Annotated in this window: 68 protein-coding genes and 2 tRNA genes; 33 read left to right on the top strand and 37 right to left on the bottom strand. The window is 55.4% G+C overall.

Going from position 1 to position 49,856, the window contains the following annotated elements; genetic code table 11:
* Positions 1 to 261 (bottom strand): NAD(P)/FAD-dependent oxidoreductase (locus AC1DRN_RS23405; RefSeq protein WP_477786810.1); only part of this gene is annotated, 261 nt, incomplete at its 3' end.
* 184 nt (positions 262 to 445) lie between these two features.
* Between AC1DRN_RS23405 and AC1DRN_RS23400 the strand changes: the two genes are divergently transcribed.
* Positions 446 to 522, top strand: a tRNA-Val gene (locus tag AC1DRN_RS23400).
* A 231-nt stretch (positions 523 to 753) separates the two neighbouring features.
* On the opposite strand, the gene AC1DRN_RS23395 is transcribed toward AC1DRN_RS23400, so the two are convergent.
* From AC1DRN_RS23395 to AC1DRN_RS23385, 3 genes are all read right to left on the bottom strand, one after another.
* Complete coding sequence (locus AC1DRN_RS23395; protein ID WP_457266243.1) at positions 754 to 1,470, bottom strand: hypothetical protein; 717 nt, start codon at positions 1,468 to 1,470, stop codon at positions 754 to 756.
* 342 nt (positions 1,471 to 1,812) lie between these two features.
* Positions 1,813 to 2,067 carry a DUF1652 domain-containing protein gene (locus AC1DRN_RS23390; protein WP_457266242.1) on the bottom strand — a complete coding sequence of 85 codons (255 nt, stop codon included), beginning with the start codon at positions 2,065 to 2,067 and terminating at the stop codon, positions 1,813 to 1,815.
* A 37-nt stretch (positions 2,068 to 2,104) separates the two neighbouring features.
* The gene (locus AC1DRN_RS23385) at positions 2,105 to 2,248 is read right to left on the bottom strand and encodes a hypothetical protein (protein ID WP_457266241.1); all 144 of its coding nucleotides are present in this window, start codon (positions 2,246 to 2,248) and stop codon (positions 2,105 to 2,107) included.
* Between the two features lie 58 nt (positions 2,249 to 2,306).
* On the opposite strand from AC1DRN_RS23385, the gene AC1DRN_RS23380 reads away from it, so the two are divergent.
* Positions 2,307 to 2,681 (top strand): Rap1a/Tai family immunity protein, encoded by a 375-nt coding sequence (locus AC1DRN_RS23380; protein WP_457266240.1) that lies wholly within the window; start codon positions 2,307 to 2,309, stop codon positions 2,679 to 2,681.
* A gap of 296 nt (positions 2,682 to 2,977) precedes the next feature.
* Here AC1DRN_RS23380 and AC1DRN_RS23375 read toward each other — a convergent pair whose 3' ends face one another.
* The 4 genes from AC1DRN_RS23375 to AC1DRN_RS23360 all read right to left on the bottom strand — a co-directional run bounded on the left by AC1DRN_RS23375 (position 2,978) and on the right by AC1DRN_RS23360 (position 5,235).
* On the bottom strand, positions 2,978 to 3,682 hold the full coding sequence (locus tag AC1DRN_RS23375) for a recombinase family protein (protein ID WP_458238345.1): 705 nt from the start codon (positions 3,680 to 3,682) through the stop codon (positions 2,978 to 2,980).
* Between the two features lie 66 nt (positions 3,683 to 3,748).
* A complete protein-coding gene (locus AC1DRN_RS23370; RefSeq protein WP_457265814.1) occupies positions 3,749 to 3,964 on the bottom strand; it encodes a hypothetical protein in 216 nt (71 codons plus the stop codon).
* Between the two features lie 91 nt (positions 3,965 to 4,055).
* Positions 4,056 to 4,877: a DUF4393 domain-containing protein gene (locus AC1DRN_RS23365; RefSeq protein ID WP_457265813.1), complete on the bottom strand. Its 822-nt coding sequence runs from the start codon at positions 4,875 to 4,877 to the stop codon at positions 4,056 to 4,058.
* 91 nt (positions 4,878 to 4,968) lie between these two features.
* A complete protein-coding gene (locus tag AC1DRN_RS23360) occupies positions 4,969 to 5,235 on the bottom strand; it encodes a helix-turn-helix domain-containing protein (RefSeq protein ID WP_457265812.1) in 267 nt (88 codons plus the stop codon).
* Between the two features lie 118 nt (positions 5,236 to 5,353).
* On the opposite strand from AC1DRN_RS23360, the gene AC1DRN_RS23355 reads away from it, so the two are divergent.
* A complete protein-coding gene (locus tag AC1DRN_RS23355) occupies positions 5,354 to 5,662 on the top strand; it encodes a hypothetical protein (protein WP_457265811.1) in 309 nt (102 codons plus the stop codon).
* 641 nt (positions 5,663 to 6,303) lie between these two features.
* Here the strand turns inward: AC1DRN_RS23355 and AC1DRN_RS23350 are convergent.
* From AC1DRN_RS23350 to AC1DRN_RS23340, 3 genes are all read right to left on the bottom strand, one after another.
* Entirely contained in the window at positions 6,304 to 7,116 is an 813-nt protein-coding gene (locus AC1DRN_RS23350) for a hypothetical protein (RefSeq protein ID WP_457265810.1), read from the bottom strand.
* A gap of 117 nt (positions 7,117 to 7,233) precedes the next feature.
* Positions 7,234 to 7,935 carry a hypothetical protein gene (locus AC1DRN_RS23345; RefSeq protein ID WP_457265809.1) on the bottom strand — a complete coding sequence of 234 codons (702 nt, stop codon included), beginning with the start codon at positions 7,933 to 7,935 and terminating at the stop codon, positions 7,234 to 7,236.
* Between the two features lie 1,043 nt (positions 7,936 to 8,978).
* The gene (locus tag AC1DRN_RS23340) at positions 8,979 to 9,935 is read right to left on the bottom strand and encodes a tyrosine-type recombinase/integrase (RefSeq protein WP_457265808.1); all 957 of its coding nucleotides are present in this window, start codon (positions 9,933 to 9,935) and stop codon (positions 8,979 to 8,981) included.
* A 429-nt stretch (positions 9,936 to 10,364) separates the two neighbouring features.
* Here AC1DRN_RS23340 and AC1DRN_RS23335 point away from each other — a divergent pair, with 429 nt between their 5' ends.
* Both AC1DRN_RS23335 and AC1DRN_RS23330 read left to right on the top strand, forming a co-directional pair.
* A complete protein-coding gene (locus AC1DRN_RS23335) occupies positions 10,365 to 10,820 on the top strand; it encodes a phage terminase large subunit family protein (protein ID WP_263289523.1) in 456 nt (151 codons plus the stop codon).
* Positions 10,817 to 11,209, top strand: a complete 393-nt coding sequence (locus tag AC1DRN_RS23330) for a lysis system i-spanin subunit Rz (RefSeq protein WP_223457125.1) — start codon at positions 10,817 to 10,819, stop codon at positions 11,207 to 11,209. The genes AC1DRN_RS23335 and AC1DRN_RS23330 overlap by 4 nt, the downstream gene beginning before the upstream one ends.
* An 89-nt stretch (positions 11,210 to 11,298) precedes the next feature.
* Here AC1DRN_RS23330 and AC1DRN_RS23325 read toward each other — a convergent pair whose 3' ends face one another.
* Positions 11,299 to 11,703, bottom strand: coding sequence for a hypothetical protein (locus AC1DRN_RS23325; RefSeq protein ID WP_223457127.1), 405 nt, complete (start codon positions 11,701 to 11,703; stop codon positions 11,299 to 11,301).
* Positions 11,704 to 12,748: 1,045 nt separating this feature from the next.
* Between AC1DRN_RS23325 and AC1DRN_RS23320 the strand changes: the two genes are divergently transcribed.
* Complete coding sequence (locus tag AC1DRN_RS23320; protein WP_223457345.1) at positions 12,749 to 13,348, top strand: serine protease; 600 nt, start codon at positions 12,749 to 12,751, stop codon at positions 13,346 to 13,348.
* Between the two features lie 95 nt (positions 13,349 to 13,443).
* On the opposite strand, the gene AC1DRN_RS23315 is transcribed toward AC1DRN_RS23320, so the two are convergent.
* Positions 13,444 to 13,650 (bottom strand): hypothetical protein, encoded by a 207-nt coding sequence (locus AC1DRN_RS23315; RefSeq protein ID WP_223457129.1) that lies wholly within the window; start codon positions 13,648 to 13,650, stop codon positions 13,444 to 13,446.
* Positions 13,651 to 13,902: 252 nt separating this feature from the next.
* Between AC1DRN_RS23315 and AC1DRN_RS23310 the strand changes: the two genes are divergently transcribed.
* Positions 13,903 to 14,097 (top strand): hypothetical protein, encoded by a 195-nt coding sequence (locus AC1DRN_RS23310; protein WP_150727129.1) that lies wholly within the window; start codon positions 13,903 to 13,905, stop codon positions 14,095 to 14,097.
* A gap of 75 nt (positions 14,098 to 14,172) precedes the next feature.
* On the opposite strand, the gene AC1DRN_RS23305 is transcribed toward AC1DRN_RS23310, so the two are convergent.
* The gene (locus tag AC1DRN_RS23305) at positions 14,173 to 14,925 is read right to left on the bottom strand and encodes a carbonic anhydrase (protein ID WP_223457131.1); all 753 of its coding nucleotides are present in this window, start codon (positions 14,923 to 14,925) and stop codon (positions 14,173 to 14,175) included.
* A 201-nt stretch (positions 14,926 to 15,126) separates the two neighbouring features.
* Here AC1DRN_RS23305 and AC1DRN_RS23300 point away from each other — a divergent pair, with 201 nt between their 5' ends.
* Positions 15,127 to 15,582 carry a DUF2214 family protein gene (locus AC1DRN_RS23300; RefSeq protein ID WP_223457133.1) on the top strand — a complete coding sequence of 152 codons (456 nt, stop codon included), beginning with the start codon at positions 15,127 to 15,129 and terminating at the stop codon, positions 15,580 to 15,582.
* A gap of 183 nt (positions 15,583 to 15,765) precedes the next feature.
* Here the strand turns inward: AC1DRN_RS23300 and csrA are convergent, their stop codons facing one another.
* Positions 15,766 to 15,957: a carbon storage regulator CsrA gene (gene csrA, locus AC1DRN_RS23295; protein ID WP_053161267.1), complete on the bottom strand. Its 192-nt coding sequence runs from the start codon at positions 15,955 to 15,957 to the stop codon at positions 15,766 to 15,768.
* A 250-nt stretch (positions 15,958 to 16,207) separates the two neighbouring features.
* Here csrA and AC1DRN_RS23290 point away from each other — a divergent pair, with 250 nt between their 5' ends.
* Positions 16,208 to 16,573: an SPOR domain-containing protein gene (locus tag AC1DRN_RS23290; protein WP_223457135.1), complete on the top strand. Its 366-nt coding sequence runs from the start codon at positions 16,208 to 16,210 to the stop codon at positions 16,571 to 16,573.
* An 85-nt stretch (positions 16,574 to 16,658) separates the two neighbouring features.
* Here AC1DRN_RS23290 and AC1DRN_RS23285 read toward each other — a convergent pair whose 3' ends face one another.
* From AC1DRN_RS23285 to AC1DRN_RS23275, 3 genes are all read right to left on the bottom strand, one after another.
* On the bottom strand, positions 16,659 to 17,348 hold the full coding sequence (locus AC1DRN_RS23285) for an endonuclease (protein ID WP_223457137.1): 690 nt from the start codon (positions 17,346 to 17,348) through the stop codon (positions 16,659 to 16,661).
* 4 nt (positions 17,349 to 17,352) lie between these two features.
* Positions 17,353 to 17,643, bottom strand: a complete 291-nt coding sequence (locus AC1DRN_RS23280) for a DUF1654 domain-containing protein (RefSeq protein WP_223457138.1) — start codon at positions 17,641 to 17,643, stop codon at positions 17,353 to 17,355.
* A 161-nt stretch (positions 17,644 to 17,804) separates the two neighbouring features.
* Positions 17,805 to 18,893: an asparaginase gene (locus AC1DRN_RS23275; protein ID WP_223457140.1), complete on the bottom strand. Its 1,089-nt coding sequence runs from the start codon at positions 18,891 to 18,893 to the stop codon at positions 17,805 to 17,807.
* A 352-nt stretch (positions 18,894 to 19,245) separates the two neighbouring features.
* Between AC1DRN_RS23275 and AC1DRN_RS23270 the strand changes: the two genes are divergently transcribed.
* The 8 genes from AC1DRN_RS23270 (at position 19,246) to AC1DRN_RS23235 (ending at position 26,929) form a co-directional block, all read left to right on the top strand.
* Positions 19,246 to 19,707: a hypothetical protein gene (locus tag AC1DRN_RS23270; protein WP_223457142.1), complete on the top strand. Its 462-nt coding sequence runs from the start codon at positions 19,246 to 19,248 to the stop codon at positions 19,705 to 19,707.
* 193 nt (positions 19,708 to 19,900) lie between these two features.
* Positions 19,901 to 20,857 (top strand): sugar ABC transporter substrate-binding protein, encoded by a 957-nt coding sequence (locus AC1DRN_RS23265; protein WP_223457145.1) that lies wholly within the window; start codon positions 19,901 to 19,903, stop codon positions 20,855 to 20,857.
* A 55-nt stretch (positions 20,858 to 20,912) separates the two neighbouring features.
* Positions 20,913 to 22,466, top strand: coding sequence for a sugar ABC transporter ATP-binding protein (locus AC1DRN_RS23260; RefSeq protein WP_457265805.1), 1,554 nt, complete (start codon positions 20,913 to 20,915; stop codon positions 22,464 to 22,466).
* The gene (locus AC1DRN_RS23255; RefSeq protein ID WP_223457149.1) at positions 22,463 to 23,440 is read left to right on the top strand and encodes an ABC transporter permease; all 978 of its coding nucleotides are present in this window, start codon (positions 22,463 to 22,465) and stop codon (positions 23,438 to 23,440) included. Before AC1DRN_RS23260 ends, AC1DRN_RS23255 begins: the two co-directional genes overlap by 4 nt.
* Before the next feature lie 3 nt (positions 23,441 to 23,443).
* Positions 23,444 to 24,463 (top strand): LacI family DNA-binding transcriptional regulator, encoded by a 1,020-nt coding sequence (locus tag AC1DRN_RS23250; protein WP_223457151.1) that lies wholly within the window; start codon positions 23,444 to 23,446, stop codon positions 24,461 to 24,463.
* A 75-nt stretch (positions 24,464 to 24,538) separates the two neighbouring features.
* Entirely contained in the window at positions 24,539 to 25,456 is a 918-nt protein-coding gene (gene rbsK, locus AC1DRN_RS23245) for a ribokinase (protein ID WP_223457153.1), read from the top strand.
* A complete protein-coding gene (rbsD, locus tag AC1DRN_RS23240) occupies positions 25,453 to 25,857 on the top strand; it encodes a D-ribose pyranase (protein ID WP_223457155.1) in 405 nt (134 codons plus the stop codon). Before rbsK ends, rbsD begins: the two co-directional genes overlap by 4 nt.
* A 103-nt stretch (positions 25,858 to 25,960) precedes the next feature.
* The gene (locus AC1DRN_RS23235) at positions 25,961 to 26,929 is read left to right on the top strand and encodes a nucleoside hydrolase (protein WP_223457347.1); all 969 of its coding nucleotides are present in this window, start codon (positions 25,961 to 25,963) and stop codon (positions 26,927 to 26,929) included.
* 54 nt (positions 26,930 to 26,983) lie between these two features.
* On the opposite strand, the gene AC1DRN_RS23230 is transcribed toward AC1DRN_RS23235, so the two are convergent.
* A complete protein-coding gene (locus AC1DRN_RS23230) occupies positions 26,984 to 27,175 on the bottom strand; it encodes a hypothetical protein (RefSeq protein ID WP_223457157.1) in 192 nt (63 codons plus the stop codon).
* A gap of 132 nt (positions 27,176 to 27,307) precedes the next feature.
* Here AC1DRN_RS23230 and AC1DRN_RS23225 point away from each other — a divergent pair, with 132 nt between their 5' ends.
* Positions 27,308 to 27,613, top strand: coding sequence for a hypothetical protein (locus AC1DRN_RS23225; protein WP_007975706.1), 306 nt, complete (start codon positions 27,308 to 27,310; stop codon positions 27,611 to 27,613).
* 154 nt (positions 27,614 to 27,767) lie between these two features.
* On the top strand, positions 27,768 to 28,088 hold the full coding sequence (locus tag AC1DRN_RS23220; RefSeq protein WP_223457160.1) for an I78 family peptidase inhibitor: 321 nt from the start codon (positions 27,768 to 27,770) through the stop codon (positions 28,086 to 28,088).
* Positions 28,089 to 28,158: 70 nt separating this feature from the next.
* Here AC1DRN_RS23220 and AC1DRN_RS23215 read toward each other — a convergent pair whose 3' ends face one another.
* Positions 28,159 to 28,371, bottom strand: coding sequence for a cold-shock protein (locus AC1DRN_RS23215; RefSeq protein ID WP_003179963.1), 213 nt, complete (start codon positions 28,369 to 28,371; stop codon positions 28,159 to 28,161).
* A gap of 292 nt (positions 28,372 to 28,663) precedes the next feature.
* Positions 28,664 to 28,966, bottom strand: coding sequence for a hypothetical protein (locus AC1DRN_RS23210; RefSeq protein ID WP_223457161.1), 303 nt, complete (start codon positions 28,964 to 28,966; stop codon positions 28,664 to 28,666).
* Positions 28,967 to 29,340: 374 nt separating this feature from the next.
* On the opposite strand from AC1DRN_RS23210, the gene thrS reads away from it, so the two are divergent.
* The 9 genes from thrS (at position 29,341) to AC1DRN_RS23165 (ending at position 36,794) form a co-directional block, all read left to right on the top strand.
* A complete protein-coding gene (gene thrS, locus AC1DRN_RS23205; RefSeq protein WP_223457162.1) occupies positions 29,341 to 31,263 on the top strand; it encodes a threonine--tRNA ligase in 1,923 nt (640 codons plus the stop codon).
* Entirely contained in the window at positions 31,263 to 31,814 is a 552-nt protein-coding gene (gene infC / locus AC1DRN_RS23200) for a translation initiation factor IF-3 (protein ID WP_172435341.1), read from the top strand. Before thrS ends, infC begins: the two co-directional genes overlap by 1 nt.
* A 60-nt stretch (positions 31,815 to 31,874) precedes the next feature.
* Positions 31,875 to 32,069 (top strand): 50S ribosomal protein L35, encoded by a 195-nt coding sequence (rpmI, locus tag AC1DRN_RS23195; RefSeq protein WP_002553160.1) that lies wholly within the window; start codon positions 31,875 to 31,877, stop codon positions 32,067 to 32,069.
* 28 nt (positions 32,070 to 32,097) lie between these two features.
* Positions 32,098 to 32,454, top strand: coding sequence for a 50S ribosomal protein L20 (rplT, locus tag AC1DRN_RS23190; RefSeq protein WP_007905879.1), 357 nt, complete (start codon positions 32,098 to 32,100; stop codon positions 32,452 to 32,454).
* Between the two features lie 109 nt (positions 32,455 to 32,563).
* Positions 32,564 to 33,580 (top strand): phenylalanine--tRNA ligase subunit alpha, encoded by a 1,017-nt coding sequence (gene pheS / locus AC1DRN_RS23185; RefSeq protein ID WP_007975711.1) that lies wholly within the window; start codon positions 32,564 to 32,566, stop codon positions 33,578 to 33,580.
* Positions 33,581 to 33,606: 26 nt separating this feature from the next.
* On the top strand, positions 33,607 to 35,985 hold the full coding sequence (gene pheT / locus AC1DRN_RS23180; RefSeq protein WP_477786809.1) for a phenylalanine--tRNA ligase subunit beta: 2,379 nt from the start codon (positions 33,607 to 33,609) through the stop codon (positions 35,983 to 35,985).
* Positions 35,986 to 35,988: 3 nt separating this feature from the next.
* Entirely contained in the window at positions 35,989 to 36,291 is a 303-nt protein-coding gene (ihfA, locus tag AC1DRN_RS23175; RefSeq protein ID WP_002553164.1) for an integration host factor subunit alpha, read from the top strand.
* On the top strand, positions 36,272 to 36,628 hold the full coding sequence (locus AC1DRN_RS23170; protein WP_003179985.1) for a MerR family transcriptional regulator: 357 nt from the start codon (positions 36,272 to 36,274) through the stop codon (positions 36,626 to 36,628). Before ihfA ends, AC1DRN_RS23170 begins: the two co-directional genes overlap by 20 nt.
* Positions 36,629 to 36,717: 89 nt before the next feature.
* Positions 36,718 to 36,794, top strand: a tRNA-Pro gene (locus AC1DRN_RS23165).
* 69 nt (positions 36,795 to 36,863) lie between these two features.
* Here AC1DRN_RS23165 and AC1DRN_RS23160 read toward each other — a convergent pair.
* The 3 genes from AC1DRN_RS23160 to AC1DRN_RS23150 all read right to left on the bottom strand — a co-directional run bounded on the left by AC1DRN_RS23160 (position 36,864) and on the right by AC1DRN_RS23150 (position 39,205).
* Complete coding sequence (locus tag AC1DRN_RS23160; RefSeq protein ID WP_457265818.1) at positions 36,864 to 37,991, bottom strand: tyrosine-type recombinase/integrase; 1,128 nt, start codon at positions 37,989 to 37,991, stop codon at positions 36,864 to 36,866.
* Entirely contained in the window at positions 37,913 to 38,326 is a 414-nt protein-coding gene (locus tag AC1DRN_RS23155; RefSeq protein ID WP_457265801.1) for a hypothetical protein, read from the bottom strand. The genes AC1DRN_RS23160 and AC1DRN_RS23155 overlap by 79 nt, the downstream gene beginning before the upstream one ends.
* A gap of 231 nt (positions 38,327 to 38,557) precedes the next feature.
* On the bottom strand, positions 38,558 to 39,205 hold the full coding sequence (locus tag AC1DRN_RS23150; RefSeq protein WP_458238280.1) for a hypothetical protein: 648 nt from the start codon (positions 39,203 to 39,205) through the stop codon (positions 38,558 to 38,560).
* Between the two features lie 55 nt (positions 39,206 to 39,260).
* Here AC1DRN_RS23150 and AC1DRN_RS23145 point away from each other — a divergent pair, with 55 nt between their 5' ends.
* Genes AC1DRN_RS23145 through AC1DRN_RS23135 form a run of 3 tightly spaced genes read left to right on the top strand, consistent with a single transcriptional unit; the run spans position 39,261 to position 41,178 of the window.
* Complete coding sequence (locus tag AC1DRN_RS23145; RefSeq protein WP_457265799.1) at positions 39,261 to 39,605, top strand: nucleotide pyrophosphohydrolase; 345 nt, start codon at positions 39,261 to 39,263, stop codon at positions 39,603 to 39,605.
* Positions 39,606 to 39,614: 9 nt separating this feature from the next.
* Positions 39,615 to 40,592 (top strand): hypothetical protein, encoded by a 978-nt coding sequence (locus tag AC1DRN_RS23140; protein ID WP_457265798.1) that lies wholly within the window; start codon positions 39,615 to 39,617, stop codon positions 40,590 to 40,592.
* A gap of 49 nt (positions 40,593 to 40,641) precedes the next feature.
* Entirely contained in the window at positions 40,642 to 41,178 is a 537-nt protein-coding gene (locus tag AC1DRN_RS23135; protein ID WP_457265797.1) for a hypothetical protein, read from the top strand.
* On the opposite strand, the gene AC1DRN_RS23130 is transcribed toward AC1DRN_RS23135, so the two are convergent.
* On the bottom strand, positions 41,175 to 42,125 hold the full coding sequence (locus AC1DRN_RS23130) for a DNA cytosine methyltransferase (protein ID WP_457265796.1): 951 nt from the start codon (positions 42,123 to 42,125) through the stop codon (positions 41,175 to 41,177). The genes AC1DRN_RS23135 and AC1DRN_RS23130 overlap by 4 nt on opposite strands.
* Before the next feature lie 49 nt (positions 42,126 to 42,174).
* On the opposite strand from AC1DRN_RS23130, the gene AC1DRN_RS23125 reads away from it, so the two are divergent.
* A complete protein-coding gene (locus tag AC1DRN_RS23125) occupies positions 42,175 to 42,495 on the top strand; it encodes a hypothetical protein (RefSeq protein ID WP_457265795.1) in 321 nt (106 codons plus the stop codon).
* Between the two features lie 38 nt (positions 42,496 to 42,533).
* On the opposite strand, the gene AC1DRN_RS23120 is transcribed toward AC1DRN_RS23125, so the two are convergent.
* A complete protein-coding gene (locus tag AC1DRN_RS23120; protein WP_457265794.1) occupies positions 42,534 to 42,896 on the bottom strand; it encodes a hypothetical protein in 363 nt (120 codons plus the stop codon).
* A gap of 4 nt (positions 42,897 to 42,900) precedes the next feature.
* Positions 42,901 to 43,209, bottom strand: a complete 309-nt coding sequence (locus AC1DRN_RS23115) for a hypothetical protein (RefSeq protein ID WP_457265793.1) — start codon at positions 43,207 to 43,209, stop codon at positions 42,901 to 42,903.
* Between the two features lie 174 nt (positions 43,210 to 43,383).
* Between AC1DRN_RS23115 and AC1DRN_RS23110 the strand changes: the two genes are divergently transcribed.
* Positions 43,384 to 44,190, top strand: a complete 807-nt coding sequence (locus AC1DRN_RS23110) for a hypothetical protein (protein WP_477786808.1) — start codon at positions 43,384 to 43,386, stop codon at positions 44,188 to 44,190.
* A 52-nt stretch (positions 44,191 to 44,242) separates the two neighbouring features.
* Here AC1DRN_RS23110 and AC1DRN_RS23105 read toward each other — a convergent pair whose 3' ends face one another.
* The 10 genes from AC1DRN_RS23105 to AC1DRN_RS23060 form a co-directional block, all read right to left on the bottom strand.
* Entirely contained in the window at positions 44,243 to 44,608 is a 366-nt protein-coding gene (locus AC1DRN_RS23105; RefSeq protein ID WP_457265791.1) for a hypothetical protein, read from the bottom strand.
* Positions 44,609 to 44,689: 81 nt separating this feature from the next.
* On the bottom strand, positions 44,690 to 45,151 hold the full coding sequence (locus AC1DRN_RS23100) for a hypothetical protein (protein ID WP_457265790.1): 462 nt from the start codon (positions 45,149 to 45,151) through the stop codon (positions 44,690 to 44,692).
* Entirely contained in the window at positions 45,148 to 45,390 is a 243-nt protein-coding gene (locus tag AC1DRN_RS23095; RefSeq protein ID WP_457265789.1) for a hypothetical protein, read from the bottom strand. The genes AC1DRN_RS23100 and AC1DRN_RS23095 overlap by 4 nt, the downstream gene beginning before the upstream one ends.
* Positions 45,391 to 45,392: 2 nt before the next feature.
* Entirely contained in the window at positions 45,393 to 46,055 is a 663-nt protein-coding gene (locus tag AC1DRN_RS23090; RefSeq protein ID WP_457265788.1) for a lambda exonuclease family protein, read from the bottom strand.
* The gene (locus AC1DRN_RS23085; protein ID WP_457265787.1) at positions 46,055 to 47,044 is read right to left on the bottom strand and encodes a RecT family recombinase; all 990 of its coding nucleotides are present in this window, start codon (positions 47,042 to 47,044) and stop codon (positions 46,055 to 46,057) included. Before AC1DRN_RS23085 ends, AC1DRN_RS23090 begins: the two co-directional genes overlap by 1 nt.
* A gap of 54 nt (positions 47,045 to 47,098) precedes the next feature.
* Entirely contained in the window at positions 47,099 to 48,226 is a 1,128-nt protein-coding gene (locus AC1DRN_RS23080) for a coiled-coil domain-containing protein (RefSeq protein ID WP_457265786.1), read from the bottom strand.
* A gap of 158 nt (positions 48,227 to 48,384) precedes the next feature.
* A complete protein-coding gene (locus AC1DRN_RS23075) occupies positions 48,385 to 48,519 on the bottom strand; it encodes a hypothetical protein (RefSeq protein WP_263286762.1) in 135 nt (44 codons plus the stop codon).
* The gene (locus AC1DRN_RS23070; RefSeq protein WP_457265785.1) at positions 48,516 to 48,749 is read right to left on the bottom strand and encodes a hypothetical protein; all 234 of its coding nucleotides are present in this window, start codon (positions 48,747 to 48,749) and stop codon (positions 48,516 to 48,518) included. Before AC1DRN_RS23070 ends, AC1DRN_RS23075 begins: the two co-directional genes overlap by 4 nt.
* Positions 48,739 to 48,993, bottom strand: a complete 255-nt coding sequence (locus tag AC1DRN_RS23065) for a hypothetical protein (protein WP_457265784.1) — start codon at positions 48,991 to 48,993, stop codon at positions 48,739 to 48,741. The genes AC1DRN_RS23070 and AC1DRN_RS23065 overlap by 11 nt, the downstream gene beginning before the upstream one ends.
* Positions 48,994 to 49,388: 395 nt before the next feature.
* Positions 49,389 to 49,856, bottom strand: a 468-nt coding sequence (locus AC1DRN_RS23060) for a polysaccharide lyase family 7 protein (RefSeq protein ID WP_477786807.1), incomplete at its 5' end; no start/stop codon positions are given.

Raw genomic sequence — 49,856 nt, 5'->3', positions numbered from 1 at the left:
CTCGATGACATCGATATCGCGGCTATAGCTGTTAACGATCTGCCCACCATTACGCCCGGACGCCCCGAACCCCACCCTGGCGGCTTCGAGCACCGTGACCTTGAAGCCGCTCTCCAGCAGAAACAGGGCAGAGGACAGCCCCGTATAACCGGCGCCAATCACACAGACATCGGTCTCGACGTCATCCTGCAACGCCGGGCGCGGCGGAGCCGCATTGGCCGATGCTGCGTAATAGGACTCGGGGTAGGGAGTGTTAGCCATCCGGCAGCCTCTGTTTAATATATTTTACGAATGCATTGATCCTACCCGAGTTGAAAATCGCCCGCCAGCCACCCGGAAAATCTTCTTCGTACCGACAAAATTAAATATTTTGCATATTCATAGGGTTAGCGCGAAAAAAGGTGTTGACACCCCTCCGGAATTCCGTAGAATGCCGCCTCACAGCAGGCACGTAGCTCAGTTGGTTAGAGCACCACCTTGACATGGTGGGGGTCGTTGGTTCGAGTCCAATCGCGCCTACCAAACAAAATCCGCTCTGCTGGGCGGTCTGGAAGGGCTCACCGAAAGGTGGGCCCTTTTTTGTGCTTCTGGATTTCTTCAGAACGTTCACAAAATATAGGCTTCGTTCACACTGGGCAATGTGAACGCTAATTTCCGTGAGATTAGAGGTGCCACAGGCAAGGTGTTGGTGCCTGCGGCGACTGCTGAGAAGGGTTGTGTCTGATGCGTGCAGCTTATTTGACCTGTGCGGGATCACTCGATTGCAGGTGGCTTTGGGTCATTGCCAAGCATTGGATGATCGCTGCCGCTTGGTAGCTCTTCTGCCCGAGCTTGAGCATTCCATGCAATTCCAGCCAGCTCTCTCATTCGGTCAACAAACGGTTTCGCATCCTTTCCAAGCTTTCCGAGCATCACGCCAGCTTCCCCTACGAACGCATAAAATCTGCCGAGGTCGGAAAGCTTTTTGTGCATTTCTTTCTGCATTTCTTCAAGTCGCTTCAGAAGGCGCTGTTTGTGATCTGCATCCAGCTCCGTGTTAGCTGAAACCATTTCTCGTAACTCATTCAATAGATGCTGAATGCGCTTAAGGTCGCCGTCTGTGAATTCGTAGCCGAAGGCATCATTGATCGTGAGTGAGAAATGCTTCTTGAATTGGTCGACCTTGCGTTTATTCGTAAGGTTTCGAAGCGTTGATTCAAGCTGGGTCTTGACCTCGCCCATAAAGCGAGAGAGCTGTGCACAGCTCTGTGGAAATGCAGAATTGATGTCAGGCTCGGCAGCGAGAAATTCGATTCGTTTTGCTTCCTTAAGGGTGCTTATCAGGCTGTAAATTTCGAAAAGCGGTTCCTCATCATCTGGCTCCCAGGCTGATTTGGGGTTGAACGATGCCTCGATGAACTCACAAGCTGCAATGGTTCCGGCTAATGGATCGTCTCTCACCTGATCCAAAATTTCCTGTGGTATCTGCATGCTCCGCCCTTACTCTTCCGATGTGCGTTGTGGTGGGGAGTCATCTAGCCACAGATGCCGGAAATATTGCCAGTGCTGCCTGCGGTTCCAAGGCTGAGGCCGGGTTCAGGTGCGGCTGTAGGAAACCGTGTGGCCTTCAATGCCTTCCTCTGCATCAGTCAGCAGGAAATGCACGATGGCGTCCCTCCCGGCTGAATCGCACTCACGTAGGTTTTTGAAGACGCGATCTAGTCGGGTATTCGCTTTGAGCGTATCAGCACAGCCAAATCCCACGATTGACTACCGCTAGTCCGATTCCGGCCTATTCTCTACATGCGATCATCCGAGGCGATACAACCTTTGCTATATCGCTAACACCACCGTGCCCGTCGCTTGGTGCACTACCATTTCAGAGCGAAGCTCTCCAATCAAGTTTTCAATGGCTCGGCTAGACGTCAGTTGGCTGGTCGTGCCCGCAGTGGCCAGGAGATCGACTCGGCCAGAGGTAGGATCGAACACCTTGATCATCAGTGATCCGTCCGGATTGACTGAGCAGGTGCACGAGAGCGGCTGGAATCCACATTCAATAATGTGGCGAAGCTCAAGCGTAGAGATCATGACTCACGTCCATAGGGACAGGAGAATGGGATCTAACCTAGTAATAATAGCTAATGATATTCAAAGTGGCGCGTGCGTCATTGTTCACGAGTGGCTTCATACCCGCGTTCTGAATCAGGCCGTCAGCGTTCGCTATCGTGCAGGCCAGGAGCAGGACAATCCCTGCAATCAGGTTTTTCATAAAATTACTCCTTGTGTGTAACATCGTGCCACTACACACACACACCAAGGAATTCAGCATGAAGGCATGGATTGGGGTAGCGGCTGCACTGGTTGGGGCGATAGGTTCTGGTGTTGCGATGGCAGACGGGAATCAACTACTGAGCGGCTGTCAGTCGGTCGTCAAGTTTTACGAAACCAACGGGAAGGAAGGCGACGCATTCGGTGCTGGAACCTGCATCGGGGTCATACAGGGGGTGACTTCTCTGCGTGGAATAACGAACCCAGCTCTCTCCAAACAGGCCCAAACCTGTATGCCAACTCCTTCCCCACCGAACATTCAAGCGGCAAGAATCGCTGTGAAATATCTACAGGAAAATCCGGAGAAGCTAAACATGGACGAAGGGATATTGATGCTGTTTGCTTTACAGCGAGCCTTCCCCTGCAAGGGATGACCAAGGACGCTTTCTGTGTGATTTCCCAGCCCCGCCGCCGGAAGCAAGTGAGCTTCTTCGAAGGTTTCTAGCGCAGGGCTGGGAAAAGTAAGTTGTGTGCCCTAGGCGCTTAACACGGTGCGACCGTCTCAACCAGAAAGCTGACAAATCTCAAAATAACGATTGGTGCCTCTGTGCCCGCTGGAAGCTCCTACAGGCTCAGAACGAGACGTTGAAAGCGAGCATCAGGCGACGTACTGCCGTTGGTGTGAACTCGCTGTCACGAGCGGTATGCAAGCTCCTGAGCGGGCTTGGAGTCACACAAGAGACAAGTTCAATCGTTCCATCAGGCGCTTCACCGTCATTGGTTGGAATGCACTCCCGCGTTCAGTGGTTATACCTTTGGCGTTCAGGCATTTGGCGATGGCGGCGAACGTAGGCTGACCATCGTACAGGCAGGCTTTCAGTTCAGCTTCCAATGACTTTGCACGGTTGTTGGCGTTGATTGCTTTGGCTTGTACAGCAGCACCATTACCGATGGCCCAAGCGGCCTTACGGCCAGCATCACGACGGGCAATCTTGGCTTGTGCTACAGCGTCACCGTTGGCAGCGTCCTTCTTCAGTTCTGCCAATCCGTCTTTGGTTCGTTGGCGAATCTTGATCAACTCTTCTTCAGCCAGCAGGGATTTGATATTTCGCACCAGACCACTGCCATGTACGTCTTCGGCTTCGATGAACTTGAATTTCTTCTGCAAGGTGACGAAGTGTGCGTGGTCACGACCTAGACGGTCGAGGCGATGAACGACGATTGGGCAACCCAAGCCTTTCGCCATTGCCAGAGCCAGTCTGCACTGTGGACGCTCTAGGGGGTCAACACTGCCTGAAACGCCATGGTCTGTGAACTCAGCAACAATCTCCCATCCATTGGCTTCAGCGGCGATCTTGATAGCGGCGAACTGACCAGCAACGGAAAGTGACTGATCGTCTGTACTTACTCGTGCATAAGCCACTACCTGTTTCATCGTTCGCCCTGCCATCGTTGGTGATGGGGTCATCATAACATATTGCTGACGTTCGTCTACAAAGCGTTAAGGCGATTCTTGACGTAGTAGCCGGATGGCAGAAGTGATGCCCTCGGCGTTGAGGTCGAGCGCTTGCAAAGCTGTGACTGCGTTATCAGCAATGTCCGTTGAGCCCCGTTCGGCAATCCATTTGGCGAGTTCTTCGATTGCAGCAACGATACCATCCTGATTGATCAGCAGCAGCTCTAGGGCATTGGCGATAGCTTCGTTCTTGTCTGTCATGGATTTCGTCTTTGATCGGTTTGCGACGGAATCTTCGCACGCTAGTTCGCCGGTTAATAGGTTGCTAGGTACGAGACTTCCCTGAGGAATGCTATGCCTTTTTCTCTTTTACACAGACACTCCCAAACTGCTTGCCAAGGTTTGTAACGATTACAGCACCACGCACCAAATTGCACTTATGTTCTGGCATTGACGCCACCTGCTGTTGATATGCCTTAATCTCTTCAGATTTCTCAAGCGCGTCATAATAAGTTGTATCGACGTAGGAGTACTCCGGTTGAATATCAATCAACCCTAGACGGCAAAGGTTATCGAGATATGCCGGGACTAGTTTCGGCAGGGCAAGACTAGCCAAGCTTCCGAAGAGCGAAACATTGACAGCGACATCATACCCGCCCCGCCCCGGATCCTTGTCAGCCCTGACTGTTAAGAGTGGAAGTGGTACAGGCTTAAGAAAGTAGCCGATTAACTTCGCCTCGTCGGGGGTCAATTGTTTAACTATCTCCACGAACGCAGGGTGTGCCCCATCGGCGGTATTCTTGTCCATCGCTGCGGCGAGAAGGTTCGCGTACATGTCACTCAACGATTCTTCATGCCCTGTGTACCGTAGCGCCTCAATAGCAGGGCCAGCCACGTTTGGCTTTGGTGTGATGATGTCTTCAGGCGGGACATCTTTCAGACGTTCTGCAACCTTTGTAGATATGAACTCTTGGCACCTGTCATACCCCCAAACCAAGATTCCAACAGGGGCGAGAGCAACATTGATCGCTTTACCGATCGTCTCCAGCGATTTCCCTACCTGTTTCGCCACTGGTTGAAGCAAGTCCTCATACACAGGCACGGCTTTTACCAAGCCGGTTACCGCGTCTATCGTTTCCTTGACCTTGTTATCACCAGCAGACTCTTCGCCCATCGCTTGCCCCTCGTCCTTGTAATGACTTTATGGGTCAGAATGCCACGATCTCAGTTGCTCAGACAAAGGAATTGCCGCTACATCAACAAAATCAGGAGGGTCTCGTGGCGTCATCTGCTGACAATGACTTCTCAAACTCTGCGATCAAGTCTTGCAAGCCAATTCCCAGGACTTTGCACAGGTCGCGAAGCTGCACGATATCCAAGCGACGCGTCCCACTTTCAACGTCACTCATAAAGGACTGTGGACGCTCCAGAGCCTTTGAACACTGGACTTGAGTCAGGCCAGCCGCTTTCCTGTGCTTCTTCAGCAGCGACAAAAGCACAGCGTTTTCGGGTCGATATATCGTCTTGGACATGGCTGACTGGCTACGAGTGGAAAGCCTTCCAACCTATATCTGGTTTTCAGATATCTGAATTTCAGATAAATTAACCTCTGGCGAGGTACGCCATCCACTCACCGATTGCGGACGAACCATGAACGAAAAGCTATTTGTACTGACCAGCCAGAAGAAGAACACGAACCACGTCTTGCACCTGATCATGACCATTCTGACTGGGGGTCTATGGTTGATCGTTTGGCTGATCGTCACGTCAAACAAAAACAGCCACAACAAGAAACTCGACAAGCAAATCAACCATGTATTGAAGTACAAGGAGCAGGGTTTGAGCGACGCCGACACCTACAAACAGATCAAGGTGGACAAGGCGAACTCTGACGTAATCCAAGGTCGGGTGATTTTTGTCGTGCTGGTAGTGGTGTTCCTTTACTTCTACCTGCGGTAGATAATTCGGTGCGATGCACGATGATTGGGAGGGGACCTTTCCTAAGAAGCCTTTTAGGATTGCTCCCCCCACGCACTGACTAGTACTCAAGCAGCGGGACTGAAGGTCAACGAAGCATCATCAGGAAAGCGGAAGCTTTCAGTAGGATTACAACTGAAGCTTGATCACAATTGAAATTTATTACGGGTACTAATGAACGTCAGTGAATCCCGTATTTAAGAAGGTTGCTCTCAGGCTATCGCCTGTCCGTGCTAACCGTTGACCGAAGGTCAGATGGTATAACACTATCAAGCTTGCTTGATGAATGATTCCATTTTGAAGCTGATCAACAATTTATTAATTTATTGGATGAACTACCTCAAGAGGGGAACTCTTCAGGAGGGATAAGCTCAAGGCTGTCGCCTTACCCGTGCTAAGCCTTGAACGTAAGTTCAAGAGGTATACCATTATTTCTTTGGGGCTTCACTTCGTGAGTTAGTGCCCCAGACCTATTTCAGTGTGCAACAAATTCAAGTGTTCTTCAGCTTAGACGTTGCCGTCTCCGTGCGTTCGCTTCTCTCTTATCCGAGCGTATTTAATTCTGCCCCTCAAACCGTCAAGCCAATCGTTCGCTTCGCTTCACTTCTATATCCGAGCGTAATTCAGATTGCAGTCAGCCCCCGGCGGAATGTCCTCAATGCTTCGCCATACGCCAGATACTCGCCAGCGTTGTACAGTTCGGTAATCTGCTGTGGAATCTTCCGTGCCTCGCGTACTGGCGCAGTTAGTACGACAGGTGCGGGCGGCTCATCACCACCAACCGCCTTCAGAATGTCCGCGTTGTTTTCATGGTAGGAGTTGGCGAAATCCACTTCGAACTGTAGTTCCTGACGTACTGTCGGATTCCGTTCAAGGTAGATTTCCATTCCGCCAATGGCGAACCGGGCACACTGACAGATTCTTCGTGCTTGCTGGTCGCTCATCGTGCGTAGACCTTCTAGGCGAATAACGCGCTTCACGATCTCGGTGCTGATTTCGTTGAGCAGGCAAGCTCGTAGTACATGGGAAGGGCTGACGTTCAGCGTGCCTTTATGGACGCCTGCCACAGTAATGCAGGCGCCAAAGACGTAATCGTCAACCCAGCCAAGGCGTTCATCCTGGGCCACCTTGAAATGGCTTGCGTTCTGATTGATCAGGGCTTTGGGTTTGGGGCCGCGTTTGCTGCGTTGTGCGTCAAGGTCTACAGCGCCATCCGGCAAGGCTTCAACCACAATCTCAACAGCTTCGCGGCGTGGATTTGGGTCAAGGTCGTAGCGCAGGTGAGCCGGTTGGTTCTTGGTAGTCGGGATCGACGTGTAATCGTAAGTCGTCTGGGGTAGGGCGTGGATCGTGTAGCTCCCCAGTATCTCGCCTGTGTGCTTTTCTACGATAAAATGTTCGATGTTGTGTGTGCTTTTACGTGCAATGTGTAGCATGGATAATCTCCTGTTCAAGTTCATTTCATAGGCAGTTCCTCTCGGGTAGTGCCGGGGTTTGGTTTGTCAAATAGTGACCGCCGCAGACAAGTGCTTACGGCGGTAACATTGGAGTTTTTAGTCACGAATGTGGCGTGTAGACGTGCGGAGTCGCTCAATGACACGAGTATCAATCTGCCCTTCATATTTCTCTACAAGCTCATTGCAGTAATTCCGTCGAGCTGCGTTGTACGCTTCGAAAGCCTCGATAATGTTGTGACACTTCCCAAGATACACCGACTTCCCATACATCGAGAGACGAGAAACAAACCCTTCGCCTCTCGCCGCCACAGTTACGCCAATGGGAAGCATCCCTCGCTGACTTCGAGTATCTCGAAACATCTGATTGATCACCCTCGGGACCAGCGAACAGAATTCCGGTGAGTACACGGTATTGAGTGGATCAAGAATATCCTTGTCCAGTTCCATGTCCGCTTCGGATGCGTAAGGCTGACCCACAAACCAATCTGCAAACTCTTGGAAGTCATGCCATTTTGGGCAAACCGTACAGCCGGTATATGCAGTAGCTCCCGACCTGTAGCACCGATTAAGCATGTCTTTCCATCGCTGAAATGAACGACATGTAGTCTCGTGATAAGGCATACCCAAAGCTTTGCGTCTCTCTGCCGAATCGTAGCCAACTCCGCAGAGCAGCTTGGCGTCTCGTGGTGGAGCAAAGAGCGGAGCCTCTTCACCCAGTGAGTAGTCGAGATGGAGACCGAAGAATTCCGGGTGTACGTAAACGGTTTTGATGCTGAACTGTTCATTGCTGTGATTCATTAGTTCCTCCTAAATGGTAAAAAAAAGACGATAAAAAACCGACTCAAGGTCGGCATCGTCGTCATCGTTCTATCTTCATTGAAGGAATGAACTTTGTTAGCGTCGGTACTCGGCCTCTTTATTGAGTTGGATCATTTGAAGATGATTCATGGTTAATCTCGCGGTGTTGCTTCGACCGTCAGTGGTGGTCAGCCAATATATAGACAACACAATACCGATCATCTGGCACTGTATGGGTGCGGGACGTGTTCGGCGTGTTTGTCTGAAGTGATCATTCTACACAGCTTGACACTTTCTGTCAAGGACTAGTTGACGCTGGGTGGCAACTATGCAACGCACTGTGGCATCTAAGCACTCCAATCCCCACACACCTCCAATAGCTTCAATAAGCACAAAACCGGTTTCCAGCGAGGGAGAACGCCTCCTGCTTAGTTCAGACAGACATGGAGGCCAGTAAATACTGAACAGAGCGGAAGTGGGTACTTGGAGTCTGACGAAATTGGTGCGGGTTTTGACGGGGTTTATCGAGGGTTATCGATGGTTTCTGTGATTGCGTAAAGCAGCCTCGAAACCCCTGCCGTTGGTGCCTTGCCTCAAGCAAGAGTGGGAAGTTTGGAGATTGCCGCCAGCTTCTGTACCGCACTCGCACCTTTCGAATATACGTCGTGCGTCACAGAGCCCGTTTCATGCCCAACCAGCTCAGCGATCAATTGGATCCATATATTTCAAGGTGTGACATCGCCTTGATATTGATTGGATCCAATCTACGCTAGGGTAGCTTTCAGGCTGCATGTTGCGGCCCGAGCAATACCTGCCACGGGGAAATAAAATGAGCAAGGCACCAATCGGAACTACTGGTAAAACAGGCGAGAAGTCGCCAGAGAGCGGCGTATGGAAATCGCAAGACGCTCCTTCGACCACTGCACCAATCGCTAAGGGGAACGTGTTCCCTCCACACAACAGCAAAGCCGTTACATGGAAGCTGCTCTCTTACGCCTAAGCTTCAACCGCTGTAGTGAAAGCCCCGATATTGCGGGGCTTGATCAATCTATTAGGTGCAGCACGTCTCTGACATTCAGGTGTGAGTAACGTGCTACGGATCGAGTGTCCCTGTGGCCCGATACGATCATGATCTGTGCGTTGTTGAATCCCTTCTTGGCGACGTTTGTGATTCTGGTGTGCCTGAGCTGGTGCAGCCTGACGCTGCTATCAAGTCCAGCCTTTACACGTGCAAGGCGTACAGCCTGAGTAACAGCGTGGGGAGTGACAGTGAAGACTTGGCCATTCGGGTGGCGTTCCACGGTGGCCCACAGTTGGGCGAGTTCAAGAATCTCAACGGCTCGGTGGGTGAGGGGAACTGATCGTGTGCCGTTCTTCCCATCGATCACATCTGCAATGCGTTCTTTGAGGTGTAGGCAGTCTTTCGTCAGCTTCAGGATTTCGGAACGCCTCATGGCAGTTTCGTATGCCAGTTCAACGATGAGCTTCATGGTTGGAGATAGCTTCGCCAGTAATCGCTCAAGCTCGCTTGCACGGATCACCTTGTCAGAAGATCGATCAGGCTTTGGCAGTGCGATATCACTGACAGGGTTGTGGATGTCAATCAGTAAGCCGCGTTTGGCGAATCGATAGAAGCGGGACATAAATGCAAGCTGCGTCCTGCACGTTGACGGCTTTACCTTCTTCAATCGCATGATCTTGAAGTCGTTGATCATCTGCGGGGTGATTTCGTGAATGGGCTGCGTGAAGTGCCTACCCAGATGCTCCACGATCTTCAGTGCATGGTCGTAGCTGCTTTTGCCCTTGAGCATGGTTTCGCAGTACGTCATGCCCAACGTATAAATAGTGTGATGCTTGTGATCCATCGTCACGGCTTCGATCTGGTTCGCCCATGACTCTGCTTCAACTTTGGTGCTGAAAGTTTTCGACTGGGGAGATTTGCCCTTTATCCGTACCTGAGCATTCCAGTTGCCGGACGGAAGTAAGCGGAAATTGGCCATTTTTGACGCCTCATAATGTGAATGGGCGTTCTGTGAAACCCTTGAGCACCAAGGCTTGCAGCTTGCTCAAGCAGACTTTGACATGGTGGGGGTCGTTGGTTCGAGTCCAATCGCGCCTACCAAACAAAATCCGCTCTGCTGGGCGGTCTGGAAGGGCTCACCGAAAGGTGGGCCCTTTTTTGTTGTCTGCGATTTGTAACCCCCCCACTCGCGCCCGATGCCCTCCACCTGCCAGTACCCGATTCCTGGTGTGGGGTTGCTCAAGGGCGGCCATGCACTGCGTATTGGGACGGCGAAGGGCTCCAACCACTGCTATGCACGTACCTGGATGGCAAGCCTGGCGGCGAGCCAGATCACAAGAGTTGGCAGTACACGTCGCTGCAGGGAGGAAACGTACCCGCTGAAGAACTGGAGGCGGCCCGTCGCAAGGTGGGCCCGAGGACGTTTCGGCAGGAGTACGAGGCTGGCTTCGAGAACTGCTCGGGCGTCGTCTACTACACCTTCAACCGCGTCGAATGTCGAACCAGTGAGCGCATCAAGCCTGACGAAGCCCTGCACATCGGCATGGACTTCAATGTGATGAAGATGGCGGCCGTGGTTTACGTCGTGCGCGACGGCCTGCCGCTGGCTCTGGATGAGTTTCACACTGTCCGCGACACCCCGGAGATGATTGAGAAAATTCAAGCGCGGCTCCCCGGGCACAGTGTTGCGGTATATCCCGACGCCAGTGGCCAGAACACCAGCAGCAAGAATGCTAGTGAATCGGATCTCACGTTACTCAAGAAGGCTGGCGTCACAGTGGTAGTCGACTCGACAAACCCGGGCGTGAAAGACCGCGTGGCGCCAGGCAGTGGCAGGTCAACAGCTACGGGAAAATCATCGTGACCAACGCGGCCAGCCGGCAGGCAGACCTCGTGAAGATCGCAAACGCAGGTGCAGCGCAGGCCCGCCAAGCAATCGAGCAACAGCAAGCTGCCGAACAGGCGCTTGCCAATCTCGACCAGAAAGCCCAAAAGGAGAAAATCGACGGCCTCGCCGAAAATGAAAAGCTGCGCAGCGCTGCTGCTGACTCTGCTAGCAGGCTGCGCATCGCGGGAAGTTGTCGTGCCGTTGGTGGGGACGTGCCCAGTTCCACCAGCCCCGCCGGCCTGGGCGATGCAGGAGCCGTCGAACTCTCTGCAGCTTCTGAATCAACTGTTTTCGATATCCGGGCCGGGATCATTGCCGAACAAGCAGCCTTGAAGGCGCTTCAAAGTGTGTGTGGCATGCGCTAGTAATCAGCCTGATTCTTTTGCCATTGCTGTCTCCAGCAGGGCTATCAGTGCCGCGGGGGAGGTGGCGGAGTTACTCTGCACTTGCATAATCAAACGTTCGAGGCTGAGCGACTATTGATAGCTGTCACGAGAGGCGTCGACATGTCCGGCGAGAGACGCATTGGTTCGCTTTGACATTCCAGTGATTTTTCAATCCTGAGCCGCTCCCGCTGGCGAAAGGCTCTGATTACCGGAACTGCCAGGACAAGGGAAAAAGGCCAGAGCACCAAGGCATTCAGGATGACCATGACGCAGGTGAATCGGTCAAAACTGCTCGCACCAACGAACACCTGCACTTTTTCAAGAACTATGTTCGGTTCGACCGACGAAGGGGTGTCGTTGATCCAATCATGACACCACTGCTTGACTTGGACACATAGTCCAACGAATAACGCAAAAATCCAGACTGCCCCCAAAGAAAAGCCAATCAGCAGCGTGGTTATGATGATTTCCATCCTAAGACCATCCCATTGAGAACTGATCAGCGTGCAAAGCTACTCTGGAGTTATGACAGCCGCAAGTGGCATTTCGACGGCCAGATAAATGGGAAATCGGCGACCAACGCTTCCACTCTGAGCGACTGCCCACCAAACAAAATCCGCTCTGCTGGGCGGTCTGGAAGGGCTCACCGAAAGGTGGGCCCTTTTTTGTTGTTTGAAATTTCATGAGATTTTTCCTGGTCTGCTTAAAGCAAGAGGCTTAAGCCTCTTGCCTCGCGTTACTGCGCCGTCGTTTGTACGGTGATATTCATGATCCCCCCCCCTATATCCGGTGTTACCACCCGATATTCAATAGTGATGTTCGTAGTGTCCACTACATAACAGCGAATGAAGCCAGGCTCCAATGTTTTTACCGTTAACCCTGTCAGTGACGACTTAATATCCTGTCGACTGGACGTATAAATAAAACAGTGAAGGATAACCATGCCTTTAACTCCGGCAGTGTCTGGTTTGCCGACTATGGACGACGGCTCTTTAGAAAGGTTTGTTGACTTCGTACTACCACTAAAACCCGTTCCGTCGATATTGAAGCGGTCCGGGTTTGCTATTGGCGAATTGCCTGTTGTATAGGCGCCCGATTTAAATGTTCTTGCGCTTGCGACCGCTTGTACTTGTCGCTCTTGTGGGTGGCGGGCATAGTGATTGATTCAGGTAGGCGCCACTTTTCATGATCGTTGGTGCCATCAACGAAGGAGTCGATAGCAACCCCTGGTTTCTTTTCTCGTCTTTAACAATTTTCAGGCGCCAAATATTTGAACTTTTGAAGTTGATCGAAAAGCAATTGGCATTAGCACGATTTATTCATACGCGTCATTGCAAACTCAGCCATAAGTAAGAAAACGTCCAACTAGATCAAGCGGCGAGGAGTACTGCAATCCGATAAAAGCCAAAATACTGACAACAAAAAACAGTCACATTCTCCCAATTAAGTCGGTGATATATCATGATCAAGATCATGGCCTACTTTTTAAYTGGAGCTGTAACTGCAGGATGCAACGGCATGGTAAAACCCGACTTTTCGGGTCCTGCCAATGATTCATACTTTTTAGTCCACTCGGGGTTTCCCGCACCGTATCTATACATGGCCTCGGCCGTGCAATGGAACGATGACTATGCGGTAACCACCCGCCATACTCCGTTCATCCCCAACGTGAAGTACAGCTGCAGCACAGGCTGTGATCTCGTCTTCATCCAGCACAAGGCCAGCGGCCACTACCCATCATGGCGCGCACCGCGTGTGGGCGAGAGCATCACTGCCGTTGGGACGAGTCCTTACCTCATGACCACTACCGGGAAAGGCAAGGTGTATCAAACGCCTTTCGTCAATGCCGACGAACACAGCGGTGATCTCTATGCCATCCATGATGCCCCGCTGGTCAAGGGCATGTCGGGTGGGCCGGTCCTCACCAGTGACGGCTGTATTGTCGGCATCAATATCGGTTTCTACTCAACCACTCTGAACGATGTGAGCAATAACTCCGGCGTAAAGGGGGCTGAGAGGATCAGCATTTTTATTCCTTATTCGATCATTCAGCGCGAGTGGGGGATATTGCAGGCAAAACTCAACGATCCACATGGCGCGAGGTATGTCGCGAAGTAGCTTTTAGCTGTCAATCAATAAGCGGCGCGACGGTCGGGTTCTGCTGTCACTCTTGCCGGGTACATCGATCCGGGTGTCGCCTGCTTCATAAAAGGTCAGAGTGCGAAACCCGTCGCATGGGCAAGATGTCCCTCCTGCACTCCGGCGATCAGGTGCAGTGAGATGTTCTGCGGTACTTCAATGGACGGTACCTCGATGCTTCCTACAATCTGGAGCTGCCGCTCGCTCGGTTCGATCGATTCTGCTGCCTTTTCCCTGGCCATTCTTGCGTGGTTCATTGCGATTTCGTTGAGCGTTGACACGTTACATCTCCTGGTGACTGGCCAAGCGTATCGCTGGAGTCCTTAAGCATTGGTTGAATGGCTACTGCGTCAGAATCATGTCGTTCCGGCCGCTGCTACGCACGATCTTAGCAATCCTCAAGCCGCGGAAGTGGGTGAATTCCTCGTTGTGTTTTCGTAGGCGACGAATGGCGAGCCACTGTGGACGATAGTCCGGATTCTTTGCCATTCAGGCGTAAACTAGTGGGGCTGCCTCATCGAAAGGAGCCGCCTATGAACGTCGATCAAATCATCAAACCGGCATCAGTGGACAAGGCTGTCTGGGATCAATACTTCTGCGCTGCATTGATTGCGGAAAGCAATCTGACTGCCCCGGTTGTGGGCGGTGCTACGCACGAAGACAGGCAGAACCTGTTGATCGAGAGGGCCAAAACCCTCGCCGACAAAATGATGGAAAATCGAAAATAAACAGAGCCCAGCCATCGTGCTGGGCTCTTTGCTTGCGGGGTTGTGCTCCGATGCGGGCGATGTGCGTGTTGCGGTTCAAACGATCAACTCTACCTTGCCGCTCGCCAGGCGATAAATGCCTCCCACTATCTTCAACTTGCCCTTGCTCTGCGCATCTGTCAGCAATGGCGAGGCCTGTTTCAGGCTGTTGACAGAGTTTTTGACGTTTTGCGCGGTGGCGTTTTCCATCAAGCTCCCGGGTTGCTTCAGTACTGTCTCGATTGCCGACTTGAGTGCGTCAGTCAGTTTCGGGATATGGCCGGGGAAAATTGTCTGATCCTTGACGGCCTTGATGCCTGCCTCGATGGCGCCACAGCTCTCATGACCGAGTACGAGAATCAGCGGTGCGCCCAGTACGGCAACCCCGTATTCAAGACTGGCCAGGCCTTCCGGGGTCACGAAGTTGCCCGCGACGCGGATGGAGAAAAGATCGCCTCGCGCGGTATCAAACGCATATTCCGGGGCGATCCGCGAGTCAGAGCAGCTCAGTACTGCCACGAACGGATTTTGACCGGACACCAGGGCCTCTCGCTCAGCCTTGAAATCGTGTGTCGTGGAAGTACCGCTTACATATCGTTCATTGCCCTCCATCAGTCTTTTCAACGCCATATCGGGGCTGATTACGTTTTGAGGTTTGGGTGGGGCTGACGCTTTTTCGGCTGCCTGGATGAGCTTGCCGGGCAGTGTGCCGGTCAGCAGCAGGGCGCCTGCGCTCAACCCGGCAAATTGAAGAAAACGACGACGGCCTGTTGTGTTTGAAGCAGAGCTTGAATCACATGATTCACACATGACTTTGTTTACCCGGTTCAATGCGGTGAGAGTGAGTGGTCGTTGGGGTTGGTACTGTCACGGACGCTCAATACCAGCGCAATGGAGTCTAGTAGGTCTGTCATTTGTGTTCCGGGTAATGTCCGCAGATGTGTGCAAGCAGACATTTCATGGGCTACTACTGACAGGCTCATACAACTTCGACCTGGCAGGATTTTCTCGATGCTGACTCACTGGTTTCTAGCGGCGGTTCATCTTCTGGCATTTGCCTTGGGATTTTGGGCGGTGTTGGTTCGAGGCACAGCTTTTCGACGTTTGGCCGATGGGGCCGCGCAAGTGCGCAGTGTTCTGATGGCGGACAATATCTGGGGTATTGCAGCTGTCGTTTTGCTGATCAGCGGGGGGATGCGAGCCTTTGGCGGGTACGAGAAAGGCACGGACTATTACCTGCATCAGCCGCTGTTTCATCTGAAGATGACGCTGTTCGTCCTGATCTTGCTGCTGGAGATTGCGCCAATGGTGACGCTGATCAAATGGCGGATAGCGCTTGCCCGTAAAGTGGCGATCGATACAGGTCGTGCGAAGCTATTTGCGCGGATCAGTCATGTCGAGGCGCTGCTGGTGCTGCTGATGGTGGTAGCGGCGACTGGTATGGCGCGTGGCGTGATGTTTGGTTGATCACGTAGCGAACGCGTACTTCCATGGAGTGAACAGAAAGGTCTGACAGCCAGAGCGTTGAGCTTGTCGTTAGAGTCGGCCCCTGGAGGCTTGTGTGGAAAGCAGGCGGAAGCGATGCAATGCCGAATCTTTAGCCAGCCGTGATTGCGGGCTGAACGGGCTGGCTACTGACTGCAACAGGATTCAGGGTTGCGGCTTTTCCGGGGCGGTCAGGCCAGCCTGAATGCGCTGATAAATTTCTTCACGATGCACTGCAACGTCCTTCGGGGCGTTGATGCCGATCCTGACTTGCTGGCCGCTTACGCCCAGGATGGTGATCGTAATGTCATCACCAATGTTTATGCTTTCACCGACTTTGCGGGTGAGTATCAGCATGGTCTTCTCCTTGATTGCTTTGTGGGGCACCTGATTCGGACAGTGCAGAGGTCGGTGGTATGTATAGATTAGTGCGAAGTCTCGTGGTTTGGGTGCCTCTTTCTGACGTGCAGATGTGGCATTAATTCCCAAGGCGTAACTATACAGAGGCCGCAACCATCATTCTCGTTGTTTTGAGCCCATTTTACGGCACTCGTGAAGTATTCATGGATGTTAAAATCCCAGCTTTATGGATTTAGAGGGAAACGCCGTGCGCAAAATGGTTTTGGTAATCGCGATATTGGCGCTGGCGGGATGTGGCGAGGGCAGCAGTGTGGATGCGCCGAAGCCTCAACCGGCCATGGCTGCCGTACCCGCGGCGGTGTCCGGCCCGCAATGGGATCTTGAAGTGCGAGGTGAAACCCCTCAGGCAGTCAGCGATTTGAGTGGCTGGCTGATCGAGCACAGCTTCATGTCCAGCGTCGTCAAGGAAAATGGCAATACGCGAATCCTGATGGGGCCGTTCAATTCGAAGGCCGAGGCCGAAGCCAGGCAGGATGAAGTCCGTGCGGCGCTCACTCGCGCGAAGAAACAGAACATCGAATTGCTGGTGCTTGAGCGCCCGGCCGCTCAGTAACGTCTGTATTGCGGATGCTCAAGAAACAAAAAAGGTCTCGGGTGCTCAGCTCCGAGGCCTTTTCAATTTCGGCTATTGCCTGGATTCAGCCGCAGGCCTTCATGTCTACCGGGCCGACGAACTCGTTGCCGCGCCCCATGACGCACGCCACGCTCTGGTTGCGTTGCCGTTCCCAGGCCTGAACCGGATAGGTTTTGTCCCACGCTTCGTACAGTTGCCGATCACGTTTCGACAGGCGTAAACCATACTGCTTGCTCATGTAGAAGTACGTTCGGGCGATCATGCCGCGGATGGAAGGGCGGGGCATGACTTTCCTGGCCTTGAAGTCGATCCGGGTCAGGCACGAACCATATTGTCCCGACTGCTCGGGCAACCAGCCGAAGCTGAAGTTGCTGCGATCGCCGTTGACCTCGCCAATGCTGGGCACCAGGTTGTGCAGATCGGACTCGGCCTTTTGGTAAACCGGGTCGTAGCGGGTGCAGTTCTTGCGGCCGCCTTCTTGCCAGCACTGGCGTTGATGGCCGATCTGCCAGGCCGGCACGATATGCTCCCATTCGATGCGGGATGCGCGTTTGGCATTTTTACGTGGCACGTAACCGCAAGCGGCAAGGTTCACCCGGTTGCCGGTGTACTTGCAGCCACAGTAAAACTCGGTGGATTGGGGCGCGTAGAGCTTCCACGCCACCTTTTTCGCTTCGGTGAAGGTGCGCGGGGCGTCGGCTTGCGCGCCCACGACAAAAAACAGGAACAGCAAAGCAAACCAGCGGGCACTCATCGACTCAATCTTCCTTCGGCACAACCCAGAAAATCTGCACGCCGCCATCGTCGCGATAGGCGAGGGTGACGTTGTCGTTCTCGTCGATTTCTTCCAGCAAGCGTTCCCATTCATCCACCGGCTCGTCAGGAAGGCGGAAGATCAGTGCTGCCCTTGCCTTTTGTGCGGTGGGAGAGTTGATGATTTTCTGAACGCGCAGGCCCATGCGTACATAGGTGTCAGGAGAGGCAGAGGTGGTGTCCACGGGATTATCCTTATTAAGCTGTACGTACATACAGTATTTAACTGTAAGCATTTTCGCAACTACTTAAAATTCAAGAAAATCCTCTGACAGCGGTTTGTTCCGTTTGGCGTAAGACGAAGGGAGTTTTTTTGTCAGATACAGCGGCAGCCACTCGCCAAGGCTGGCGAATGGCGCACGGGGGTGCCCGACCGGATCGGTCGGGCGAGGGCGAATCAGTATTCCCAGAACATCCGTTGCAGCTCTTTGCTGTCATTGGTTTTGGTCAACGCGACCATTGCCAGGATTCGGGCCTTTTGCGGGTTCAGGTCGTGAGCCACGACCCAGTCGTATTTGTCGTCTGGCTGCTCGGCGTTGCGCAATACAAAGCCGCCGGCATTGACATGGGAGGAGCGAATGATCTGCACGCCGTCCTTGCGCAAGGCTTGCAGGGATGGAACTACCCGCGACGATACCGAGCCATTGCCGGTGCCGGCGTGGATGATGGCTTTGGCGCCGGATTGAGCCAGGGCCTTGTAAGCAGTGTCGCTGACGTTGCCGTAGGAATAGGCAATTTCGACGTCAGGCAGGCTCTTGATGTTCTTGATGTCGAATTCGGAATCCATGGTGTGACGCTTGGCCGGCAGGCGGAACCAGTAGGATTTGCCTTCTACCACCATGCCCAGTGGACCCCAGGCGCTTTTAAACGCTTCGGTCTTGATGTTGATCATCTTGCTGACGTCGCGACCCGACTGGATTTCATCGTTCATGGTCACCAGCACGCCTTTGCCCCGCGCGTCTTTGCTGCTGGCCACGGCCACCGCGTTGTACAGGTTCAGCATGCCATCGGCGGACATCGCGGTGCCCGGGCGCATCGAGCCCACGACAATGATCGGCTTCTCGGTTTTTTCCACCAGGTTCAGGAAGTACGCCGTTTCTTCCAGGGTGTCGGTGCCGTGGGTGATCACGATGCCATCGACGTCTTTGTTGTCGGCCAGTTCGGCTACGCGGCGACCCAGTTGCAGCAGGTTTTCGTTGGTGATGCTTTCGGAGGCGATTTGCATGACCTGTTCGCCGCGAACGTTAGCCAGTTGGCTCAGCTCAGGAACGCCAGCGATCAACTGTTCAATGCCGACTTTCGCCGCTTGATAGGTTGCGCTGTTGGCGGTGCTGGCCCCTGCGCCGGCAATGGTACCGCCGGTGGCCAGGATTACCACGTTGGCCAGTTTCTGTTGGGTTTCGGCTTCTTTGGCCTGAAGGGCGGTGGGCAGAAGCAGCAGCAGGGCCAAGGCGCCCGGAACAAAGGTCTTGAGTGCAGATGTCATTATTTTTCTCTTCTAGTTGTGAGGCGATGCAAATGCAGGTTCATCTAGATATGCCCCGGGCGAATCTGAACGCCGGGGGTGCGAGGGGAAGAGCAGGATCTGTACCAGTAATACCCTGAATCGAAAAATATGCTTAAGTTAATGATTTGTAACGGTATTGCTGTATGTGTCCAGACCGGTTTCGGGGGCGGGGCGTCCGGAATGCCGAACATGTTTAACTTTCGCGTTCGGCTCTCCGAAACGGATCGCGGTCTTGTTTAAGATTTCAACGGGTCAAATCATCACTGACGACTAAAGAAACGCTCGCGCCGGTCGATGCTCCTTCAAGGGATCTTTTTCTTCAGGAGTTCACATGTCCTTATCTGTTGGTATTCCCAATGCCGCCGGCATCACCATCGGTGGCAAATCGGCCACTACCCTTCGTGCCCTGAGCGACGCAACAGCCGATGCGGCTGCTCAAGCGCCGGGTGCTAAGAAAAGCGACGGTAACCAGGTCAAGACGAGCCCGGTAGGTCTGGGGGAGAGTGCCGGCGCACAGGCCGAATCGGACACCAGCGATAACACCAGCATTGCGGTGAAGGTCCTGCTCAAGCGCCTGAAGGAGTTGCAGCAGCAATTGCGCGAGCAACAGCAGCAACTGGCGCAAGCCCAGGCGGCGTCCTATCCGACTCCGCAAGCCAAGACCACCGCGGTAGCGGCCATTCAGGGGCAGGTGGCCGACACCAACGGCGCCATCCTGCAAGTGAGTGCGAGCCTGATCAAGGAGCTGGCCAAGGGTTCCGGCACGGGATCGGTGGTCAACACCACGGCATGAGTTGAATGCCGTTTTTTCGCTGAACATCTCTGAAAGCACTTTTCAGGTCGTTGACAAATACCGGCAGGGTTCGCATAGTTTGCTTCACGCAAACGTTTGCGCGGCTCCAGTGATGGCTTTCCATCACGGTGGGTCGTGAAGCTTACGCCAGCGCAAGCGTTGCTCACAATAATCATAAGATCGGAGTGAACCCATGAAGCTGCCATTCGCTGGACGTCTTCTCGCTGTCGCTATGCTGGCTGCCGCATCCGCTGCACTGCCTGTCTCTTCGGCCTTTGCTGAAACCACGGAAAAACCGAAAGTCGCGCTGGTCATGAAATCCCTGGCCAACGAGTTCTTCCTGACCATGGAAGACGGCGCCAAGGCCTACCAGAAAGATCACTCCGGCGAATTCGAGCTCATCTCCAACGGCATCAAGGATGAAACCGACACCGCAGGCCAGACGCGCATCGTCGAGCAAATGATCCTGGCCAAGGTCAATGCACTGGTGATTGCGCCGGCAGACTCCAAGGCCATGGTTCCGGTGATCAAGAAAGCCATCGATGCCGGTATCACCGTGATTAACATCGACAACCAGCTGGACCCCGCCGTCGTCAAAAGCAAAAACATCAATGTTCCGTTCGTAGGCCCGGACAACCGCAAGGGCGCACGGCTGGTGGGGGATTACCTGGCCAAACAGCTGAAGGCCGGTGACGAAGTCGGCATCATCGAAGGTGTGTCCACCACCACCAATGCCCAGCAGCGCACAGCGGGTTTCAAGGATGCGATGGAAGCGGCGCAGATCAAGGTCGTGTCCCTGCAATCCGGTGACTGGGAGATCGACAAGGGCAACAAGGTGGCCGCGTCGATTCTCAGTGAATACCCGCAAACCAAGGCCCTGTTGGCCGGCAACGACAGCATGGCGGTCGGTGCGGTGTCTGCGGTGCGCGCCGCGGGCAAGGCCGGCAAGGTGCAAGTGGTCGGCTACGACAACATCAATGCCATCCAGCCAATGCTCAAGGACGGTCGCGTGCTGGCCACCGCGGACCAGTTCGCGGCCAAACAGGCGGTGTTCGGCATAGAGACTGCGTTGAAAATTCTCAAGGGTGAAACGGTCGACAGCGGCGCCAATGGCGTGATCGAAACGCCGGTAGAACTGGTCACCAAGTAGCCTTCTGGCGACGCAACGGCGCTCGTCCAGCCGGACGAGCGCATGGAGAGTTTTTATGTCAGTTTGCGCTCCGAACGCTGTCCTCTCGGTCAGCGGTATCGGCAAGACCTACGCCCAACTGGTCCTGGCCGGCATCGACCTGACGCTCATGCGCGGGGAAGTGCTGGCGTTGACCGGCGAGAACGGTGCAGGCAAAAGCACGCTTTCGAAGATTATTGGCGGGCTGGTGGCGCCGACCACCGGCCAGATGCAGTTTCAGGGGCAGGACTATCGTCCGGGTAGCCGGGCTCAGGCTGAAAACCTCGGTATCCGTATGGTGATGCAGGAACTCAATCTGCTGCCGACCTTGTCGGTGGCGGAAAACCTGTTTCTCGACAACCTGCCCAGCAACGGCGGCTGGATCAATCGCAAGCAGTTGCGCAAGGCTGCAATCGAAGCCATGGCCCAGGTTGGGCTCGACGCCATTGACCCGGACACCCTGGTCGGCGAACTGGGTATCGGCCATCAGCAAATGGTCGAGATCGCCCGCAACCTGATTGGCGATTGCCATGTGCTGATTCTCGACGAGCCGACGGCGATGCTCACTGCGCGCGAAGTCGAAATGCTGTTCGAACAGATCACCCGCCTGCAGGCTCGCGGCGTATCGATCATCTACATCTCCCACCGCCTCGAAGAGCTGGCGCGCGTCGCGCAACGCATTGCCGTGCTGCGCGATGGCAATCTGGTTTGCGTCGAGCCAATGGCCAACTACAACAGTGAGCAGCTGGTCAACCTGATGGTTGGGCGCGAACTCGGCGAACACATCGATATGGGGGTGCGCAAGATCGGCGCCCCTATGTTGACGGTCAAGGGCCTGAGCCGTGCCGACAAGGTTCGCGACGTGTCGTTCGAAGTCCGTGCCGGAGAGATTTTCGGCATTTCCGGTTTGATTGGCGCGGGGCGCACCGAGTTGCTGCGTCTGATCTTCGGTGCCGATATCGCCGACAGCGGCACGATTGCCCTGGGGTCGCCGGCGCAGGTCATCAATGTACGCTCGCCAGTGGATGCGGTCGGTCATGGCATTGCCTTGATCACCGAAGATCGCAAGGGCGAAGGCCTTTTGCTGACCCAATCGATCGGCGCCAATATCGCCTTGGGCAACATGCCCGGTATCTCCGGCGCTGGCTTGGTCGACAGCGATGAGGAGAACGCCTTGGCCCAGCGTCAGATCGACGCCATGCGCATCCGCAGCTCCGGTCCGGCACAGTTGGTGTCCGAGTTGTCCGGCGGCAATCAGCAGAAAGTCGTCATCGGCCGTTGGCTGGAGCGCGATTGCTCGGTGCTGCTGTTCGACGAACCGACCCGCGGCATCGACGTCGGCGCCAAGTTCGATATCTACAACCTGCTCGGTGAGTTGACCCGCAAGGGCAAGGCACTGGTGGTGGTCTCCAGCGACCTGCGCGAGCTGATGCTGATCTGCGACCGGATCGGCGTGCTGTCGGCGGGCCGCCTGATCGATACATTCGATCGCGACAGCTGGACCCAGGATGAGTTGCTCGCCGCTGCTTTTGCCGGCTACCAAAAACGTGATGCGCAGCTCTTTGAAGCTGCGCCTGGGGATCTTCCATGAAAACCGCTTCTTTCGCCGGCAAACGCAATGGCAACTTCTACGGCCTGGGCACCTATCTGGGCCTGGCGGGTGCCTTGTTGGCGATGATCGTGCTGTTCTCGGTGCTGAGCAGTCACTTCCTGTCCTACGATACTTTCAGCACCCTGGCCAACCAGATTCCGGATCTGATGGTGCTGGCGGTCGGCATGACCTTTGTGTTGATCATCGGTGGCATCGACCTGTCGGTAGGTTCGGTGCTGGCATTGGCGGCTTCGACCGTGAGCGTGGCGATTCTTGGCTGGGGCTGGGGCGTGCTGCCGGCGGCGCTGCTGGGCATGACCGTTGCGGCGCTCGCCGGTACCATCACCGGCTCGATCACTGTGGCATGGCGGATACCATCGTTCATCGTGTCCCTGGGCGTGCTGGAAATGGCTCGCGGGGTGGCGTACCAGATGACCGGCTCGCGTACGGCCTACATCGGCGATGCGTTCGCCTGGTTGTCCAACCCGATCGCCTTCGGCATTTCACCGTCGTTCATCATCGCGTTGCTGATCATTTTCGTCGCCCAGGCCGTGTTGACCCGCACGGTGTTCGGTCGCTACCTGATCGGTATCGGCACCAACGAAGAGGCGGTGCGGTTGGCGGGGATCAATCCCAAGCCTTACAAAATCCTGGTCTTCAGCCTGATGGGGTTGCTGGCCGGTATTGCCGCGTTGTTCCAGATTTCCCGCCTGGAAGCCGCCGACCCGAATGCTGGCTCCGGTCTTGAGTTGCAAGTGATCGCGGCTGTCGTGATCGGCGGAACCAGCCTGATGGGCGGGCGCGGTTCGGTGATCAGCACGTTCTTTGGCGTGCTGATTATTTCCGTGCTGGCTGCGGGGCTGGCGCAGATCGGGGCAACCGAGCCGACCAAACGCATCATTACCGGCGCGGTGATCGTGGTGGCGGTAGTGCTGGACACCTATCGTAGTCAACGCGCAAGCCGGCGGACCTGAGTCATGGCGACTATCAAAGATGTGGCAGCCCTTGCCGGCATTTCCTACACCACGGTTTCCCATGTGGTGAACAAGACCCGCCCGGTCAGTGAAGAAGTGCGGATCAAGGTCGAGGCGGCAATCCAGACCCTCGACTACGTCCCCAGCGCCGTGGCCCGCTCGCTCAAGGCCAAGACCACGGCGACCATCGGCCTGTTGGTGCCCAACAGCCTCAACCCGTATTTCGCCGAACTGGCCCGGGGTATCGAGGATTACTGCGAGCGAAACGGTTACTGCGTCATCCTGTGCAACTCCGACGACAATCCGGACAAGCAGCGCAGTTACCTGCGTGTACTGCTGGAAAAACGCATCGACGGCCTGATTGTCGCCTCGGCCGGTGGCGACAGTCGCCTGGTACAAGGCCTGAAAGGCGTTCGCACACCCATGGTGATCGTCGACCGCGGACTGGACGGTGTCGATGCGGACCTGGTGCGCATCGACCATGAATACGGTGCGTATCTGGCGACCCGGCATCTGCTGGAACTGGGGCATCGGGATATCGCCACGATCAGCGGGCCGGAGAACACCAGCGTGGCGCAGATGCGTCTGGCGGGTTATCGCCGGGCCTTGAAGGAGGCGGGCGTCGAAGTTTCTCCCGGGCGCATGCTGGAAAGCGATTTCACCAGCACTGGCGGTTACGGCGCCGCCGCGGTTTTGCTGGAAAACAACCCGCCTACCGCCATTTTTGCGGCCAACGACATGATCGGCATCGGCGTGCTACGGGCCGCCGCCGAGCGCAACATTCGCGTACCGAGCGAGTTGTCGGTGATCGGCTTCGACGATATCCAGATGAGTCGCTATGTCTATCCGTCGTTGACCACGGTGGGGCAATCGATCCTGCAACTCGGCGAAATGGCCGCCGAAGTGCTTTTACGGCGAATCGCCACGCCGGGCCTGGCGACCGATCAGCGGATCGTGACGCCGAGTATCGTCATGCGTGAATCGACGGCACCGCTGGCCGGCGTGTTTGCCCAGTGCCGTTGAAAACAGAGAGCCGTTGAAAACAGAAAGCCGCTGAACCCACAGCGCCGCCGAAACAGAATCGATGAGTAGCAATATATGCCAGCAAAAGTAGTGGTAATAGGCAGTTTGAACATGGACCTGGTGACCCGGGCACCACGCTTGCCCAAGGGCGGTGAAACGCTGATTGGTCAGTCGTTTACCACCGTCTGCGGTGGCAAGGGCGCCAATCAGGCCGTGGCTGCGGCGCGGTTGGGGGCCCAGGTGTCGATGATCGGGTGCGTGGGCAATGACGCTTATGGTGAGGCGCTGCGCGGGGCGCTGTTGGCCGAGCAGATCGATTGCCAGGCGGTGAGCACCGTTGACGGTTCCAGCGGCGTGGCGTTGATCGTGGTCGACGACAGCAGTCAGAACAGCATCGTGATCGTCCCTGGGGCCAACGGTGCATTGACCGCAGAAGCCATTGACCGTTCTGATTCGGTGATACACGCGGCGGACGTGCTCATCTGTCAGCTGGAAGTGCCCGATGCTTCCGTTGGCCATGCGCTCAAGCGCGGTCGCGAGCTGGGCAAGACCGTCATCCTCAATCCGGCACCGGCCAGCCGCCCGCTGCCATCGGACTGGTACGCGTCCATCGATTACCTGATTCCCAACGAAAGCGAGGCATCAGCCCTGAGCGGTCTCTCGGTGGACTCCCTGGACACCGCCCAAGCCGCGGCGACTCGCCTGATTGCCATGGGCGCCGGCAAGGTGATCATCACCCTCGGTGCGCAAGGTTCGCTGTTTGCCGATGGCCAACGCTTCGAACATTTCCCTGCGCCCGTGGTAAAGGCTGTCGATACCACGGCGGCCGGCGATACGTTTGTCGGCGGTTTCGCTGCGGCGCTGGCCGCGGGTCAAGATGAGGTGCAGGCGATCCGTTTCGGGCAGGTGGCTGCGGCGCTGTCGGTCACCCGTGCCGGCGCACAACCTTCAATTCCCGCCTTGAGCGATGTACAGGCGTTTAAAACTCCATGAAAAAGACACCCCTGCTCAACATTGCGCTGTCACGGCTGATAGCCTCATTGGGGCATGGCGACAGGGTCGTCATCGGGGATGCGGGGTTGCCGGTTCCACCGGGCGTTGAATTGATCGACCTGGCCTTGACCCATGGCATTCCGGATTTTGTCAGCACCTTGAAGGTCGTGCTCAGTGAGATGCAGGTCGAAAGCCATGTGCTGGCTCAGGAAATCTTCGATAAAAAGCCGCCGGCCCTGGTCGCACTGGATGAACTGGACGGCGAAGGCGCATTGGGTCGGCGTGAAGTGCTCTCCCATGAACAATTCAAGGTCCTGAGCCGGCAGGCAAGGGCGATTGTTCGGACAGGCGAGTGTCAGCCGTACTGCAACATTGTGCTGGTCGCCGGCGTTACGTTTTGACGGGCTGTCCGCGTTTTGATGTCCCTGGCACAAGGAGTGCGCCCCGTATCGCTATGCTCAGAAACTGCACCCATTGCTCCGGAGTCTGCTGCTTTTGTCCCTGATGACCGCAACGAACGCCCAGGCGGCACAAAAGATCGACTTGATCATCGACACCGATCCGGGGGCCGACGATGTCGTTGCCCTGTTGTTCGCCCTGGCATCGCCGGACGAGCTGAATGTTCGGGCATTGACCACCGTTGCCGGCAACGTTCGCCTGGACAAGACCTCGCGCAACGCACGATTGGCCCGGGAGTGGGCGGGGCGTGAGGAGGTGCCGGTTTATGCCGGTGCACCCAGGCCGCTGATGCGCACGCCGATCTATGCCGAGGATATTCATGGTAAGGAAGGTCTGTCGGGCGTCGCCGTGCATGAGCCGAAGAAGGGCCTGGAAAAGGGCAGTGCGGTGACTTACCTGATTGATGTGCTGAAATCGGCCAAGCCCCACAGCATTACTATCGCCATGCTCGGCCCGCAGACCAATCTGGCCCTGGCGTTGATCCAGGAGCCGGGTATCGTGCAGGGCATCAAGGAAGTGGTGGTCATGGGCGGTGCGCACTTCAATGGCGGCAACATCACGCCGGTGGCCGAGTTCAACCTGTTCGCCGATCCGCAGGCCGCCGAAGTGGTACTCAAGAGTGGCGTAAAGCTGACCTACCTGCCGCTGGATGTGACCCACAAGATCCTGACCAGCGAAGCGCGCCTGAAACAGATTGCCGCGCTGAACAACAACGCCAGCCGGCTGGTGAGCGACATTCTCAATGAATACATCAAGGGCGACATGGAGCACTACGGCATTCCGGGCGGCCCGGTGCATGACGCCACGGTCGTCGCTTACCTGCTCAAGCCGCAGTTGTTCAGCGGTCGAGCGGTCAACGTGGTTGTTGACAGCCGCGAAGGACCGACCTTTGGACAAACCATCGTTGACTGGTATGACGGCCTGAAGGCGCCGAAGAATGCCTTCTGGGTTGAAGGCGGCGATGCCCAGGGCTTCTTCGATCTGCTGACCGAGCGCCTGGCTCGCCTGAAGTAAGCATCATCTCCCGCAGGTGCTTGCCTGCGGGATTCACTCCCTCGCGCTAACCGCTTAGGTCTTTTGGTCCGACAGATGTTTCTCGAAGATCTGCTCGATGAACGATTGGGCGGCTTCGGTTCCAAGGTCCCTGACCAGCAGGTCGATACCGATAATGGCGAGCTCTTCCGTGGTGCCTGGGCTGTAGGAGCTGTGGCCGTCTTGCCACTTGGCCTTGATGTCAGCGTCGATGCTTACGGTGGTCATGATGGCGCTCGTGAGGTCGGGGAAGTCTGAGTGCCGAGTTAACCATTTTGCGGGGCTTTTGACACGCCGACTTAGGCATCAAAGGAGGGCTGTGCGACACTTGGTCTCTGACGAATACTCAAGGAACACGCTGTGCAGATCGATTTGAACTCCCCGGATGGCCTGACCCTTGAGGCGGTGCGTCAGTTGCTGGCCGGCGCCAGTGACGATGAGCACACCCAGTTACGAGTCACCAAAGGAGGCATTGCCTACATTTCCTCGGGTGTCGTGGGCGGCACCGATATCGACGGGTTGTTGTTTCGGCTCGAAACCTGGGCCAAGGGCTCCGGTTATGTCGGGCGGGTCGCGGCCAGCGATGAGGTCTGGGTCATGCAAATCTTCAATGCCTTGAAAGAGAACTGGCCCAATCCTCCTTACGACTACATCGACGTCTATTGAGCGTCGTTCATATTCAGTCACGATTCAGTGATTAAGGGCAGGGCGACGCTCAGGCAGAATCGCGGCTCGTCCGGATCATGGGCACTGCCTGTGAAACCAAACGCCAGTCTGGTTGTCGCACGATCTCAGCTTAATCATTGAATAAGGAGGCTTCATGCCTTGGAAGCTCGCGTCATTGGGTACTTTGTTGGCCGTTGCCACGCTGGCCGGTTGCAGCACTACCTCTACCGAGTCGGCAGCAACCGATGTTGCGACGACTGACACGGGTCACAGTCGCTGTGAAGCAAAGGCTGCCGAGTTCACCATCGGCAAACAGGCCTCGCCGCAATTGCTCGAGCAGGCGCGTACCCGGGCAGGGGCGCAAAGTGCACGGTTCCTGCTGCCAACCGATATGGTGACGCTGGAGTACCGCTCCGATCGCCTGAACCTGAACACCGATGCCAGCCGGGTAGTGACCCGCGTCAACTGCGGCTGATCGCCCGGCTTTTGTTCCGGCCATAAAAAACCCCGTCACATGGACGGGGTTTTTTTAGTGCGCCTGGAGATTACTCTGGGCGAACTTGAGCAGCTTGCATACCCTTTTGGCCTTTCTCAGCCACGAAGGAAACAGTCTGGCCTTCTTTCAGGCTTTTGAAACCGTCGCTTTCGATAGCTTTGAAGTGTACGAACAGGTCGTCACCGCCACCTTGAGGAGTGATGAAGCCGAAGCCTTTTTCATCGTTGAACCATTTAACGGTGCCGGTTTGGCGATTAGACATGGTGTATCTCCAAGAAACATATATTTTCAGTAGTACTGTGCTGCTCAGGCCAACTGGGCACACCCGGGTATCATAGTCGAAATGTTCGGTTTGGGAGCCCCCCGGACGAGCTGTTTGCCGATCAGTCGCGGTTTCTTTATGTCTTGAAATGGCTGAAAGCCCCGTTTTATAAGGCTCTTAGCCGAAAGTAAAGACGATAAAAAAAGCTGTAAAACCTGCATGAATTGTACGAAATGACCCGTTTCGAGTGCTTTTTGCCAGTAAAACAGGGCTTGAGAACATGGATCTGTGCTTATTTTTTGGCTTTGTTATCAGCTTTGCAGGCTGCAATTTGGCCAAAGGCTTTCTGTTTCAGGGCGTCGCTGGCTTTGTTGTCCATCAATGCCTGAATGTCGCTGGCCGGGAACGACTTGATCGCATCGGCACCACAAGCGCAGTGGGCCTTGGCCGCCGCCTCACCGATTTGTTGCGCGGCCGCGGGAACGCACTGAGACATGTACTTCTCGCGTTCACCTTTTGGCCATTCGGCGTGGGCGGCCAGCGGCAGCAGCAGAACGATTGGTGCAACTACAGCGAATAAACGATTCAGATGCATGCCAGGATGCTCCTATGGGGTCAATGTCTTGTTATCTGAGCGCTAATGCGCGGCTCAAGTTCATCACTCTGGCATAAAAACGCCTGATTTACCGCGTTGGAAAACCTCTGCGCAGCTACTACCGTTCATCTGTGCTAGCATGCCTCGCTCGGGCGTTTGCAGGCTCCGACGGACCTTCAGTCCCGGCAGCGGCAGATGCGCGATTAACCCTGATTTGAATCCCAGTCACTCTGGTTCGGTTTTCCGGTTGGCCGCAAGGCTCCTGCCGCTGTAAGGCAGGCGTTCGTCATTGAATGGCCTGGACCGGATCTTGTACTGGCTCATCCCAACCCACGTGACCTTTGGTAGGGGTCACCACTAGGAGAGGAGGCGCCATGCCAACTATTACTCTTCCCGACGGCAGTCAACGTTCATTCGATCACCCGGTTTCCGTAGCCGAGGTCGCCGCATCCATCGGTGCAGGCCTGGCCAAGGCCACCGTGGCCGGCAAGGTCAATGGCAAGCTGGTCGACGCCAGCGACATCATCGACAGCGATGCGTCGCTGCAAATCATCACGCCAAAGGATGAAGAGGGGCTGGAGATCATTCGCCACTCTTGCGCCCACCTGGTTGGCCACGCGGTCAAGCAGTTGTACCCGACCGCCAGGATGGTCATCGGTCCGGTCATCGACGAAGGTTTCTATTACGACATCGCCTTCGAGCGTCCTTTCACCCCGGACGACCTGGCGGCCATCGAACAGCGCATGCAGCAGCTGATCGAGAAAGATTACGACGTGATCAAGAAAGTCACTCCGCGCGCCGAAGTGATCGAAGTGTTCAAGGCCCGTGGCGAAGACTACAAGTTGCGCCTGGTCGAAGACATGCCGAACGAGCAGGCCATGGGCCTGTACTATCACGAAGAATACGTCGACATGTGCCGCGGTCCGCACGTGCCGAACACCCGCTTCCTGAAATCCTTCAAGCTGACCAAGCTGTCCGGCGCCTACTGGCGTGGCGATGCCAAGAACGAGCAATTGCAGCGCGTCTACGGCACCGCATGGGCCGACAAGAAGCAACTGGCCGCCTACATCCAGCGCATCGAAGAAGCCGAGAAGCGCGACCACCGCAAGATCGGCAAGCGCCTGGGCCTGTTCCACACCCAGGAAGAAGCGCCGGGCATGGTGTTCTGGCACCCCAATGGCTGGACTTTGTACCAGGTGCTCGAGCAGTACATGCGCAAGGTGCAGCGCGACAACGGTTACCTGGAAATCAAGACCCCCCAGGTCGTTGACCGCAGCCTGTGGGAAAAGTCCGGGCACTGGGCCAACTACGCCGACAACATGTTCACCACCCAGTCGGAAAGCCGCGACTACGCGATCAAGCCGATGAACTGCCCGTGCCACGTGCAGGTGTTCAACCAGGGCCTGAAGAGCTATCGCGAGTTGCCGATGCGCCTGGCCGAATTCGGTGCCTGCCACCGTAACGAGCCATCGGGTGCCTTGCACGGCATCATGCGCGTGCGTGGATTCACCCAGGACGACGCGCACATTTTCTGCACCGAAGAACAGATGCAGGCTGAATCCGCTGCCTTCATCAAGCTGACCATGGATGTCTACGCCGACTTCGGCTTCACCGATGTCGAGATGAAGCTGTCCACTCGTCCGGAAAAACGCGTCGGTTCCGACGAGCTTTGGGATCGCGCCGAAGCTGCACTGGCCGCAGCCCTTGATAGCGCGGGCCTGCCGTACGATCTGCAGCCGGGCGAGGGTGCGTTCTACGGTCCGAAGATCGAGTTCTCGCTGAAAGATTGCCTCGGTCGCGTCTGGCAATGTGGTACCCTGCAGCTCGATTTTAACCTGCCTGTCCGTCTGGGAGCCGAATACGTCTCCGAAGACAACAGCCGCAAGCACCCGGTCATGTTGCACCGGGCGATCCTGGGGTCCTTCGAACGTTTCGTCGGAATTCTGATCGAGCACTACGAGGGCGCATTCCCCGCGTGGCTGGCTCCGACCCAGGCAGTGGTGATGAATATCACTGATAAACAGGCTGATTTTGCCGCTGAAGTTGAAAAAACCCTCAACGAAAGCGGATTTCGTGCCAAGTCTGACTTGAGAAATGAAAAGATCGGCTTTAAAATCCGCGAGCATACTTTGCTCAAGGTTCCTTTTCTCTTGGTTATCGGAGATCGGGAAGTCGAGATGCAGACTGTCGCTGTGCGTACTCGTGAAGGTGCTGACCTGGGCTCGATGCCCGTCGCCCAGTTCGCTGAGTTTCTCGCGCAAGCGGTTTCCCGGCGTGGTCGCCCAGATTCGGAGTAATTATTATTAAGCGTGAAATGAGACAAGATAAACGAGCTGCACCGAAAGCCCCGATCAACGAGAATATCTCGGCACGCGAGGTTCGGTTAATTGGAGCTGAAGGTGAACAGCTTGGGATTGTGTCAATTGAAGACGCGCTTCTTAAGGCTGAAGAGGCCAAGCTGGATCTGGTGGAGATTTCCGCCGATGCAGTACCACCTGTTTGCAAACTGATGGACTACGGCAAATCGATCTTCGAAAAGAAGAAGCAGATTGCTGCGGCCAAGAAAAACCAGAAGCAGATTCAGGTTAAAGAAATCAAGTTTCGTCCAGGGACGGAGGAAGGGGATTACCAGGTAAAACTGCGCAACCTGGTACGTTTCCTGAGTGATGGGGACAGGGCCAAGGTATCCTTGCGATTCCGCGGCCGTGAGATGGCCCACCAGGAGCTGGGGATGGAACTCCTCAAGCGAGTTGAAGGTGACTTGCTCGAGTACGGTTCGGTCGAACAGCATCCTAAGATGGAAGGACGCCAGCTGATCATGGTCATCGCCCCGAAAAAGAAGAAGTAATCAACAGGGCACGGCAGGCCTTCTGATTATGTTTATCAACTGAATGCGGAGTATCCGAACATGCCAAAAATGAAGACCAAAAGTGGTGCTGCTAAGCGGTTTCTGAAAACTGCTAACGGTATCAAGCACAAGCACGCTTTCAAGAGCCACATCCTGACCAAAATGTCGACCAAGCGTAAGCGTCAACTGCGCGGTAGCAGCTTGCTGCATCCGTCTGACGTGGCAAAAGTCGAGCGCATGCTGCGCCTTCGTTAATTTTAGTCAAGAATAGAGGAAGTAACTCATGGCTCGTGTAAAGCGTGGCGTCATTGCCCGTAAGCGTCACAAAAAAATTCTGAAACTTGCTAAAGGCTACTACGGCGCACGCTCGCGCGTATTCCGTGTTGCCAAGCAAGCGGTAATCAAGGCAGGCCAATACGCCTACCGTGACCGTCGTCAGAAAAAACGTCAGTTCCGCGCTCTGTGGATCGCTCGTATCAACGCTGGTGCTCGTATCAACGGTCTGTCCTACAGCCGTTTCATCGCCGGCCTGAAAAAAGCGTCCATCGAGATCGACCGTAAGGTTCTGGCTGATCTGGCAGTGAACGAAAAAGCGGCGTTTGCTGCGATTGTCGAGAAAGCTAAAGCCACCTTGGCTTAAGTACCCCCGACAGTCACCCGGCCTCGCATCTGTGGGGTCAGGTGTTAAACGTCATAAATAGGGGAAGAGCCTTCAAGCTCTTCCCCTATTTTGTATCTGGAGTCTGTACATGGAAAACCTGGACGCGCTCGTCTCTCAAGCTCTAGAGGCTGTGCAAAGCGCTGAAGATATCAATGCCCTGGAGCAAATCCGGGTTCACTACCTTGGCAAGAAGGGTGAATTGACTCAGGTGATGAAGACCCTGGGGAATTTGCCGGCAGAAGAGCGTCCGCAGGTCGGTGCGCTGATCAACGTTGCCAAGGAGCGTGTCACAGAGGTCCTTAATGCGCGCAAGGCATTGTTTGAAGAAGCCGACCTGGCTGCCAAACTCTCTGCCGAGTCCATTGACGTGACCCTGCCTGGCCGTGGTCAGACCTCCGGTGGTCTGCATCCGGTTACCCGTACTCTGGAACGCGTCGAACAGTTCTTCACCCGTATTGGCTACGGCATTGCCGAAGGCCCTGAGGTCGAAGACGACTATCACAACTTCGAAGCGCTCAACATCCCAGGCCACCACCCGGCCCGGTCGATGCATGACACCTTCTATTTCAATGCGAACATGCTGTTGCGCACCCATACCTCGCCGGTACAGGTCCGCACCATGGAGTCGAAACAGCCGCCGATCCGCATCGTCTGCCCAGGCCGTGTATATCGCAGCGACTCCGATATCACCCACTCGCCGATGTTCCACCAGGTCGAAGGCCTGCTGATCGATCGCGACATCAATTTCGCCGACCTCAAAGGCACCATCGAAGAGTTCCTGCGGGTGTTCTTCGAAAAGGAACTGGCGGTGCGTTTCCGTCCTTCCTACTTCCCGTTCACCGAGCCATCCGCCGAAGTCGACATGGAGTGCGTGATGTGCAGCGGTAAAGGCTGCCGCGTCTGCAAGCAGACCGGCTGGCTGGAAGTGATGGGCTGCGGCATGGTGCACCCGAACGTGCTGCGCATGTCCGGGATCGACCCGGAAGAGTTCTCGGGCTTTGCCTTCGGCATGGGTGTCGAGCGTCTGGCCATGCTGCGTTACGGCGTGAACGACTTGCGTCTGTTCTTCGACAACGACTTGCGGTTCCTCGCGCAATTTCGCTAGTCGTAACGAATTCTTAGGAGAGCAGGATGAAATTCAGTGAACAATGGCTGCGTGGCTGGGTTAGCCCGCAGGTAAGTCGCGACGAGCTGGTTGCTCGTCTGTCGATGGCCGGTCTTGAGGTCGATAGCGTTACGCCGGCCGCCGGTGTTTTCAGTGGCGTGGTGGTTGGCGAGGTGCTGAGCACCGAGCAGCACCCGGACGCCGACAAACTGCGCGTGTGCCAGGTCAGCAATGGTTCGGAAACCTTCCAGGTTGTTTGCGGTGCGCCAAACGTGCGCCCGGGCCTGAAGATTCCTTTCGCCATGATCGGCGYCGAACTGCCAGGCGACTTCAAGATCAAGAAGGCCAAGCTGCGTGGCGTTGAGTCCAACGGCATGCTGTGCTCGCAATCCGAGCTGCAGGTCGGTGAAGGTAATGACGGTCTGATGGAGCTGCCGGCCGATGCGCCGGTAGGTAAGGATTTCCGCGTTTATCTGGACCTGGAAGACGCCAGCATCGAGGTCGATCTGACCCCGAACCGTGGTGACTGCCTGTCCCTGGCCGGTCTGGCCCGTGAAGTCGGCGCACTGTACGCCGCTCCGGTGGTTCGTCCGGTGGTGGCTTCGGTGCCTGCCGCCCACGACGAAGTGCGTTCGGTAGAAGTGCTGGCGCCGGCCGCGTGCCCACGTTATCTAGGGCGTGTGATTCGTAACGTCGACCTGTCCAGGCCTACGCCGCTGTGGATGGTTGAGCGCCTGCGTCGTGCCGATGTGCGCAGCATCGATGCTGCCGTCGACATCACCAACTACGTGATGCTGGAGCTGGGTCAGCCGCTGCACGCCTTCGATCTCGCCGAAATCAACGGTGGCATCCGTGTGCGCATGGCCGAAGACGGCGAGAAGCTGGTACTGCTCGACGGTCAGGAAGTCACCCTGCGTAGCGATACGCTGGTGATTGCCGACCATTCCCGAGCACTGGCGATTGCCGGTGTCATGGGTGGCGAGCACAGTGGTGTTTCCGCGACCACACGTGATGTGTTCCTGGAAAGCGCCTTCTTCGACCAGATCGCCGTAGCAGGCAAGGCCCGTTCCTATGGCCTGCACACCGATGCATCGCATCGCTATGAGCGTGGTGTGGACTGGCAACTGGCCCGCGAAGCCATGGAGCGCGCGACCGGCTTGCTGCTGGACATCACCGGTGGTGAAGCGGGTCCGATCATCGAAACCGTCAGCGAACAGCACCTGCCGAAAATTGCTCCGGTCACCCTGCGTGCCCAGCGCATTACCCAGATGCTGGGTATGGAAATGGATTCGGCTGAAGTGGAGCGTCTGCTCAATGCCTTGGGCCTGACCATTACTGCCGACGGGGCAGGGCAGTGGCGTGTAGAAGTGCCAAGCCATCGCTTCGATATCAGCCTGGAAGTCGACCTGATCGAAGAGTTGGCGCGCCTGTACGGCTACAACCGTTTGCCGGTTCGTTATCCGCAAGCGCGTCTGGCGCCGCAAGCCAAGGCAGAAGCCCGTAGCGACCTGCCTGAACTGCGTCGCCTGCTGGTTGCCCGTGGATATCAGGAAGCCATTACCTACAGCTTCATCGATCCGAAACAGTTCGAACTGTTTAATCCGGGTGTTGAGCCGTTGCTGCTCGCCAATCCGATCTCCAATGACATGGCCGCCATGCGTTCGTCGCTGTGGCCAGGTCTGGTCAAGGCGCTTCAGCACAACCTGAACCGTCAGCAGGATCGCGTGCGTCTGTTCGAAAGCGGCTTGCGTTTCGTTGGTCAGCTCGAAGGTCTGAAGCAAGAGCCGATGTTGGCCGGTGTTATTTGCGGCAGTCGCCTGCCGGAAGGCTGGGCGCAGGGTCGCGATACCGTCGACTTCTTCGACGTCAAGGCAGACGTGGAAGCGGTGCTGGGCTTCGCCGGTGCCCTGGATGCGTTCACTTTCGTGCCGGGCAAGCACCCAGCGCTGCACCCGGGTCAAACCGCGCGCATCGAGCGTGACGGTCGTCTGGTCGGCTTCATTGGCGCGATCCACCCTGAATTGTCGAAAACCCTCGGTCTCGACCGTCCGGTGTTCGTCTTCGAGCTGGTTCTGGCGGAAGTGGCGTCGGGCAAAATGCCTGAATTCCACGAGTTATCGCGCTTTCCTGAAGTGCGTCGTGACCTTGCACTGATTGCACACAAAGACGTTGCAGCCACGGCCGTACTGGATGTAATCCGTGAAAATGCAGGCGAATGGCTGACAGACCTCAGGCTATTTGACGTGTATCAGGGTAAAGGCATTGATCCTGATAGAAAAAGCCTCGCAGTCGGCTTGACCTGGCAGCATCCATCGCGCACTCTTAATGACGATGAGGTGAATACCGCAACGCAAAACATCCTCACCTCGCTCGAACAAAGGTTGAACGCCACGTTAAGGAAGTGACGTATGGGGGCTCTGACGAAAGCTGAGATGGCGGAACGTCTGTATGAAGAGCTGGGCCTGAACAAACGGGAGGCCAAGGAATTGGTCGAACTGTTTTTTGAAGAAATCAGGCACGCTCTTGAAGACAACGAACAAGTCAAATTGTCCGGTTTCGGCAATTTCGACCTTCGGGACAAACGCCAGCGGCCTGGCCGCAATCCGAAAACGGGGGAAGAAATCCCGATCACGGCTCGCCGTGTGGTCACCTTTCGTCCAGGGCAGAAGTTGAAGGCCCGAGTTGAGGCTTATGCTGGAACCAAGTCATAACGACGAGCTCCCCGTCATCCCGGGCAAACGCTACTTCACCATTGGTGAAGTCAGCGAGCTGTGTGCGGTAAAACCACACGTGCTGCGCTACTGGGAGCAGGAGTTTCCTCAACTCAACCCTGTCAAACGCCGCGGAAACCGCCGGTATTATCAGCGCCAGGACGTGCTGATGATCCGGCAGATCCGCGCGCTTCTTTACGATCAGGGGTTCACCATCGGCGGAGCGCGCCTGCGTTTGTCCGGTGATGAAGCCAAAGACGATACTACCCAATACAAACAAATGATCCGCCAGATGATCGCCGAGCTCGAAGATGTTCTGGTGGTACTCAAGAAATAAATTCTCGCTTTTAAATACTTCCAGTTTTCAAAAGCTTGCGATATATTCTTGACCGTTCCTCGAGATGAGGGATGAGTTTCACGCCTAGTCGGGGCGTAGCGCAGTCCGGTAGCGCACTAGCATGGGGTGCTAGGGGTCGAGTGTTCGAATCACTCCGTCCCGACCATATTTTTCAATGACTTAGCCCAACTCTAGCCAGTTGGGCTTTTTCATTGGTGGGGAGTTTTTCGGGACTTCATCCAGTTTTCCTCTTCAAGATCGTCAGCACCGGCCCCCGCGAGTCAGTTGCTGATACCCTATTTGCAGCCTCAATCAGATGCCCGAGCTCAGCACCCGAGTAGTGACTGGTGATGCTGCCGTTCTTGTGTCCCAGCAAGGCCTTTCGATCTTCCTGTGTGACACCTGCCGCCCGAAGGCGACGGCCAAACGTGTGTTTCAAGTCATGCACCCTGATGGATGTGTACCCTGGGTGAGCGGGGCGAAGGTTTTCCTCCTGCCAGAGTTTCGCCGCTCTCACCCGCGCCTTCTTCCAGGCTGAGTCGTTCATCCGGTGCATCGCGTTGCCGTTGTACGGAAAAACCCAGTCCTTGCTCAGGCCGCGCTGCTTGTCGATGATCGATTTCGCCACGCTGTTCAGAACAACCAGTCGCTCATCGCCATTTTTCACACCTGACCGCTCGTTTCGGCCGCCAAAGTCGGAGGGGATCAGGAACACGCTGGTGCCAAGTTCCGGTACCGAGATTTCCCAGTCCCACCTCAATTTGCAGACCTCCTGCTCGCGGCAACCTGTGTTCACCTTGAACAGGGCCATCGTTTGCAGATGCGCCGGCAACTCTCCGAAAAGGATTGATTGCTCTTCCCATGTCATTGGGTAGGGCTCACGAACCTTTTTCTTCAGATCCAGCTTGGTCAGCATTGGTACCGAATCAAGCCAGGGCCTGCGCTCTTCATCCCGCCACTTCCTTGCACAAAGCGATAGAACCCGTATTACCCGCTCGATCGAGATGTTGATCGTCCTAGGTGCCACCGGCTTCAACTGCTTCCCGTCCGGCAACACCATTCCCTTCAAACGATCCCTCACGAATGGTTCAAGCGCCTGGTCATCGATGTGCGTCAACGGCAGGTCCTTGAGGTACGGATGGAGCTGCTTCAGGTGCAGCGCCGTCAACTTGATCGAGGGCTGGTCCTTGCTCTCGATCAGAAACCTTGTCGCCGCTTCTTCCCAGGTTCTGGTGCGGCGCACGCCGTACACCTTCTGCTGCCGAAGCTGTTCCAGCCGGTGAATCAGATACTGCTCGGCCTCTTGCCGGTCACCAGTTCCAGTGCTCTCTCGAAGGCGCTCGCCTCGGAAAACTTTGTCGATTTGCCAGACTCCACCTTTCTGGTAGAGACCGGAGATCGCTTTTCTCGCCATGGTTTACCTCCTTTGGCTTCACCCTGGCGCTCGCTGCGAGGGCGATTGTTGTCCTGATTCACGGTCTTATCAATCGACTTGCTCTCGATGTAGGCGTCTGCCCATTCGTCGAGCTCGATACGATCAAACGCGACGCCCTGTTTCCCGATAGGGAATTCACGAACGTTCGGCCTGACCGTTTTGTTGAATTCGTCCCGGCACATGCCGAGATAGCCTGGTGCATCCATGAACCGGATGAACCTCGGCGGGATGCTTGAAACCTTTGCTGCTGTTGCGTTACCCATGGCCGGATTCCTTAGGCGAAAGCCTCCGCTGCCCGTCGTTCACCGGCAGGCTGGTAGGGGGGTGTGGAAATCAGATGAAGGGCGTCAGGCGCACTTTGAAGGTGAGCTACGGTTTATTGGTTCGCCTCGCCAGTTGCGTACACGCTCTCTCCCCTGAGGTGACTGGCGGGGTGAACCCTTACCGGCGCGGCCCCTTGTAGATGAGCCAGAGCACGTAGAGCGCGGCGAAGATCATGGGGTTAACTGCTCAGCGGCGATTTCATCGAAGAAAGATTGAGGCAACACCGCGGCGAACTTGCCTTGCGACCACGACATTGGCTCAGATTTGCGAATCATCTCGTTGAGCAAGTCGAACGCGGCCACCAGCTGTTCGTCACGTATCTCGCCGTCCTCTGGAAGGTCATCACAGAAGACGTCCGACGGGTCGATCTCGCGCGGCATGTTCGGCTCGCAGATGCACAGGCGTAGGTCAGACAGGATCACGTCGCCATCGAGGATGTATTCTCGCAGGCTGTCCGCGTCGAAGAAGTAGTTTTCGCCGTCGAAGTCCACCAGCGGTTCGCCTTCCCAGTCTTTGGTTGGCATGGCCGCGAATGCTTTGGCTCGGCTGTCGGAGTGGCACTGCTCGCAGCAACTGCGCACTTCGTAGATTGGGTGGTCTGGATTTTTCTCGCAGCGGCGATGGGTTGCACCGCAATACCGTGCCATGTGCTCATCGTTACCCCAGAAGCGACCATCTGCGCCGACCCAGCCGGTGACRGTTTGAATGCTGGCAGCTTCCGGGGATTCGTACATCACCACTTTTTCTTCAGGCATGACCTCGTCCTTGCCGCTATAGCGGCTGACTTGCAAAGGGGGAAGGGGGGGGTAAGCAGCCATGGCATCAGGTACCTTGGTATGATGTGATGGCACTATGCAAATTGAGGATCGGATCGTGGATTTAGAGCGTATTCAACAACGTATTCGAGATTTTCGAGATGCTAGGGATTGGATGCAGTTCCATAACCCTAAAAATCTGGCCATATCTGTCAGCCTCGAGGCCAGTGAGCTGCTGGAACATTTCCAGTGGAAAAGCCCGGAAGAGAGTGTTGAGCATGCGATTTCGGCGAAGCACCAAATTGCTGATGAGGTCGCTGACGTGGCGATTTATCTGATTGAGTTTGCTGATATCTTGGGGATAGATCTGCAGCAGGCAATTTTAAACAAAATCGATAAGAATGAGGCGAAGTATCCTGCTGAAAAGGCACAGGGAAACGCCAAAAAATATGATGAACTCTAAGGGATTAGTATGCAGCTGATTCTTCAACCATGTGGTCGTGCTGACGCACGGAAAAATTTCGAAAAGACTATCAGTACAGTAGTACCTACTAGTCAGATTTTACCGCACGTACCTCTTCAAGATCGGGATAGGTTTCTTAAGGCATTTCCCGAAGGGGTAGCCGTGTGGGGGGTTACACCAGGGGGGAAAAACATTAATGCAAAGAAATGGGAGCGGATATCAATCGGTGACACCGTACTGCTTTATCAGGAAAAGCGTTTTTTCTTCAAGGCAACCGTTGCCTATAAAATGCATGCTCCAGCACTAGCAATAGCGCTATGGGGGGTTAATGATGAAGGTGCCACTTGGGAGTACACCTACTTTCTGACCGATCTTGAATCTGTCGAGATTGATATTGGACGGTTTAATTTTGCTGCCGAATATGCTGAAAATTATGTCGTCCAAAACTTTAATGTTCTTCCTGCGGACATGAGTGAAGCCATTCTAGACGAGCTAGATTTAGCATCGGGTATTGGTGTTACTGCCCCCAGCGATGCAGACGCCATCGCAGCTAGGAATGCATTTTTACACCTGGGTGATGATCTAGATATTCCCTCATCCACTCGCCGAAGGAAGGAGCAGGATCTGCTTCGAACCATTTTGTTGGGGAAGAAGAAGGTTGAAGCTTGTGCAGTGTGTAATCGCCTGCTACCAGTGGATATATTGGTCATCGGGCACATTCGGAAACGGCATTCTTGCACTCCCGAAATTAAAAAAGATCTCGCCAACGTGATGCCAATATGTTTACTTGGCTGCGACCGGTTATTCGAAAATGGCTACATCTACATAGATGATAAGGGAATCATTCAAGCAGCGAAACATGCCAAACCTATGGCTGAACTTAAAGCTGTAATCGATAGCCTTGTGGGTAACCTTTGTACTGCTTGGGGAGTTGCATCTGAACCATACTTTTCCTGGCATAGAGTTCATCCGCGAAAGTTTAACTAGTGCGGTGTACAATTGCAATGCACTGGGGATTCTATCTGGAGCGAATAAAATGAAAGCTAATGAAGGGCTTGGGGCTGCGGTAATTGCAGGGTTGATAGGTGTTATAGGATCCTGTTTAGGGGCGTTAGTGGCTGGCAATTATGCGGCAGACGCTGCTAAGGCACAAATTGATGTTCAATTGTCGTTGTTGAAGTCAGAGACCGCTTTGAAGTTGCTAGAGTATAGGGCTGAGCCAATGGCAAGCTTATATGCGGCAATTAGTAGATTTGATAATGCTAATCTACAAGGGGAGGAATTGTTTTCCGCAGCTAGAGCTCTTGCTGCAGCTGCTGCATCATGTGCAGCGCGATTAGATGGAAAAGCGAGTGTGCTATGCTCTCGTATTCAAAGTACTGCAAATAATTTTGTTCATATTTCTCCTAGTGATATTGAACAAAAGATGCGGGCAAATGATTTGATTAATGCCAATTTTTTCAGGCTTAAGAAAGTCTATGCTAGTATGCAAGACGCAGCGATAAAGGCCGCAATTGGAGAAGGAGATTTAAAGGCTTCTACTATTAGAGTAGCTAAGGATCCTGTGGACTAGATTAATCCAAAAGATAGCGCTTTTATCAAGCATATCCCTATCCATTTAACAACAGGCACAGCCTTGCTATTTCCTAAGGATTTGTAGCGCGGGCCATCCGGGCATTCGCTGTCTGGTTTGCCGCGCCAAGGGATCATCGTGTAATCATCAGGGAATCCTTGGCACCGCTCCCATTCGACTGGTGTAGTACGTCGCACTCCTGACGGCTCCAGTACATATGCCTCTCGGTCATCGAGAGAGCCTCCCCCTTGTGCCGTGAGAGTAGGATGAAGTTCCTGCTTCGTTTCCCATCCCGGCGGGCAATCCCTGCGAGTGCCCTCTCGCTCAAAAAGTACCTCGATGGGATCGAATCCGTCTCGAGCACTCGCGACAACGAACACACGACGGCGTCGTTGGGCCAGGCCGAAATATTGGGCGTCCAGGACCCGCCACGCGATTGTTCTTTTGGGTCCATACACACAACCAGCGTCCGGCCACCTTTTCCCTGAAGGCTGCAGTTCGCAGTCTTCCCCAGCAAGCGCGCCAAGAAAGCATCCGAAGGCGTTCCCTTTGTCGCTGAGGACACCGGGGACGTTTTCCCAGACGATGACGCAGGGGGGCTTTCGTTGGCTGGCGCGAACATAGTCAACTGCATCTGCGAGCTCCACGTATTTGATGGTGAGGGCGCCGCGCGGGTCGGCCAGACCTTCGCGCATACCGGCGACGCTGAAGGCTTGGCATGGGGTTCCGCCGACGAGGATGTCGGGCGCCGGAATCTTGCCGACCAATACCTGGGCACCGAGCTTGGTCATGTCGCCGAGGTTCGGCGTGGTGGGGTAGTGGTGGGCCAGCACCGCGCTGGGGAAGGCTTCGATCTCGGCGAACCAGGCAGCGCGCATTCCGAGCGGATGCCAGGCCATGGTCGCGGCCTCGATGCCGCTGCAAACGCTTCCGTAAGTGATGGGCACAGTGACACCTCGCCGGTATATTCGGATGACTAATTTCTGAGGGTTTCGAATGGATCAGGGACTGATTAATGACATCATCTCGACGTCTTTTGGCGGCGCGGCCGCCGGACTGGCACTTTATGGAATGCAGGTTCTCTTCGCCTTGATAGGAGTCAAGCGAGACGCCTGTCGGGTGCACAAATGGATGGTCAAGGAGAGAGCTTCAGGTGGCGATAAATATCGCTCAACACGGGCAATTGCCAGTCACAACAACCTGACTGAAGACCGAGCTCGTTTTATATGCAGCTACGATGTGAGGATAAAGCTTTCGGTTGGAGATGATCCCGACAAGTGGAGCCTTGAAGATCGAGAACGGAAAAGCGGTTTTTGATTCTGACGCCAGTGTTCATCGAAGTATTTGATGGGGTGTCAGGCAGCCGCTGTCAATTCAGGCGAGTAGTCCATCCACGACAGCTTGGTCGCCGACTTCCGCTTTGCATCGCTCTGCGGCAGCTTGACCTTCGCCCTGATGATCACGTCGCGGCACCGCCCCAGCTTACGGATGCGCTCCGCATACTCGGCGGCGTACTGGGGCGCATCAAACATGCTGCTGAGTTGGGCGACCCGTTTGCCGTCCATGATCTTGATCACGCGATCCTCGACAGCCTGGAGCCACTGGCTCATGGATAGCTCGATTCGCTGACCTTTCTCAATCTTGAAGTCGCGAACTTTACGCTTCGCCTCTTCGCGGGCGAAGTGCTCATTCATTCCGAAAACGGCAAATGTGCTCATGGTTTTACTCCAGGCAGTCGAGCGCTTTTTGAAGTAGCGCATTCAGTGAAAGCTCCCGGTCTTCCGGGTCCATTGCTCGCTTAATCCAGGTGCAGGCCTCGCTCGCGTTATCCCGAAGATTCTCCAGCTCGTCTTCGTCATCACTCGCTTGGCTTTCCAGGCGGCGGATGTCTTCGCGCAGCTCCTCGCGCTCAGCGCTAGGGTCGATGCTTTGCGCTGCCAAGCGGCGAGTCAGTTCGACGGCGGCCGCCGGATCAAGCGCGGCATAGTGCAGGCACTCTTCGTCACTCAAAGCATTTGCGGGAATGCTCATTGGCAATCTCCAGACAGACGCCTGCCTCGCCGGCTGGCGTGATTCGTTGAAGTTGGGGTAGGGGCGTAATTGGTGCGAAAATGACGCACCAATCTCGAAATCGGCCTGCTTAGTCGATTGCCGTATTAGCGGTTTGTCCATAAAATCTATAAAAAATTGGAATGGATGCAGGATTTGAAGAAGCTACGCGGTTTGCCTCAATGGTTGCTTGCTGTTGTAGTTACGGCATTGGTTACTGCAGTCCTCCTAATTGTTGCCTTCATCTCAATGTTTGGGATTGATCCATCAGACTCGCAAGAGTCTTGGGGGCAATTTGGGGATTTTGTTGGAGGGATTCTTAATCCGCTATTTTCGATAATAGGTTTGCTTGCTCTGCTGCATACAATTGTTTTGCAGAGCAAGGAGTTGTCACGTTCGACCAAGGAGCTAAAAGCATCAGCTAAAGCACTTAAGCGTCAGAATAAACATAATGCAAGGCAGCAGTTTGATAATAATTTTTTTCAGTTACTATCGATGTGTGTTTCGCAAGCGAACTCCGTAGTTTGGGATTCGAGATCAGGGATTGTGGGGGAGAGCGCTTTTCGCACCGGGGCTGATAGTTTTTCCAATGGTTGGGATGTTAATACCGCTGACGGAAATACATGGCTGCTGCAATTCGATAAATGGCACGGTGATGGGGCGCACGTGTTCGATAAGTTTATTCACTCTCTCTCAAATATTATCGATTTTGTTTGTGAGGCTGACGTTTCAGATGATGCGAAAAAATTTGCTCATATTTCTATATCATCAAACTTGTCAAGCGAGACCCTTACTGTTTATTTGTTGTTTGCGACATTTTCTGAGCATCACTGCTGGGTAAGGGAACTACTAGAAGAAATTAACTTCTTCGCTTATTGTCAAATGGACTATTTGAATTATCAGCCTATTTGGAATGACATAGGTCGACTTTCGCGGGTTGAATATAATAGTGTCCCTTCTTAGTATTCGGTTTTCATTGTTGCCCTCCGGGGCTGGATGCAGCAGATAGGGTTGGTTATGCGGGGCGTTCGATTTCGTCTTCCGGGTCGCCGGGGTCGTCTTCGAGTTGCTGGCGGCATGCTGCATTGAATGCCCGTGACACCTTTTCGCTAACTACATAAGGTGTTGTGACACACTGAAGCATCCGCGCGGCGGTATCGTAGTCGGCAGCGATGACATTGCGCAGCAGGTTCTGATACACCTCCTGCTGGTTGTTGAAGCCGTGTTCCTTCATCAGGCGCTTGAGGTCCGACATAAACACACCGGCCACCTCAACCTTGAAGCGACCGATTCCTTTCGCTGCATCGTCCGCCGCTTTCTTCTCGCGCTTCTTGCGCTGTTTGATGGCTTCCGCCGTCGGCTCCTGCACGTCCTCGGCCATGGTCCGCCTCTACAATTCCGTGGGCCGGTAGATCCAGCCATGTCTGTCGTCGGCGCTGGCGCACCTGGTTGCTGATGAGTCTCATGCTGCCCTCTGCTGATTCCAGACACCCACGGCGTCGAACACCCGGGCGGCCTGCTCTTCAGTCAGCGATATTTCGGCGGGAATGGCGATCCAGCCCGAAGCGACCCGATGATTCGGATTGCTCTCGGCAACCAGGTCTTTGTAGGTTTCCTCGATCACGTCTTCGAGGTGCGCGGCCAGATAGTTGCCTTGGGGAGCAACCTCTACTGATTTAGTGTAGCGGTGCCCTCGTTGATCGCGACACTGGACGCTGAGATAGATCGTCCAGCGGTGGGCAAAGTCGCAGACCGCGTCGGCGAGGCGTTGGCCGGGCGGAATGTTCTTGCAGCTCCTCCAGTTGATCATGCCCTGGCGGCCGCTGGGATCGATGTTCACCACCGCGACGTGGTTGGTGCTGAGCAGTGCCCGGCAGGAACGCTCGATTCGGGCCCGCATGTTGTTGGGTTTGCGTCTGCTCATATTGAGTCCGCCATTTTGCGAAGCGTCTGGCGCTGTGCCCAATTCAAGCCCTTGGGTTTGCGCTTGAGGACCGTTTCAGGGTCTATTTTCTGAGAGCGGGGTGGCGGTAGTAGATTGCGCGGCGGGCTTTTCAGTTGGGCGATCTGCCCGCCGGCTGCCAGGTACTGGGCGACCCGGTCGTTGATTGATTCGGCGCTCTGCCGCTGCTGTTCGATGAGGTTGAGGTGGTTGCTGATCATGATCAAGCTCCTAATCTATGGGCTTGCGCCCGCGCTTTATCCGCGACCTCATCAACCATGCGATTCAGCTCCAGATTGAACTGGACTAGCTCTTTGTGCAGGTTGGCGATGTACTCCTCGTCGCGGTAAATGGTCTCGACATAGAGCTGACACTCTTCATCTTGACGAGAATCGAACGACAGAAAATCCCACCATTTCCGCCCCGTAACGAACATGCAGCCTTGGACCTGCGGCATGTGTTCCTCGGGCATGCCTTCGAGCCAAGTCTTGACGTGTATTGCCTCATTGAAGGGGCACTTTGACTCGGTTCCACCGTCATCGTTGATTAGGCCGTCTGGTGAACAGCCGAGCCAGTCGTACTTCGGGTGGACGATGAACTCTGACGGTATGACGATGTTGCCGGTCAACATCTCGTAGGCGTCCTGAGCCTTCTGTTCTTCGGTGTGGCCCCACTTAATGGAAGCGCTGCTGACGTTGTGCTTGGACTTCTTTGCCAATCGCTCGAAGCACAGTTCGCGCATGTATGAGGTACGCGCGCCCATAGGCTCGCGCTTTCCATTTTTGTCAGGCTTCCCCCAAGCAATCACATCTTTAAATCGGCTGGCTGTCACTCGGCCAGATCGGTCTGCATGCCACTTTTCAGTGCCCTGAAGTTCCGCTCTCATTACGCCGCTTCCTCGGCCTGAGACAGGTCGTCGTTGGTGCCAGTCATATCGGTAAAGTCGCCATCAACGGTTGCCGCCATGTTCTTGAGTGCTTCGTGGCACTCCAGGCCGATCGCTGCGCGCTGCTTAGGCTTGAGACCTGCCCAAGCTGTCGCATAGGCTTCGATGTCCTGCCGCTTTGCGACGACCAAAAGGTCTGCGAATACTCCGTCGATTTCCGGCGACGGGGATTTCGGGCCGAACGACACACCGGCAGCGGCAGCGGTGTTTGAAGCCTGCTTCGCAGGGGTGATATCGATTTCTCCACCGTACGAGTCTTCGAATTCATCGGGTGTATAGACGCCAAGGATGACGTCAGGGCAGAAGAGACGGGCCCATTTTTTAGTCACCAAGTAGGCGATCTGCTGCTTGGGGTCCTCCGCCCAAAGCGTCGAGTTCCGCGTGCGGACCTGGGTAAGCAGAAGTTCCAGAATGCGCGGCTCGTCTTCGCCTTTGAAGGTTGCCCAGACCCTGATCCCGAGACCTCTCTCATCGTCAAAGCTCCAGGCTGGAACACGGTATTTCTTGAACTCGCCAGTGTCCTCGTCCTTCTTGGTCTTGCTGGTGACTTCGCGCATCTTCCCGATGACGTTTTCCCAGGTGCCGAACCATTCGAAGTTCAAGCGGCCTTTGACTGGCGCCTTGGCGGTGATCACTGCGTTGACGAGCTGCGCCTCATAGCTCAATGCACCGCCGTTGACGATGAACGTCTTCTGCGCAACAGCGAATGGGTTCATCTGCCACTGCATTGCTTGTAGCACCACCGCCATGCAGTCAGCTTGATTGCCCTTCAGATGCTTGGGGACTGTTGTCACGCCCTTCGACATCATCAGCGCGAGGTCACTCATCGACTTCATGGTGCCTGGATCGAGAATGAGCGCTGCCGCGTTGTGCGATGGATCGTGGTACGTGGCAAGGCCGGTTGGTGCTTGGGTGTCTGAATCGGTCATTGCGCTCTCCGTGGCCGACAAGGATTGGTCCGGCCCTTTTGATGGAAAGGGTGGTTAGAAGCGGATGGCGCGAAGCCAGGCGCGAGCAGTGTCGAGGTCCACGTCGAAGCCCAGGGCTACAACCTCGACAATGTCGTCAACCGATGGCGCGGTCGTAGTCACATCGTCGGATTCAGCGGCGATCGCATGTGCGCTGACATGTGAGACCTCGACCTTCTCTGTAACCACGGGCACAGCTACTGAAGTGGTTGGAGCGGGTGCAGCAGCTAGGGCACGCAGGCGGGCCAGTTCTTCCTGGTCACGTTGATACTGTGCGTCGCGTTCACGCTGTTGGCGTTGCTGTGCTTCCATGTCGCGGCGCTGCTGGTCCAGCTCGTCCTGCTGTTGCTTCAAGCGCTTGCGGTCTTCTTCGGCGCGTTGCTTGCGCAACTCCTCTGCTTCCGCGTCGGCAATGCGCCGCTTCTCGCGCAGCTCGTCGAGTTCCTTCTGCTGGGCCAGCAGCTTGGCGGCAGCCTCTTCTCGTTCAACGGCAGATTTGTGTAACGTTTCAAGCTGATCAATGGCGTTGTCGCGAGCGATGGTGCCTTCAGCTTCGAACTCGGCATATTCTTCGGGCAGGATCACCGATTCCTTGACGCCTTGCAGAATGCTTGCGACATCTGCAGCGCTACGGCTTGCGTATGCGGCAGCGACGGAACTGAAGCGGGTTATCTTCACCCGGATGGCTTCGACACGTTCAGCTTCGACACGCTCGCGCTCGGCCTTGGCGTCAGCTACACGCTTTTCTTCGGCCTTGATTGCTTCGTCAACAGGCACCTCTATCGCCAAGACTCGATCCTTCAGCACCTCGCCGAATTCCTTAACCTGATTGACGCGAGCCTGGGCATCCTTGACCTTCTGCTGATAGGGAATCAGCGCCGTCTTGGTGGTGTTCGCCAGGGCATAGCGCACGTCGCGGATATCGACGCGAACTTCCTTCGCATTCGCCAAGCCTTCGCTGGTCGAGCAATCAACGACCAGCTTTCCGTAAGTGGTCTCCAGACGAACGATCTGCTCCTCGTGCGGCCGATATTCAGCGATGTCGGTGACGGCAACCGCAGCGACTACAGGTGTTTGTGCGTCGTCGGTTTCGCTCATTTCGAGCGATTCTTGTGCGAGTGCTTGTTTAGTATTTGCGGACATGACAACTCCTTGCCGCGCGGTGCGCAGCMTTGAAGGGTGTGGGGGTTATTGAGTGACGCAATCAGCAAGGGCGCTGAGCAGCATCAGGAAAGCGAAGACGGTGATGGCGGGAAAGGAACCGCGCCAGATGAGCAGGCGCCTTGCCCGCTGTCGCTGAGTCATGACAGCCGCGCGATGAGCATCCCGCGCCGAGACTGGATCTTGATGCGGGTTGGCAGATCAGCGACCAGAAAAAAGCCCTGTCGGTGCAGGGCTTCGGTCATTGCTTTGGCGTTGCGGGCGATGATGGTCATGCTGCGACTCCCTGCTTGATCGATGCGTTGTAGGTGGCGTAGATCTGGTCAATGCGCGCCCTGTAGTGCCGGTGCTCGCCTTCAGTGATGACGCGCAGCAGGAAGGCCAGGGTGATGGCCGATGTCGCCGCTGAGCTGGCGTTGGGTTTGCCGAGGTCGCGGATCATGTTGTCGATCTCGCCCTCGATCCAGGTAGTCGCCGTCTGGTGATTGCGTTGCTCAACGTTCATGTGCGCCTCCGCTGGGTGGGCAGACCATTTCCATTTTTGCCATGGCCAGGCCGATGCGCCGCTTGAGGCTCTTTCGCTCTTGCAGCAAGCGCGCTTCCCGATCGGCCAACGCTTGAGTGCGGATCTGCTCGGCAGCTTCGTAGTCGTGGAATTCTTCGGGATTCGATTTCTTCTCGCGCCCCCAAGCGTCGTGGCGCCTGTCCCACTCTCGGGCCTGAGCACTGTCTGCATAGCTGGTTGCCATGGTCGCCTCCAAGAGTGGCGGGTGTTGATCCAACAAAACCCGGCTGCACTCATCCATTCCGCTGGTTGCCGTTGGGCGCGGAGGGGAGTGCATGCGGGTGGTGTCGGGAGAGAGTTGCCCAGGCCCGCTGCTGGCGACGGCCTGGGTGTGCAGCATCGAGTTGTCTTCTGCGCGAGGGTGGCCTACCGGAATCCCGGCCGATGCGCGGTGACATCGACGACCTACTGTCCGCTGCCTGCCAGGTGTTGGACGCAGCCTTCAGGCTTGCCGCGCCACGCGGGTGAATCGCTTACTGGTACATGGCTGCCAATCCTCCGTGTTGGGTGAGCTGAACAATGCAGGTGGCCGGTATAAGCCGGAGATTCGTCCGCACTGGCTGTAGGGATGTGGGTTCATCAGCCGTGAGTAATTGATAGGTCGCTGATGATGCAGATCGAGGCGTCTTCAGGGTCGGTCGTTTCGGAGTAATCGATCTGGTTGTAAACGCCACCGTGGAAGGCGAGCGTTTTCGTGTCCCAGGTACTGTCGAGACGCATGATTGCGGAAGTGGATTTGGCGCCGTTGCAACTCGCCGACACCGAAACGGCACCGTTTGCATTCGCGTGAATGTTGATTTTGAACAGTGCACCCAGCGGCACGTTTTCCAGCACCGTTGAGTTAACTGGGTCGTCTTGCAGGTAGCTCGACCGGAACCCCATGGTGATTTTGCCCTTGTTCCAAAACACCTTCACTGGAGGGCGTTCGGAACCCTGTACATGAATCTGGCCAATCACCACTTTCTGCAGCGAGTTGACTTTCGTTAGTCGCATTTCTTGCAAGCTCCAGTGATCGGCGGCGCTGGAGAACAGCCAATAACCGGGTTC

The organism is Pseudomonas sp. P5_B3, assembly GCF_056400405.1.
Note: the sequence above shows the minus strand (reverse complement) of the source record. Positions and strands in the feature narration are given on the sequence as shown.

Coding starts and splice junctions, on each gene's coding strand:
- AC1DRN_RS23395 (WP_457266243.1), bottom strand. CDS start 1,470: ATGCAGATACCACAGGAAATTTTGGATCAGGTGAGAGACGATCCATTA.
- AC1DRN_RS23390 (WP_457266242.1), bottom strand. CDS start 2,067: ATGATCTCTACGCTTGAGCTTCGCCACATTATTGAATGTGGATTCCAG.
- AC1DRN_RS23385 (WP_457266241.1), bottom strand. CDS start 2,248: ATGAAAAACCTGATTGCAGGGATTGTCCTGCTCCTGGCCTGCACGATA.
- AC1DRN_RS23380 (WP_457266240.1), top strand. CDS start 2,307: ATGAAGGCATGGATTGGGGTAGCGGCTGCACTGGTTGGGGCGATAGGT.
- AC1DRN_RS23375 (WP_458238345.1), bottom strand. CDS start 3,682: ATGAAACAGGTAGTGGCTTATGCACGAGTAAGTACAGACGATCAGTCA.
- AC1DRN_RS23370 (WP_457265814.1), bottom strand. CDS start 3,964: ATGACAGACAAGAACGAAGCTATCGCCAATGCCCTAGAGCTGCTGCTG.
- AC1DRN_RS23365 (WP_457265813.1), bottom strand. CDS start 4,877: ATGGGCGAAGAGTCTGCTGGTGATAACAAGGTCAAGGAAACGATAGAC.
- AC1DRN_RS23360 (WP_457265812.1), bottom strand. CDS start 5,235: ATGTCCAAGACGATATATCGACCCGAAAACGCTGTGCTTTTGTCGCTG.
- AC1DRN_RS23355 (WP_457265811.1), top strand. CDS start 5,354: ATGAACGAAAAGCTATTTGTACTGACCAGCCAGAAGAAGAACACGAAC.
- AC1DRN_RS23350 (WP_457265810.1), bottom strand. CDS start 7,116: ATGCTACACATTGCACGTAAAAGCACACACAACATCGAACATTTTATC.
- AC1DRN_RS23345 (WP_457265809.1), bottom strand. CDS start 7,935: ATGAATCACAGCAATGAACAGTTCAGCATCAAAACCGTTTACGTACAC.
- AC1DRN_RS23340 (WP_457265808.1), bottom strand. CDS start 9,935: ATGGCCAATTTCCGCTTACTTCCGTCCGGCAACTGGAATGCTCAGGTA.
- AC1DRN_RS23325 (WP_223457127.1), bottom strand. CDS start 11,703: ATGGAAATCATCATAACCACGCTGCTGATTGGCTTTTCTTTGGGGGCA.
- AC1DRN_RS23320 (WP_223457345.1), top strand. CDS start 12,749: ATGGTAAAACCCGACTTTTCGGGTCCTGCCAATGATTCATACTTTTTA.
- AC1DRN_RS23310 (WP_150727129.1), top strand. CDS start 13,903: ATGAACGTCGATCAAATCATCAAACCGGCATCAGTGGACAAGGCTGTC.
- AC1DRN_RS23305 (WP_223457131.1), bottom strand. CDS start 14,925: ATGTGTGAATCATGTGATTCAAGCTCTGCTTCAAACACAACAGGCCGT.
- AC1DRN_RS23300 (WP_223457133.1), top strand. CDS start 15,127: ATGCTGACTCACTGGTTTCTAGCGGCGGTTCATCTTCTGGCATTTGCC.
- csrA (WP_053161267.1), bottom strand. CDS start 15,957: ATGCTGATACTCACCCGCAAAGTCGGTGAAAGCATAAACATTGGTGAT.
- AC1DRN_RS23285 (WP_223457137.1), bottom strand. CDS start 17,348: ATGAGTGCCCGCTGGTTTGCTTTGCTGTTCCTGTTTTTTGTCGTGGGC.
- AC1DRN_RS23280 (WP_223457138.1), bottom strand. CDS start 17,643: ATGCTTACAGTTAAATACTGTATGTACGTACAGCTTAATAAGGATAAT.
- AC1DRN_RS23275 (WP_223457140.1), bottom strand. CDS start 18,893: ATGACATCTGCACTCAAGACCTTTGTTCCGGGCGCCTTGGCCCTGCTG.
- AC1DRN_RS23270 (WP_223457142.1), top strand. CDS start 19,246: ATGTCCTTATCTGTTGGTATTCCCAATGCCGCCGGCATCACCATCGGT.
- AC1DRN_RS23265 (WP_223457145.1), top strand. CDS start 19,901: ATGAAGCTGCCATTCGCTGGACGTCTTCTCGCTGTCGCTATGCTGGCT.
- AC1DRN_RS23260 (WP_457265805.1), top strand. CDS start 20,913: ATGTCAGTTTGCGCTCCGAACGCTGTCCTCTCGGTCAGCGGTATCGGC.
- AC1DRN_RS23255 (WP_223457149.1), top strand. CDS start 22,463: ATGAAAACCGCTTCTTTCGCCGGCAAACGCAATGGCAACTTCTACGGC.
- AC1DRN_RS23250 (WP_223457151.1), top strand. CDS start 23,444: ATGGCGACTATCAAAGATGTGGCAGCCCTTGCCGGCATTTCCTACACC.
- rbsK (WP_223457153.1), top strand. CDS start 24,539: ATGCCAGCAAAAGTAGTGGTAATAGGCAGTTTGAACATGGACCTGGTG.
- rbsD (WP_223457155.1), top strand. CDS start 25,453: ATGAAAAAGACACCCCTGCTCAACATTGCGCTGTCACGGCTGATAGCC.
- AC1DRN_RS23235 (WP_223457347.1), top strand. CDS start 25,961: ATGACCGCAACGAACGCCCAGGCGGCACAAAAGATCGACTTGATCATC.
- AC1DRN_RS23230 (WP_223457157.1), bottom strand. CDS start 27,175: ATGACCACCGTAAGCATCGACGCTGACATCAAGGCCAAGTGGCAAGAC.
- AC1DRN_RS23220 (WP_223457160.1), top strand. CDS start 27,768: ATGCCTTGGAAGCTCGCGTCATTGGGTACTTTGTTGGCCGTTGCCACG.
- AC1DRN_RS23215 (WP_003179963.1), bottom strand. CDS start 28,371: ATGTCTAATCGCCAAACCGGCACCGTTAAATGGTTCAACGATGAAAAA.
- AC1DRN_RS23210 (WP_223457161.1), bottom strand. CDS start 28,966: ATGCATCTGAATCGTTTATTCGCTGTAGTTGCACCAATCGTTCTGCTG.
- thrS (WP_223457162.1), top strand. CDS start 29,341: ATGCCAACTATTACTCTTCCCGACGGCAGTCAACGTTCATTCGATCAC.
- rpmI (WP_002553160.1), top strand. CDS start 31,875: ATGCCAAAAATGAAGACCAAAAGTGGTGCTGCTAAGCGGTTTCTGAAA.
- rplT (WP_007905879.1), top strand. CDS start 32,098: ATGGCTCGTGTAAAGCGTGGCGTCATTGCCCGTAAGCGTCACAAAAAA.
- pheS (WP_007975711.1), top strand. CDS start 32,564: ATGGAAAACCTGGACGCGCTCGTCTCTCAAGCTCTAGAGGCTGTGCAA.
- ihfA (WP_002553164.1), top strand. CDS start 35,989: ATGGGGGCTCTGACGAAAGCTGAGATGGCGGAACGTCTGTATGAAGAG.
- AC1DRN_RS23170 (WP_003179985.1), top strand. CDS start 36,272: ATGCTGGAACCAAGTCATAACGACGAGCTCCCCGTCATCCCGGGCAAA.
- AC1DRN_RS23155 (WP_457265801.1), bottom strand. CDS start 38,326: ATGGGTAACGCAACAGCAGCAAAGGTTTCAAGCATCCCGCCGAGGTTC.
- AC1DRN_RS23140 (WP_457265798.1), top strand. CDS start 39,615: ATGCAGCTGATTCTTCAACCATGTGGTCGTGCTGACGCACGGAAAAAT.
- AC1DRN_RS23135 (WP_457265797.1), top strand. CDS start 40,642: ATGAAAGCTAATGAAGGGCTTGGGGCTGCGGTAATTGCAGGGTTGATA.
- AC1DRN_RS23125 (WP_457265795.1), top strand. CDS start 42,175: ATGGATCAGGGACTGATTAATGACATCATCTCGACGTCTTTTGGCGGC.
- AC1DRN_RS23120 (WP_457265794.1), bottom strand. CDS start 42,896: ATGAGCACATTTGCCGTTTTCGGAATGAATGAGCACTTCGCCCGCGAA.
- AC1DRN_RS23115 (WP_457265793.1), bottom strand. CDS start 43,209: ATGAGCATTCCCGCAAATGCTTTGAGTGACGAAGAGTGCCTGCACTAT.
- AC1DRN_RS23105 (WP_457265791.1), bottom strand. CDS start 44,608: ATGGCCGAGGACGTGCAGGAGCCGACGGCGGAAGCCATCAAACAGCGC.
- AC1DRN_RS23100 (WP_457265790.1), bottom strand. CDS start 45,151: ATGAGCAGACGCAAACCCAACAACATGCGGGCCCGAATCGAGCGTTCC.
- AC1DRN_RS23095 (WP_457265789.1), bottom strand. CDS start 45,390: ATGATCAGCAACCACCTCAACCTCATCGAACAGCAGCGGCAGAGCGCC.
- AC1DRN_RS23090 (WP_457265788.1), bottom strand. CDS start 46,055: ATGAGAGCGGAACTTCAGGGCACTGAAAAGTGGCATGCAGACCGATCT.
- AC1DRN_RS23085 (WP_457265787.1), bottom strand. CDS start 47,044: ATGACCGATTCAGACACCCAAGCACCAACCGGCCTTGCCACGTACCAC.
- AC1DRN_RS23080 (WP_457265786.1), bottom strand. CDS start 48,226: ATGTCCGCAAATACTAAACAAGCACTCGCACAAGAATCGCTCGAAATG.
- AC1DRN_RS23075 (WP_263286762.1), bottom strand. CDS start 48,519: ATGACCATCATCGCCCGCAACGCCAAAGCAATGACCGAAGCCCTGCAC.
- AC1DRN_RS23070 (WP_457265785.1), bottom strand. CDS start 48,749: ATGAACGTTGAGCAACGCAATCACCAGACGGCGACTACCTGGATCGAG.
- AC1DRN_RS23065 (WP_457265784.1), bottom strand. CDS start 48,993: ATGGCAACCAGCTATGCAGACAGTGCTCAGGCCCGAGAGTGGGACAGG.